Here is a 55,789-nt window from a genome sequence, read left to right on the forward strand (position 1 = left end):
CGGCTGCAACAGCTTGACCAGCGTGTGCGTGGAATTGCGTACGCCGAGCACGCGGCGCAGATCAAGCAGGCGGGCGAGCTTCGGCGCGAGCGCCTCGAGCGGCATGAAGGCGGTGCGGCGTTCGGCCAGATCGCGCTCGGCCTCGGCCGGCGTGGCGGCGGCCGGCATCGCCAGTTCGGCGAAGATTTCGGCGCTCGTCACGCGGCCCGGATCGACGCTCACGCCGTGCACCAGCACCGGCACGCCTTCGCGCGCCAGCAGCAGCGCGAGCAGCGGTACCAGGTTCGGCTGCTTGCGCGCGCCGTTGTAGCTCGGAATCGACACCGGCCGGAAGGCGCCCGACTGCACGGCGAGCGGCGCGAACGACGCGTGTGCGGCGGCCAGCATCGCGGCCAGTTCCTCGGCCGATTCGCCCTTGAGCCGGTACGCGATCAGCACCGCGCCGAGTTCGACGTCCGACACGCGGCCGTCGAGCATCGCCTGGTAGAGGGCGAACGTGTCGTCGGTCGACAGCGCGCGGGCGCCGTGCGGGCCGCGGCCGATCTCCTTGATGAAGCGGGCGCACGGAAACGGTTCGGTCGGAGCGGAATGGGGGCGGACGTCGGTCATCGAGGCTTGGCGGCTGGGGGCGGCGCGTCGCGGCATTGGCGCGCGCCGGCCCGGGTAGGCGGGAAGCCCACTGAATACCGCATTTGCGGCATTCTGGCAAACGCGCGGCGGCGGCTTGCACGGCGGCGGCGCCGCGCCGGCACAATGACGGATCGCATCCGGGAGGAGCAACCGATGAAGCTGTACAGCTATTTCCGCAGTTCCGCGTCGTATCGCGTGCGCATCGCGCTGCACCTGAAGGGGCTGCCGTTCGACTATCGCCCCGTGCACATGCTGCGCGGCGGTGGCGAGCAGTTGCAGGACGCCTACCGCGCGCTCAATCCCGATGCGCTGGTGCCCACGCTGGTCGACGGCGACACGACGCTGCAGCAGTCGCTCGCGATCATCGAATATCTCGACGAGACGGTGCCCGAGCCGCCGCTGCTGCCGCGCACGCCGGCCGACCGCGCGCATGTGCGGGCGATCGCCTTGCAGATCGCCTGCGAGATCCATCCGCTCGACAACCTGCGCGTGCTGCGCTACCTGAAGCGCACGCTCGGGGTGCCCGACGACGCGAAGAACGCGTGGTATCGCCACTGGATCGAGCAGGGCTTCACGGCGCTGGAAGCGCGGCTGGCCGGCGATCCGCGCACCGGCAAGCTGTCGTATGGCGATACGCCGACGCTGGCCGATCTATGCCTGATCCCGCAGATCTACAACGCGCAGCGCTTCGAGGTCGATCTGGCGCCGTATCCGACGCTCGTGCGCATCCACGCGCACGCGATGACGCTCGACGCGTTCCGGGCGGCCGCGCCCGACGTGCAACCGGACGCCGAGTAACGCGTAAACGGCCACGAGGACGCCGTGGCGTCCTCGTGGGGGCACAACCTGCCGGCGTGGAATCAGCCGAGCAGCGCGTCCGCGAATTCCTCGGCGCTGAACGGTTGCAGGTCCTCCACCTTCTCGCCGACGCCGATGAAGTACACCGGCACCGGCCGCTGGCGCGCGATCGCGGCCAGGATGCCGCCCTTCGCGGTGCCGTCGAGCTTGGTGACGATCAGGCCCGTCAGGCCGAGTGCGTCGTCGAAGGCCTTGACCTGTGCGAGCGCGTTCTGGCCCGTGTTTGCGTCGATCACGAGCAGCACCTCGTGCGGTGCGTCGGCCTGCGCCTTGCCGACCACGCGCTTGACCTTGCGCAGCTCTTCCATCAGATGCAACTGCGTGGGCAGGCGGCCGGCCGTATCGGCCATCACCACGTCGATCTTGCGCGCGCGGGCGGCGCCCACCGCATCGAAGATCACCGCGGCCGGATCGCCGCTTTCCTGCTGCACTACCGTGACGTTGTTGCGCTCGCCCCAGATCGCGAGCTGTTCGCGCGCGGCGGCGCGGAACGTGTCGCCGGCGGCCAGCAGCACCGATTGATCGAAGCTCTGCAGATGCTTGGCCAGCTTGCCGATGCTGGTGGTCTTGCCCGCGCCGTTGACGCCCGCGATCATCATCACGAGCGGTTGCGCGCGACCGAGCATCAGCGATTTCTCGAGCGGCTGGAGCAATTCGACGAGCAGCGTGCGCAGCGCCGTCTTGACCTGCTGCGGATCGGTCAGGCGCTGCGCCTTGACGCGCTCGCGCAGCGCGCCGAGCAGGTATTCGGTGGCGTCCACGCCAGCGTCGGACATCAGCAGCGCGGTTTCGAGTTCTTCGTAGAGGTCTTCGTCGATCTTGGTGCTGACGAACACGTTCGTCAGGTTCGAGCTCGTCTTGGACAGGCCCGAGCGCAACCGCGCGATCCACGATTTCTTGGCGGCCGGTTCGGGCGCGGGCGGCGGGACGATTTCGACGGCGGTGCTGTCTGCTCGCGGTGCGGGGGCCGTAGGCGTGCTCGCCACGGGCGGCGCGACTTGCGGCGCCGGGGCCACGGGGGCGGCCGGCTGGGCCGTGACAGGCGCCAGAGCGGCCGGCATGGCGGGCGTGGCCGGTGTCGCACCAGCACGGGGCTCGGCAGGCCGCGGCGTGTCCGGCGCGGCCTCGGCGCCGGTCTGCTCGTCGGCCGGCGCGTCTTGTGACGCGTCGTCGGCCTTCGAGCCGATCAATCGTTTGAAGAAGCTGAACATGGTCTGCTGGCTTGGGGGGAAGGGGAGCGGGGAGGCCCGGCCTCGGCCGGTGGCTCGAAACGCGTGATTTTATCAGGCGCGCCGCGCGGGCAGCGGCGAGGCGCGCGGCCGGCTGTGGTAACGTGCGCCTGTTCCGGGCCAGCGGCCCGCCCCGATTACCCGTTTCAGCCGGTTTCGTATGCCCCGTCCGTCCTCCGCCCGCCCGTCCTCCAGCGCCAATCGCGGCAAGCCGCACGCGGTCCGCATCATTGGTGGAGAGTGGAAACGCACGCCGTTGCCGGTGCTCGATCTCGACGGCCTGCGCCCGACGCCCGACCGCGTGCGCGAAACGCTGTTCAACTGGCTTGGCCAGGACATGGACGGCCGCCGCTGCCTCGACCTGTTCGCCGGCACCGGCGCGCTCGGCTTCGAGGCTGCCTCGCGCGGCGCGGCCAGCGTGGTCATGGTCGAGCGCAATTCGCGCGCGGCCGAGCAACTGCGCGCGACCCGCGAGAAGCTGGCGGCGCGCGCGGTGGAAGTGGCCGAAGCCGACGCGCTGCGCCTCGCGGCCGGCCTCACGCCGGGCGCGTTCGACGTGGTGTTCCTCGATCCGCCGTTCGACGATGCCGCGCTGTTCGAACGCGCGCTCGCGCTCGCCGTCAAGCTCGTCGCTCCCGGTGGTCATCTCTACGTCGAAGCGGGCGAGCCGCTCGATCCGGCCGGGCACGAAGCGCTGGCGGGCTGGCGGGTCGAGCGCGACGGCAAGGCCGGCGCCGTCCACTATCATTTGCTGCAACGCGAAAATGATGAATAATGCGCGTTCCAAACGAGGCGCCGCGCGGGTTCCGCGACGTGTGCCCAGGATGGCGGCGGCGCGAGATCGCTATTGCTGCGGCCCCTATTGAAAGTTCACAGGAGGAGCGACATGGTAGTCGCCGTGTACCCGGGTACGTTCGATCCGCTGACGCGCGGGCACGAGGATCTCGTGCGGCGCGCATCGAGCATTTTTGATACGCTGGTCGTCGGCGTGGCCGACAGCCGGGCGAAAAAGCCGTTTTTCTCGCTCGAAGAGCGCCTGAAGATCGCGAACGAAGTGCTCGGGCATTATCCGAACGTGAAGGTGATGGGATTTACCGGGCTGCTCAAGGATTTCGTGCGTACCAACAATGCGCGCGTGATCGTCAGGGGCCTGCGCGCCGTGTCCGATTTCGAGTACGAGTTCCAGATGGCCGGCATGAACCGCTATCTGTTGCCCGATGTCGAAACCATGTTCATGACGCCGTCCGACCAATACCAGTTCATCTCGGGCACGATCGTGCGCGAGATCGCGCAACTGGGCGGCGACGTCAGCAAGTTCGTATTCCCGTCGGTCGAGAAATGGCTGACGGAAAAAGTGGCCGCAATGGGCCAGGGGCCGGCGGCCTGACGCGAGAGCGTCGTTGCCGGCCCAGCAGCATGTGCCGGCACGATGCCGGCGGAAGCGAGACCAGTATGGCTTTGATGATTACCGACGAGTGCATCAATTGCGACGTGTGCGAGCCCGAGTGCCCGAACGGCGCGATTTCGATGGGTCCGGACATCTACGTGATCGATCCGGGCAAGTGCACCGAATGTGTCGGCCACTTCGACGAACCGCAGTGCCAGCAGGTCTGCCCTGTCGAGTGCATTCCGCGCGATCCGCAGCACGCGGAAACGCAGGATCAGTTGATGGTGAAATACCATGCGCTGACCGCCGCCACGGGCGAGAACGGCGCATCCTGACGTGAAGCCGGCCGATGCCGGCTTCACGCTCTTCTCCGATACTTTCCAGACGATTCGAACGCAGCGAAACGGGCGCACAGGCGCCCGCTGTGCCAGTGCGTGGATAACCCCCGCGCTGTGCCCGCTTGAGCCTCGTATTCAGCCGATCAGTTCGCGCAACGCGGCGACCAGCGTCTCGCATTCCGCGTCGGTACCGACCGTGATGCGCAGATATTGATCGATGCGCGGCAGCCGGAAGTGGCGCACGAAGATCTCGCGCGTCTTCAGCGCGGCGGCGAGCTGGCCCGCGTCGTGGCCCGCGTGGCGCGCGAACACGAAGTTCGCCGCCGACGGCACGATCTCGAAGCCGAGGCTCGTCAGCGCGGCCGTCAGTCGCGTGCGGCTGTCGATCACGCGCGCGCAGGTCGCATCGAAGTACTCGCGATCCTCGTATGCCGCCTGCGCCGCCACCTGGGCGAGCCGGTCGAGCGGATAGGAGTTGAAGCTGTCCTTGACGCGATTGAGCGCCTCGATCAGCGCCGCATCGCCGAACGCGAAGCCCACGCGCATGCCGGCGAGCGAGCGAGCCTTCGATGCCGTATGCACCACGAGCAGGTTCGGATGGCGCGCGATCAGCGAGATCGCCGATTCGGCGCCGAAATCGACATAGGCTTCGTCCACCACCACCACGGCGTCGGGGTTGCCGGCAACGATCCGCTCGACGTCGGCCAGCGGCAACGCGCGGCCGGTCGGGGCGTTCGGGTTCGGGAACAGCACGCCGCCGTTGCCGCCGAGGTAATCCTCGACGCGGATCGAGAAATCGTCGGCCAGCGGCACGGCTTCGTACTCGACGCCGTACAGGCGTGCGTAGGTCGGATAGAAGCTGTAGGTGATGTCCGGGAAACGGATCGGGCGGTCGTGCTGGAGCAGGGCCTGGAACGTATGCGCGAGCACCTCGTCGGAGCCGTTGCCGACGAACACCTGATCGGGCGTCAGCCCGTGATGCGCGGCGACGGCTTCGCGCAGATTGCGCGCGAGCGGATCGGGGTAGCGGCGCAGCGATTCGCCGTCGGCACCCAGTTCGCGCGCGATCGCGGCGACGGCGCGCGGCGACGGCGGATACGGGTTCTCGTTGGTGTTCAGCTTGACGGGGTTCGCCAGCGCCGGCTGTTCGCCCGGCACGTAGGGCACGAGCTGCTGAACGATATTGCTCCAATAACGGCTCACCACGGACTCCTCACTGAAAACGTGCAGCTTAACGCACGCCGCGCGCCTCGGGCGCACCGGCGTGACCGGACTTGCGAGTGGGTTCAGGCGCTGTTGCGATGCAGTTGCATCACGGCGCGCTCGGTTTCGCCCTTGGCGAAGATCGACATCACGGCGAGCGCGCGCTCCATCGATGCATCGATGACGTCCTGTTCTTCGCGGCGCGGCGGCTTCAGCACGAAGTTCGCCACGTCGGGCTTGGCGCCGGCACGGGCGCCCTCGGGAATCAGGTCGCGCGGATGGCCGATGCCGATCCGCAGCCGCCAGTATTGCTGCGAGGACAGGTGCGCGGAAATATCCTTCAGGCCGTTGTGGCCGCCGCTGCCGCCGCCGAGCTTGAATTTCACCGAACCGGGCGGCAGATCGAGTTCGTCGTGCGCGACGAGGATCTCGTCGGGCAGGATCTTGAAGAATTGCGCGACCGCCACGACCGACTGGCCGGAGCGGTTCATGTAGGTCTGCGGCTCGAGCAGGTGGATTTCCTCGCCGTAGAGCCGGGCCTTGGCGTAATGGCCGTGGAAGCGCCGTTCGTCGCGCAGCGTGGCGCCGGCTTCGCGCGCGAGTTGATCGACGAGCCAGAAGCCCGCGTTGTGGCGCGTCGCCGTGTATTCGGCGCCCGGATTGCCGAGGCCGACGATCAGTTTGATCATGATGTGTGAGCCGCAAAAATGAAAAAACCCGCCGGGCAGGCCGCGGCGGGTTGCTTCTACCGTTACGAAACGGTGCGAAAGCGGGCTTAGGCAGCCGGCGTTTCGCCTTCGCCAGCAGCGGCTTCGTCCGACACGACAGCAGCCGGGATCGTCGCGGTTGCGACCACCGGGTTTTCTGCGTCGAGGTGAGCGACCAGCGCCACGCCGTTCGGCAGGGCGATGTCCTTCGCGTGGATCGATTGGCCGGCTTCCAGCTTCGACAGATCGACTTCGACGAATTCCGGCAGGGCCGACGGCAGGCACTCGATGTCCAGTTCAGCGATGACGTGCGAGATGACCGCGCTCGACAGCTTCACTGCCGGGCTGGTTTCTGCGTTCAGGAAGTGGACCGGCACCTTCGTGTGCAGCTTCTTCTTCGCGTCGACGCGTTGGAAATCGACGTGCAGAACGAGCTGGCGGAACGGGTGGTATTGCACGTCGCGCAGCAGGACGCTTTCCGTCTTGCCTGCCACTTCGAGCTCGAGGATCGAAGCGTGGAACGTTTCCTTCTTCAGGGCGTGCCACAGGGCGTTGTGATCGAGTTCGATCATTTGGGGGGCTGCTTCACCGCCGTACACGATACCCGTGGTCTTGCCGGTGTTACGCAGGCGGCGGCTCGCACCCGTACCTTGCAGAGTACGCTCGAAAGCGACAACTTTCATGTGATTCTCCATTGCTGCCCGCGACCAGGCAGTTTGAACAGGCCTTGCGGCCCAAAGACGCGGCCCGGGTTTCGTCCTACCGGGCCGATTGTGCAAAAAGCGAAGCGCGGACGCTTCGCTTTTTGCGAACTACCGAATTCGTGCGGATCGCCGCCGGGGCAGGCCCGACGCGATCCGAGCCTGGATCAGGACTCGGCGAACAGCGACATCACCGAATCGCCGCGGCGGATGCGCGCGAAGGTTTCGGCGAGCAGATCGGCGCTCGACAGGGCGCGGATCTTCTTGCTGCCGAGCGATTCCGCGCTCAACGGGATGGTGTCGGTCACGACGAGTTCGTCGAGTTCCGACGCATCGATACGCGCTGCCGCGCCACCCGACAGCACCGGGTGCGTGGCGTAGGCGAACACGCGCTTCGCGCCGCGTTCCTTCAGCACTTGCGCTGCCTTGCAGAGCGTGCCGGCCGTATCGACCATGTCGTCCATGATCACGCAGGTGCGGCCGTCGACTTCACCGATGATGTTCATCACTTCGGCGATGTTCGCCTTCGGACGACGCTTGTCGATGATCGCGAGATCGCAGTTCAGTTGCTTGGCCAGTGCGCGGGCACGGACCACGCCGCCGACGTCCGGCGATACCACCAGCAGATCCGGGTGATTCTGCTTGTGCAGGTCGCCCAACAGGATCGGCGTGGCGTAAATATTGTCGACCGGAATGTCGAAGAAGCCCTGGATCTGGTCGGCGTGCAGATCCATCGTGATGATCCGCTCGACGCCGGCGATTTCCAGCATGTTCGCGACGATCTTCGCCGAGATCGCGACGCGCGCCGAACGCGGGCGGCGATCTTGACGCGCATAACCGAAGTAGGGGATGGCAGCGGTGATCCGGCCGGCGGATGCGCGCTTGAGCGCATCGACCATGATCATCAGTTCCATCAGGTTATCGTTCGTCGGCGCGCAGGTGGATTGCAGGACGAAGATGTCCTTGCCGCGCACGTTTTCCTGGATTTCGACCTGGATTTCACCGTCGGAAAAACGGCTGACCATGGCCTTGCCAAGAGGGATACCGAGTTTGTCGACGACTTTCTGCGCAAGCGCGGGGTTCGCGTTGCCAGTGAAAACCATCAGGCCGTCATGGCTGCTCATCATGAACCTGCTTCGGGCTGGGGGCGGGAATAACTGAGGAAAACTTGGCAGGGGAGGAAGGACTCGAACCCTCGCATGCCGGAATCAAAATCCGGTGCCTTGACCAACTTGGCGACTCCCCTACACTCAACTATGAGCTTCACCGGAAGTGTAGGACATCCGATGCAGCAAAACTTATGACGCGAAAGCAAAGAGTGGATGTTCACCCAAACTTCCGGTAACTGCGCTGTTCCAGTCAGCGGGTAGCGAGGCTTGTGCTGCTTTCGCCTGCTCCTTGCTGCCGAACGCCGCGAAGACACTGGCTCCAGAGCCGGTCATCCGCGAAGGGGTCAAATCATACAACGCTTTGACCACCTTTGCAACTTCCGCGTACTTCTTTGTCACAACTGCCTGCATGTCGTTTTGGCCGAAGCTATCTGGCCAACCCTTGCTGGTTTGCTGTGCAAGAAAGTCCGTAATTGTGATGGGTTTCGAATCTCTTGTCAACGACTCATCTGAAAATATTTCAGCGGTCGGTACATGAGCGCGAGGCGTCACAACCAGAAACCAGCGAGGCGGCAATTCTACCTGCTCCAGCGCCTCGCCGATACCCTCCGCGAACGCATTTTTCCCAAATACGAAGAACGGCACGTCGGCACCGAGCTTGACCGCCAGCGCCTGCAGTTCGGCGCGCGGCAGATCGAGTTGCCAGAGGCGATTCAGCGCGAGCAGCGTGGTAGCCGCGTCCGAACTGCCGCCGCCGAGGCCGGCGCCCATCGGCAGCACCTTGTCGATTTCGATGTCGACGCCGAGCGACGTGCCCGCATGCGCTTGCAGCAGGCGCGCGGCGCGCACCACGAGGTCGTTCGCCTCGGGCACGCCATCGACCTCGGTGACGCGATGGACTACGCCATCCTCGCGCAGCGTGTAGTGCAGCGTGTCGCCCCAATCGAGCAACTGGAACACGGTTTGCAGCGCGTGATAGCCGTCCGGGCGGCGGCCGGTGATGTGCAGGAACAGGTTCAGCTTCGCCGGGGCGAGGCAGTCGCGCAGGGCGCGGGGAGTATCGGTCATGCTGGCGGGACTTCTTGGCAAAGGAACGGGAATCAGCGGTCGAGCACGAGCTTGATGTCGAGCGGCGGTTCCGCACGCGTCAGGTTCAGCCGCTTGACGCCGGTGGCCGGCGCATCGGCATAGGCCAGATAGTCGATGGTCCAGCCGTCCTGGCGGATCTGCTTCAGGCGGGTGGCATCCTCGCGCTGGACGTCGGCCGGCGAACCGGGCGCCGGCTGCGGCAACATCCAGTAGCGCAGGCCGTCGAGCGGCAGCGCGAAGCCGAGCGTGTCCTGCATCAACTGGCCGACATCGCCCGCGAAGCGCGGCGCGCGGCCCGGCATTTCGAGCGAGGCGCGCTGCGGCGACGAGCGCACCACGGCGAGCGTCTGGCCCAGCGGGCTGCGCAACTCGAGCGTGATGACGTTGCCGGTTTCCTGCCAGTTGAAATTGCCGTAGGCGTTCTGTTCCTTGCCGAGCCGGTCGTCGTAGCGAACCGCGAATCGGCCTGTGTACGCGTGCGCGGCCTGCGTCGTGATCGCGTCGGCGGTGGGGGGCGTGGTCGAGCCGGTGGCCGCGGGGCCGGCCGGTTGCGTCGCGCAGCCGGCGAGCAGGGCGCCCGTGGCGAGCGCGGCAGCGGCATGGCGGAAAGCCGGCGCGAACGGCGCCTTCATGCGAATCGATACGCTCACAGCCCGTTCACCTCGAAACGCTTGAGCGTGTTGAGCAGCGTCTCGTTGTCCGGTTCGAGCTTTTGCGCGGCGCGCCAGGCGTCGCGGGCCTTGTCCTGCTGGCCGCTCTTCCAGAGCACCTCACCGAGGTGGGCGCCGATTTCGGCATTCGGCTGCAGCGTGTACGCCTGCGTGAGGATTTTCTCGGCAGCGGCGTTATCGCCCATCCGGTACTTGACCCAGCCGAGGCTGTCCATGATGAACGCATCCTTCGGCGCCAGCGCCACGGCCTTTTCGACCAGTTGGTTCGCTTCCGGCAGGCGCTGGTTGCGGTCGGCCAGCGAATAGCCGAGCGCGTTGTAGGCCTGCGGGTTGTCCGGCTGCATGCGCATCAGCAGGCGCAACTGCTGTTCCATCGTGGTGTACTGGCCGATTTTTTCATTGGCCATGGCGTAGTCGTAGCGCAGGTCGGGATCGTCCGGGAACGCATCGACGGCTTGCGCGAGGCGGTCGGCAGCTTCGCGGTAACGCTTGGCCGTAAACAGCAGCGAGGCGTCGGTGCGCGCGATCACGGCCGCATCGCGCGGATCGCTGATCTGCAGGCTCGCCAGCACCTTGCGCGCGTCGTCGACCTTGCCCTGCTTGGCGAGGATCTGCGCGCGCGTGACTTGCGCCGGGATGTAGTGCGGGCTGGCCGGATCGATCTTGTCGAGCCACTGCGAGGCCTGCGCGTTGTCGTTCTGCTCGACCGACAACTGCGCCAGATAAACATAGGCCTGGCCGACATCGGCGTCGGGCCGCTTCTGCGCGACGTCGATGTATTGCTTCAGGTATTTCTGCGCATCGCCGTACTGCTTTTCCTGGATCTTGATCAGCGAGAGCGCCATCAGCGGCGCCGGCTCCTTCGGATCGTTGCGGTGCATCGTCTCGAACTGCTTTTGTGCATCGTCGAGGCGGTTGTCGGCGAGATAGAGCTGCGCCAGCGCGAGGCGGCCCTCGCGCGACTTCGGGTTCTGCTGGACGAATTTCTCGAACGAGGCCACACCGATCGCGCGCTCCTGCGGGCCCATTTGCGCGAGCATCAGCGCGGCCGGCAGGTAGTCGGCCTTCAGTTCGAGCGCCTGCTTCAGCGAGGTGACGGCGCCGGCCTTGTCGTCGGTCGCCAGTTGCTGGCGCGCGATCGCGAGGCGGGCCTCGGGGCGGATCAGGTCGTTCTTGAGCAGATCCTGCAGGACCGTCAGGCCATCGGTGCGGTTCGGGCCGCGCGAGATCAGCGCTTGCAGCGCGAGGATCGCATCGCCGCGGTTGTCGCCGTTGGTGCGGGCCAGCTCGCGCGCGAGCAGCGGCTCGGCGTCGGTGGGCTTGCCGGACAGCACGAGCAGCGCGGCATCGACCTGCGCCGCGCGGTTCGAATCGGGTGCATACTCGCGCCACAGATTGGCCGCGGCCAGCGCGTCGGACGGGCTTTGCGCGGCCAGCGCGATTTCCGTCGCACGCTGCGCCATGCGCGGGTCCTTCGTGTCGCGCGAGAGCGCGAGGTAGGTCTGGTACGCGGGAGCGGGCTGGGAGCGTTGCAGTGCGACCTCGGCGGCCAGCACCTGATAGACGATTTGCGCCGTCAGCTGGAGGCCGGGCAGATCCTTCTTTTCGTCCGGGAAGCCCGGCGAGAACGCACTTTGCGATGCGGAATCGTCATCGGTTGCTGCGGCTGGCGATGCGGCGGTAGCGCCCGATGCCGGCGTCTGTGCGTGGGCCGGCAGCGCGCCGAACGCCCATGCGGCGAGCAGCGCGGCGCCGAGTGCGCGGCGGACCGGGAAGGCGAACGCGCGGCGCGCACGGGCGGCGGAGCGCTTCGAAGACAGCGTCGAGGACAAGGTCATGGAAATCCGTTCGAGGTTTCGACGATTGTAACGCGCTCGCTACAATACGCGCACGATCGCCATTAGCCACACACAGACCACAAAACCATGCCAGAGTTGCCGGAAGTCGAGGTTACACGTCGCGGAATCGAACCTTTCGTTGCCGGTCGACGCGTCAAGCGCGTCGACGTGCGCACCGCGATGCTGCGCTGGCCCGTCCCCGAAAATCTTGCCGCCGCGCTCGAATCGCGCGAAGTGCTGCGCGTCGAGCGGCGCGGCAAGTACCTGCTGTTCGAGGTGGATGCCGGCTGGTTCATCGTCCATCTCGGCATGACGGGCACGCTGCGCGTGCTGCCGGGCGGGGAGCCGCCCGCCGCCGCCAAGCACGATCACATCGACTGGATCTTCGACGAATGCGTGCTGCGCTTTCGCGATCCGCGCCGCTTCGGTGCCGTACTCTGGCACCCGCGCGAGCAGGGCGACATCCACGAGCATCACCTGCTGACGACGCTCGGCGTCGAGCCGTTCTCGCCGATTTTTACGCCGGCGCTGCTGTACCGGCGCACCCGCGGGCGTACCGTTTCGGTGAAGCAGGCGCTGCTGGCCGGCGACATCGTGGTCGGGGTCGGCAACATCTATGCGTCGGAGAGCCTGTTTCGTGCCGGCATCCGTCCGACCACGGCCGCCGGTAAAGTGTCGTTGCCGCGCTACGAGCGGCTGGCCGAGGCGGTGCGCACCACGCTCGCCGATGCGATCGAGCGCGGCGGCAGCACCTTGCGCGATTTCGTCGGCAGCAACGGCGAAAGCGGCTACTTCCAGCTCGACTGCTTTGTCTATGATCGTGCGGGCGAACCGTGCCGCGTGTGCGGCACGCCGATCCGCCAGATCGTGCAGGGCCAGCGGTCGACCTACTTCTGTCCGAATTGTCAGCGTTGAAACGAATTTGAAACCCCCACGCACCCGTCCGGCGCCGATTGCGCCGGCCACCCCGCTCGAAGCCGGCTTCGCGGGCCGCCTCATCGCCTGGCAGCGCGACCATGGCCGCCACGACCTGCCCTGGCAGAACACGCGCGATCCGTACCGGATCTGGCTGTCGGAAATCATGCTGCAGCAGACCCAGGTGTCGACCGTCATCCCGTACTACCTGCGCTTTCTCGACCGCTTTCCGGACGTCGCCGCGCTTGCGGCAGCACCGTCGGACGACGTGATGGCGCTATGGGCCGGCCTCGGCTACTACACGCGCGCGCGCAATCTGCATCGCTGCGCGCAGGTGGTGGTCGAGCAGCATGGCGGCCAGTTTCCGTCGTCGCCGGATGCGCTGGCCGAGTTGCCCGGCATCGGCCGTTCGACGGCCGCCGCGATCGCGTCGTTTGCGTTCGGCGCGCGCGCGCCGATCCTCGATGGCAACGTCAAGCGCGTGCTCGCGCGCGTGTTCGGCGTGGAAGGCTTTCCGGGCGAGAAGCGCATCGAGAACGAGATGTGGGGGCTGGCCGAACGCCTGTTCCCGCGCGACGAGGACGACGCCGGCATCAGCGCCTACACGCAGGGCCTGATGGATCTCGGCGCGACGCTGTGCGGGCGCGGCAAGCCCGAATGCCGACGCTGCCCGTATGCGGCCGATTGCGTCGCGAACGTGACGGGCCGTCAGCGCGAGCTGCCGGCCGCGCGTCCCAAGAAGGCGGTGCCCACGCGCCGTACCTGGATGCTGGTGCTGCGTGACGGCGATGCCGTGCTGCTGGAGCGGCGCCCGCCGAGCGGCATCTGGGGCGGCTTGTGGAGCCTGCCCGAAGCCGATGGCGATGCGGCGGCACTGCAACGCGTGCGTGAATTCGGCGGCGAAACCGTCAGCGCGCTGGCGCCGTTCGTGCACACCTTCACGCATTTCCGGCTCGAGATCGAACCGCGCATCGCCGAGGTGGGCGCGCAGTCCGCCGCGGCCGAGGCCGATACCGAGTGGGTGCCGCTCGCGCGGCTCGATGCCTACGGCGTGCCGGCGCCCGTGCGCAAGCTGCTCGACGCCCTGAGCGGGCCGCTGATCTGAGAAGGGGCGTGCGGTGCGCGGTGCCGTTGCCCCGCGCATTTATAGCCAGTCGTGGCGCTTGAGTACCTGATGCACGGCGTCGATGCGCGCGGCCGCGTCGGGAAGCTCCATCAGCTTCTGCCGCGTCCGCAACTCGAGCGGCAGCACTTCGGCGAGTCGATTCGACACCCAGGTCGGGTCGTCGAAATGGAACGGTTCGAGGAACGGCAGCGCGGCGTTTTTCACGTTGCGCAGCGCCGCGATGATCCGTTCGAGCACCTCCGCGCATGCGCCGAACTGGGCGATCGCCTGTTCGCCGTCGAGCGGGCGATCCTCGGGCAGCGGGTCGACGATACCCACCAGCAATCCGTTCGATTCGACGCGGTGCGAGAGCAGCGCGAAGCGCCGCGTGCCGACCGTGCGCAAAAACAGCATGCCGAATTCGCCGGTATCGCATTCGACGATTTCGGCCATGCAGCCGACGGCTTCGGGCACGGCCACCTGGTCGTCCTGCGCGACCTCGGGGCCGCTCTTGAGCAGGCAGACGCCGAACGGGACGTTGTCGCGCAGGCACCCGCGCGCCATGTCGACGTAGCGCGCCTCGAACACCTTCAGCGGCAGCAGGCCGCCCGGGAACAGCACGGTATGCAATGGGAACAACGGCAAATCGACGAGTTGGGTCGAAAGCGAGGACATGGCGGGCACCCCTGACGAGGAGCGGCTCGACGGTCTACTTGACGAGCCGCGATGACGCTTCGGCATCCACCGGTGCGTCACGATGCCGCACTATCACGTTCGCCTGCCGCGACAGACGCGCGGCGAGCGTCTCCGCAATGAACACCGAGCGATGCTGGCCACCTGTGCAACCGATCGCGACCGTCAGATAACTGCGGTTGTCGTCGCGGAAGTGCGGCAGCCATTTGACGATGAAGCTTTCGATGTCGTCGATCATCTGGTGCACGATCGGCAGCGCATCGAGGAACGCAATGACCGGCTGATCGAGCCCGGTCAGCGGCCGCAGTTCGCGGTCGTAGTAAGGGTTCGGCAGCGCGCGCACGTCGAACATGAAATCGCCGTCGAGCGGCACGCCGCGCTTGAAGCCGAACGATTCGAACATCACAACCAGATCGCCGTCGGGCTGCTCGATGAAGCGCTTGACCCAGGTGCGCAGCACGTTCGCGCGCAGGTTGCTGGTGTCGATCTCGTGACCGAAGCCGGCCAGCGGCGAAACCAGTTCGCGCTCGCGTTCGATCGCCTCGGCCAGCGAGGACATCACGCCGACATCGGCGTCGTGCGACGGGGAACCGGATAGCGGATGGCGGCGGCGCGTTTCGGAGAAGCGCTGGATCAGCGCCTGGGTACTGGCGTTGAGGAACAGCACGCGCACGTCGTGGTGTTGCGACAGCTCGCGGATCAGGTTCGGCATGTCGTCGAGCGAGGCGCTCGAACGCGCGTCGATGGCGACCGCGAGCCGCTGCTGGCCGTCGTCGCCGACATGGCGCACGAGTTCGGGCAGCACGCGCGGCGGCAGATTGTCGACGCAGTAGTAGCCCGAATCCTCGAGCGCATTGAGCGCGACGGATTTGCCGGAGCCGGAAATGCCGGTGATGAGGACGATGCGCATGGGGAGGCGGAAAACCAGACGATGCATCATAGCACCGGCGCGCCGGCCCGTTAGGGCGCGGCGCCGGCGCCGGTCAGACGAGTTTGCCGGGGAACTGGCTGTCGGGGTCCTGCATGGCGAGACGCTGGCGATCCATGAAATCGCGCAGCGTATCGATGCCGCGCAGTTGCAGGATCGTGTTGCGCACCGCAGCTTCGACCAGCACGGCGAGGTTGCGTCCGGCCGCAACCTGGATCGTGACCTTGCTGATCGGCAGGCCGAGCACGTCGACGGTCTGGCTTTCGAGCGGCAGGCGCTGGAATTCGCCGTCGGGGCGGCGCACCAACTGGACGATCAGCTTCAGCTTCATTTTCCGGCGCACGGCGGTTTCGCCGAAGATCGTCTTGATGTCGAGCAGGCCGAGGCCGCGCACTTCGAGCAGGTTTTGCAGCAGCGGCGGGCAGCGACCTTCGACGAAATCGGGGCCGAGTCGCACGAAATCGACGGCGTCGTCGGCCACCAGGCCGTGGCCGCGGCTGATCAGTTCGAGGCCGAGCTCGCTCTTGCCGAGGCCCGAATCGCCGGTCAACAGCACGCCCATGCCGAGAATATCGAGGAACACGCCGTGCAGCGTGGCGCGCGGCGCGAGAATGCGCGACATGTAGAGGCGCAGGCTGTCGATCACGGCGGCGGCCGACATCGGCGTGGTGAACAGCGGGGTGGACGAGCGGGTGCAGCGCAGTACCAGTTCCGGCGGCGCGGCGGCACCGCCCGCGACCACCAGGAACGGCGGTTCGAGCGCGATCAGCTCGGCCATGTGGCGGGAGCGGTCTTCGTCGGTTTGTCGTTGGTAGTACTCGATTTCCGCTTCACCGAGCACCTGGATCCGGTTCGGATGGATCAGGTTCAAGTGGCCGACGAGATCGGCGCTCGAGGTGGCGTTGCCGACCGTCTCGGCCGAAAACCCGCGCTCCCAGCCTTCATGCCCCGTCAGCCAGCTCAGTTTGAGCATGGCTGCGTTGTCGTCGAAGATGCTCTGGGCGTTGATGCTGGACGTATCCATTGCGTGCGTCACTCCAAATGGCCGGTGCGGCAATAAGCCGGACGCTCTGCGGCGCCGGACCGGCTGCGGGCGGCAGGGCCGGGCGGTACGCGCCGCCCGTCGCGGGGAAGCCTTCCGCCCGAATCAGCTCAAGGTTGCCATTGAGTGAGGAGACGATGCAACTCGTTACGATCCGGTTCGGTGTGCAGGCGTTCGCGGGCCTCGCGATCGGACAGCAGTTGCGCGATTTCGGACAGGATCTCGAGGTGCTGCTGGGTGGCCTGTTCGGGCACCAGCAGGAAGATCAGGAGCGAGACGGGCTGACCATCCGGCGCTTCGAAGGGGATCGCCTCGGCCAGCCGGACGAAGCCGGCGAGCGGATGCTTGAGACCCTTGATGCGGCCGTGCGGAATGGCGACGCCTTCGCCGAGGCCAGTCGAGCCAAGACGCTCACGCGCGAACAGGTTGTCGGTGACGATGCTGCGGCCGATGCCGTTCTGATTTTCGAAGATCAGACCGGCTTGTTCGAACACGCGTTTCTTGCTGGTGACGGAGAGGTCGATGACGACGTTCTCCAGTGGCAGGATTTTGGCTAGGCGATTCATGTTGACAGGCAGGGGGTGGCCTGGGGTCTCCTCGCGGCGGTAAACGAACGTTCCCTGTCGGGAAGCGGGTTGCCGGCACATCCCGGTAATAACCCGAACATTATAGAGCACGGACGTTCGCCTGGTGTGGCGTGATCGATCCGGTTCGTACGTGATACCGACAAGGCGTGGAACAAAAAAACCGCCCGTCGGAACGGGCGGTTTCGCTGGCGCGCGAGGCGCCGGATTTACTGCGGCGGCAACTCGATCTGATCGAGTACCGGTTGATGCTGATGCTTGATCGGTTCGTGTGCGTGAGTCTGCAGACGTTCCATGTGCTTGACCACCTGGCGGTCGAGCTTGTCGATCAACAGATCGATCGCCGCATACAGGCTGCCGTTGGCACTTTCGACGAAGATATCCTTGCCCTTCAGATGCAGATTGATTTCTGCGCGCTGCTGCCTGTCCTTTTCCTTATGGTTGTCGACCGAGAGGATCACAGTGCCATCGATCACCTGATCGCTATGCCGTAACACCCTGTCGAGCTTGGTGATTACGTACTCGCGAATGGCAGGCGTCAAGTCGAGATGGTGTCCGCTGATCTTCAAGTTCATAGTGTTTCTCCATGCAGATGACCCCGGTGCATGTAGAGGCTATGTCTGCCGGCAGGGCGATCTCCGTGGGATCGGATGATGACGGAGCTGGCCTTGGGCGGACTATGCCTTCGACAGCGCGGCGGCCGGAAAACGCCCGCCGCAAGCAGCGGGCTACAGAGACTTGCGCAGATTGACTGCCGGGATCTTGAGGGCTTCGCGATATTTCGCAACTGTACGACGCGCGACCACGAACCCTTGTTCCGCCAGCAGTTCGGCTATTCGGCTGTCCGATAGAGGAGATTTCTGGTCTTCGGCTCCTATCAGTTGCTTGATGAGGGCGCGGATTGCCGTGGAAGAGGCAGCGCCCCCCGTGTCTGTCGAAACGTGCGACCCGAAGAAGTACTTAAATTCAAGAGTACCGAACGGGGTCAGCATGTACTTGCCGGTTGTCACACGGGAGACAGTCGACTCGTGTAGGCCCAGCGTATCAGCTATTTCCCGCAAAACCAAGGGGCGCATGGCAATTTCGCCGTGCGTAAAAAAGTTCTTCTGGCGCTCCACGATGGCCTGCGCGACACGCAGAATCGTCTCGAAACGCTGCTGGATATTCTTGATCAGCCAGCGTGCTTCCTGGAGCTGCTGCTTCAGCGATCCGGTGCTCGGATCGCCGCGGCTGTTGCGCAGGATGTTGGCGTACAGATGATTGATGCGCAGCTTCGGCACGACCTCCGGATTGAGCTCCGCGATCCAGTTCTGGCCGCTCTTGCGGACCATGATGTCGGGCACCACGTAGTCGGCTTCGGACTTGCCGTAGGCGGCGCCCGGGAACGGTTCGAGCGAGCGGATCAGCGCATGCGCGTCGCGCAGCTCGTCGTCGTTGGCCTTCAGGTGCTTGCGCAGCCGCGTGAAGTCGCGCGCGGCCAGCAGTTCGAGATGCTGCGAGACGATGTCGAGCGACAGCGAGCGCGTGGGGGACGGATCGAGCCGCAGCAGTTGCAGGCGCAGGCATTCGGAAGCCGAGCGCGCGCCGACGCCGGCCGGATCGAAGCTGTGCAGCAGCGCGAGCGCGGCGCCCAGCTCGTCCACATCCACTTCGAGTTCTTCGGGCAGGTCGGTCATGACCTCGTCGAGCGCCGCGCCGAGATAGCCGTCGTCGTCCAGCGATTCGATCAGGAACATGACGAGCGCGCGGTCGCGCGGGCCGGCCTGCGTGACGCGCAACTGCGATGAAAGATGCTCGCGCAGCGAGGTCGTGGCTTCCTGCACCTGCAGCGGCGGGAGATCGTCGTCATCGGAGGCGCTCGACGAGCGGCCGTAATCTTCCAGGTTCCACTGGCTCGAATCGCCGCCGTCGGATCCATAGGAGTCGTAATCGTCGCCGTTACGCTCGTCGCGGTCCGATCGTTCGCTCGATGAATCCGAACTGCTGCTGCTCGACGTGCCGTTGCCGTGCATCGGCTCGGGTGCGGAGGACGGCGGGGCCTGCGGGATCAGCGTGCCGTCGGCACCCACGCGCAGCGGGCTCGCGAGCCACTCGTCGTTCTCGAGCAGCGGGTTCTGGGCGATGGCCATCGCGACTTCCTGCTGCAATTCGAGCGTCGACAGCTGCAGCAGCCGGATCGACTGCTGAAGCTGGGGCGTAAGCGCGAGGTGCTGCGACAGGCGAAGTTGGAGGCTGGCTTTCATGGCAAAAAGGAATCGTTACCTGAAGTTTGCCACGTAGGCGGCGCGTTGCGGGAGGCGGGATGACACGAAGATCGCGAGTGGCGCGCCCGCGCACCGTCGTGCGGGCGCATGGCCGCGCCGCGCGGCCGATCGCGCAGCGCCCGGATCGGCCGGGGTGTTCGGGGTGGGTGGCCGGGCGCCGGGCGGCGCCGCGGCGCCCGCTTACATGCGGAAATGCTCGCCGAGGTAGACGCGGCGGACGTTCTCGTTCTCGATGATGTCCTGCGGCGCGCCGGATGCGAGCACGGAGCCGTCGCTGATGATGTAGGCGTGGTCGCAAATGCCGAGCGTTTCGCGGACGTTGTGATCGGTGATCAGCACGCCGATGTTGCGCTGCTTCAGGAATTTGACGATCTTCTGGATTTCCAGCACCGCGATCGGATCGACGCCGGCGAACGGCTCGTCGAGCAGGATGAAGCTCGGGTTGCTGGCCAGCGCGCGGGCGATTTCCACGCGGCGGCGCTCGCCGCCCGACAGCGACAGCGCCGGGTTCTCGCGCAAGTGGGCGATCTGCAGCTCGTCGAGCAGCGCTTCGGTGCGCGAGGCGATCTCGTCCTTCGACAGCAGCTTGCCGTTGTCGCCATGCTGCAGTTCGAGCACGGCGCGGATGTTCTCCTCGACGGTCAGCTTGCGGAACACCGAGGCTTCCTGCGGCAGGTACGACAGGCCCAGCGAGGCGCGCTTGTGGATCGGCAGCAGGCTGATCGGGCTGCCGTTCAGCGAGATGTCGCCGGCGTCGAGCGGCACCAGGCCGACGATCATGTAGAACGAGGTGGTCTTGCCGGCGCCGTTCGGGCCGAGCAGGCCGACCACTTCGCCGCTTTTCACGTCGAGCGAGACATCCTTGACGACGGTGCGCGAGCCATAGCGCTTCTTCAGGTTGCGGACCACGAGCGAGCTCGTGGTGCCGGCGGGCTGGCGGTTCGGCAGGGCGGTCACGGGTTCGACTCTCCCTGCATGGTGTTCGACGGCACGAGCGTGGCGCTGGCGCCGTTCAGCGGCGCCGGGCCGCCGTTCTTCGGCGACAGCATCGCGCGCACGCGGCCGGTGGGGTTGCCCGGCGCGGCGACGTCGCTGCCGCCCTTGGCGGTGTAGAAGTCGCGCTGGCCGTCATACGTGATGACGCTGCCGTGGACCGTATCGCCCACGGTGGTCAGGCCTTGCAGGCGGCGCACGGTGGCATTGCGCGTGAGCGTGGTCAGGTCCTGCTTGCCGTCGTAATCGATGCGCTCGGCGTCGCCGTCGATGTACTCGTCGAGGCCTTCGCGCTTCTGGCGGAACGATGCATGCTTCTTGTTGCCGGCGGCCATGGTGGCCGTGGCGTACTGATAGCCCTGCGGATCCTGGCGAACCTCGACGCGATCGCCCTTGATCAGGATCGTGCCCTTGGTGATCACGACGTTGCCGGTGGCGACGGTGACCTGCTTGAGGTCGTCATAGGTGAGGTTGTCGGCCTCGACCTGGATCGGTTTGTTCTGGTCCGCTTTTTCCGCGTGCGCGAGCGGCGCGACGCCCGGGAGCGTCAGCGCGACGAGCGCCGCGGCGAGCCCTGCGCGGACAGCGCGGCGCGCGCTGCCGGAAGAAAAACAAGGGAACGATTCGTTCATGCAGTCACGCAAGCTGGGTTACTTGGATTGGCCGGAATGGCCGCCGGCGGAGTCGGACGCGGCGATCGTGCCGCGGACGTTGCCGTAAAGGTCGATGACCCGGGTGACATTGTTGTACTTCATGCCGTTGGTCGCGTTGGCGATCGACAAACCGCGCTGAAGTTTAACCGGCTTTTCGGTCTCGATCACATCGTCGTTGACCAGCACCCGGAAATGTTGGGAATCAGCTTCCATCGGCGGGTCGCCTGCGCCGGCCGCGCGCAGGATCTTCGCGTTGTCGTACAGATCGACGATCGAGACATCGCCGTTGACCGTGCCGCGCTGCGCCGTGGCCGTGACCACCGGCTTGCCGGGCTGGAACGCACGCATGGCCGGCGCGGTGAGCAGGCTGGTCTCGTCGTCTTCGTAGTGCACCAGCTTGACGGCCGTCAGCCGGTATTGCGTCGCGCCCGATTGATCGAGCTCGGTGACCGAGAAGTTGTCGGCGAAGTAGTCGGGCGTGTGCGTTCTCGGACGCTCGACGCTCTCGCCCGGCGGCGGCAGCGTGGCCTGCAGCAGCCAGTAGGTGACGGCCGCCAGCACGGCGAGCGCCGCGATCGGCAGGAACGAGCTCAGGTGCAGCCGCTGCGACATGAATCAGGCTCCCAGCGCGGCGGCGAGCAGCGCGTCGTAGCGGCCCTGGGCGCGCAGGATGGTGTCGACCACTTCGCGTGCGGCGCCATAGCCGCCGCCGGTGGTGGACACGAAGTGCGCGCGCGCGAGCACGTCGGGATGCGCGTTGGCCGGCGCGGCCACGAAGCCGCAGCGCGTCATCACGCCGAGGTCGGGCCAGTCATCGCCCATGTAACCGCATTCATCCGACGAAACGCCGGTGGCCTGCAGCAATTCGGCGAACGCCGTCAGCTTGTGCTCGACGCCCTGGTACAGATGGCTGATGCGCAGTTCCTTGGCGCGCACGGCCACGATCTCCGAACGGCGGCCGGTGATGATGGCCGTGTCGATGCCGGCCTCGCGCAGCAGTTTCAGGCCGTGGCCATCCTGCGAATTGAACGACTTCATGGTGTCGCCGGCGGCCGTGAAGTGCAGGCCGCCGTCGGTCAGCACGCCGTCGACGTCGAAAATCATCAGCTTGACGCGGCTCGCGCGTTCGGCGGCCGTGGCGGAAGCAGCGGACATCAGATCACCTTATTCGAGAACAAATCGTGCATGTTGAGCGCGCCGATCAGCACGCCGTCGGGATCGGTCACCAGCATCTGATTGATTCGGTGGCGCTCCATCAGTTCCACGGCTTCGACCGCCAGATGGTCGGGGGCGATGGTGCGCGGGTGGCGGGTCATCACGTCGCCGATCGGCAGGCGGCGGAAATCGCCGTCGCGTTCGAGCACGCGGCGCAGGTCGCCGTCGGTGAAGATGCCGGCGACATGGTCGTGCTGGTCGACCACCACGGTCATGCCCATCCGCTTGGCGGTGATCTGGAACAGCGCGTCGGAGAGTGTCGCGTCGAGCCGCACGATCGGCACTTCGTCGCCGGTGCGCATCACGTCGCGCACGTGGGTCAGCAGGCGCCGGCCCAGCGAGCCGCCCGGGTGCGAGCGCGCGAAATCGTTGGGACCGAAGCCGCGCGCGTCGAGCACGACCACGGCGAGCGCGTCGCCGAGTGCGAGCGCGGCGGTGGTGCTGGCGGTGGGCGCGAGGTTCAGCGAGCACGCTTCCTTCTCGACCCCGGCATACAGATGGATGTCCGACAACTGGCCGAGGCTCGATTGCGGCCGGCCCGTCATGGCGATCAGCTTGGCGCCGAGCCGCTTGATCAGCGGCAGGATCGCGACGAGCTCCTGCGATTCGCCCGAATTCGAAATCGCGATGAAGACATCATCGGCGGTTACCATTCCGAGGTCGCCATGGCTCGCTTCGGCCGGATGGACAAAGAACGCCGGGGTGCCGGTGCTGGCCAGCGTGGCGGCGATCTTGCGGGCGATATGCCCGGATTTGCCGATGCCAGACACGACCACGCGGCCGCGACAATTCAGCAGCAGGCCGACGGCGCCGACGAATTCTCCGTCGAGCTGGTCACGCAATGCGCGTACCGCATCCGCCTCGATGTCGAGAACGTCGCGGGCGAGCGCAAGCGCCCGGTCATCATTGATTTTCGCTATCATGCGCGGAGTATAACAAAGGCGTTTGTTCGCCGCGCCGGGTGCTGGAACCGCGCTCCCGACGGAGTCCTGTCCTCGCCCATCGAGTCGCCCCCGTGGCGGCCCCACCCGCGTTCGCCTGTCGCGACGCCCTGACGAACGAGGATCCTTCGCACGTGATTTCCCCGCTCGAAATGACGCTCCTGCTGCTGCTGGCTTCAGTGGTGGGGGTCGTCGTGTTCCGCTCGCTGAACCTGCCGCCGATGCTCGGTTATCTGACCGTGGGCATCGTTGTCGGCCCGCACGCGCTCGGTTTTGCCGGCGATCTGGAGCGGGCCGAGCATCTGGCCGAATTCGGCGTGGTGTTCCTGATGTTCTCGATCGGCCTGGAATTCTCGCTGGCCAAGCTGCGCGCGATGCAGCGGCTGGTGTTCGGGCTGGGGCTGGCGCAGGTAGTGGTCACGCTCGCGGTGGCGGTGCTGCTCGGTTTCGCGTTCGAGCATTGGGTTCATATCACGTGGCAGGGCAGCATCGCGCTCGGCGGCGCGCTGGCGATGTCGTCGACGGCGATCGTTTCGAAGATGCTGGCCGAACGGCTCGAAATCGAGACCGAGCACGGCCGCAACATCTTCGGCGTGCTGCTGTTCCAGGATCTGGCCGTGGTGCCGCTGCTGATCGTGATTTCGGCGTTCGGCGGCGAATCGTCGAAGGATCTGGCGGTCACGCTGGGCCTGGCGGCGGTCAAGATCGTGGTGGCGCTCACGCTGCTGCTGTTCGTCGGCCAGAAATTCATGACGCGCTGGTTCAACGTGGTCGCCCGGCGCCGCTCGCAGGAACTGTTCGTGCTGAACCTGTTGCTCGTCACGCTCGGCGCGGCATTCATCACGGACAAATTCGGGCTGTCGCTCGCGCTCGGCGCGTTCATCGCCGGCATGCTGATTTCCGAAACGCCGTACCGCCATCAGGTGGAAGAGGACATCAAGCCGTTCCGCGACGTGCTGCTCGGCCTGTTCTTCGTGACCACCGGGATGCTGCTCGATCCGCGCGTGATCTGGGAGCATCCGTTCCTGGTGCTGGGGTTCTTCGCCGGCCAGGTGCTGCTGAAGGCGGCCACCATCACCGGGCTCGCGCGGCTGTTCGGCGCCACGCCGGGCGTGGCGATCCGTACCGGGCTCGGGCTCGCGCAGGCCGGCGAGTTCGGTTTCGTGATGCTGAATCTGATCCTCGACCGCCATCTGGTCGATTCGACGCTGCTGCAGGCGATCCTCGCCTCGATGCTGCTGTCGATGATGGCCGCGCCGTTCCTGATCCAGAACGCGGACCGGATCGTGATGCGCGTGTCGTCGACGGAATGGATGCAGCAATCGCTGCAAATGACCCGCATCGCCACGCAAAGCCTCAAGCAGCAAGGCCATGTGATCATCTGCGGCTACGGCCGGGCGGGCCAGAACCTGGCGCGGATGCTCGAACAGGAAGGCCTCGCCTACGTCGCGCTCGATCTGGACCCCGACCGCGTGGCCGCCGCCGCCGCGGCCGGCGAATCGGTGGTGTTCGGCGACGCGGCGCGGCGCGAATCGCTGCTCGCGGCCGGTATCCACCGCGCGGCGGCGGTGGCGATCACCTATGCGAACACGCCGTCCGCGCTGCGCGTGCTGCATCACGTCCATGAACTCGAACCGACGCTGCCGGCGATCGTGCGCACGGTGGACGACGCCGACCTCGAAAAGCTGCTCGCTTCGGGCGCGACCGAGGTGATCCCGGAGATCGTCGAGGGCAGCCTGATGCTGGCGTCGCACACGCTGGTGCTGATGGGGGTGCCGATGCGGCGGGTGGTGCGCCGGGTGGAAGAAATGCGCGATGCGCGCTACAGCCTGCTGCGCGGCTATTTCCGCGGCGCCGACGACGCGGACGACGACGACCACGAGCAGGTGCGGCTACAATCGGTGCCGGTCGATGCGCGCTCGGATGCGGTCGGCCGTTCCCTCGAGGAGATCGGGCTGTATGCGCTCGGGCTGGAGGTGACGGCGATCCGGCGGCACGGCATTCGCGGTGTGGAGCCGGACCCGGATACCAAGCTGCGCGCGGCCGACATTCTCGTGCTGCGCGGCTTGCCGGAAGCGCTGTCGATGGCCGAGGAACGGCTGTCGCGCACGCGCCGGGAAGGTGGTCAGGCCGCCTGAGCCTGTCGGATCGGCGCGCTGCCGGTGCGCGCTTTTCACCGGTCCGGCCCTCGATTCGTCAACCCAATTTGCCTGAACGGCGCGCGCCTTCGCCAGCCGTTGTTTCGGAGAAGTTCATGAGCCACCAGCCGTCGGGCGTGTCGCCCGATCCCGCCGAGTTCGTCCGCCGCCATGTGCGCACGGTGTCGGACTGGCCGCAGCCGGGCGTGCAGTTCCGCGACATCACCCCGATCCTGCAGAGCGCGAAGGCGCTGCGCGTGCTGATCGACCTGCTGGTGGAGCGCTACGTGGGCGCCAAGCTCGATTACGTGGCCGGGCTGGACGCGCGCGGTTTCATCATCGCGCCGATCGTCGCCTACGAGCTGAACATCGGCTTCGTGCCGATCCGCAAGGTCGGCAAGCTGCCGTACAAGACCCAATCCGAATCGTACGAGCTCGAATACGGCAGCGCGACGGTCGAGATCCACGAAGATGCCTGCCAGCCGGGCGACCGCGTGATCATCGTCGACGACCTGATCGCGACGGGCGGCACCATGATGGCCGGCAAGAAGCTGCTCGAACGGCTCGGCGCGACGGTGGTGGAGGGCGCGGCGATCATCGATCTGCCCGACCTCGGCGGCTCGGCGCTGCTGCGCGGCGCCGGCCTGCCGCTCTATACGGTGACGGAGTTTCCGGGCCACTGAACGTGGCCCGAGCGCCGGTTGCCCGGTGTTTCCCTTTCCCCGATTTCCGATTTTTCCCGATATCTTCCAGCGAGCTAGCCCGGTCATGCCGAACTTCCTGCTGTTCCTCGCCACCTCGGTCGCGATCACGGTCGCGCCCGGCCCCGACAACCTTCAGGTGCTCGCGCGCGGCATCTCGCAGGGCCGCGCCGCCGGCCTCGTGTCGGCGCTCGGCTTTGCGGCCGGCGTGATGTTCCACACCACGCTCGCCGCGTTCGGCGTGGCGGCACTGCTGCGTTCGTCGCCGGTGGCCTTCCACATCCTGAAGTTCGCGGGCGCGGCCTACCTGATCTGGATCGGCATCAAGGCGCTGCGCAGCCAGGGCCTGGCCACGGCCGACGCGCGCGCGCCGCAGCCGCTGCTGACGATCTTCCGGCAGAGCGTGATCGGCAACATGCTGAACCCGAAAGTGACGCTGTTCTTCGTGGTGTTCCTGCCGCAGTTCGTCGATGTGGGCGGCGTGCAGCCGGTGTCGCTGCAGATGTTCGAGCTGGGCCTGCTGTTCATGGCGCAGGCGGCGGTGGTGTTCTCGGTGTTCGGCTTGTGCGCGGGGCTGCTCGGCGCCTGGCTCAAGCGCCGGCCGCGTGCGGGTGTCTGGCTCGACCGGCTGGCGGGTGCGACGTTCATCGGGCTCGGCCTGCGCATCGCGTTCAAGGACTGAGCCGCCGCCATGACGTTTTCCTGCATTGCCGCCGCGCGCCGCTTCGATGCGGCCGCGCACGTGCCGTTCGTGATCGCCGGCGAACGCTTCGGCTGGATTCGCCGCCGCGACCTCGACGCGCTGCGCCGCTGGCCCGACGTGTTCGAGATCGACGCCGCGCGCGTCGCGCTCGCGGCCGCGCTCGATACGCCCGACACGCGCAGCATGGCGCTCGCCAGCGTGATCGGCGCGCTGGCCGCCGAAGGGCGGATTCCGGGCTGGCGCAACGAGATCTATGCGATCCGCAATCACTTCGACGCGCCGCCGGCTGCCTATATCGAGCGGGCCGCGTCGCGCTTCTTCGGCACGCTGACCTACGCGGTCCACCTGAACGGCATCGTAGAATACGCGGCCGCGCAGCCGCTGCGGATGTGGATCGGGCGGCGCAGCGACACCAAGGCGACCGATCCGGGCATGCTCGACAACGTCGTGGCGGGCGGCATCGGCTGGGGCCTCGGCGTCGAGGACACGCTGGCCAAGGAGTGCTGGGAAGAGGCCGGCATCGACGCCGCGCTGGCCGCCCGCGCGATCGCGGGCCGCACCGTGCATGTGCTCTGCGAGATTCCCGAGGGCACCCAGGCCGAGCAGATCTTCGTCTACGACCTGCCGCTGCCGCACGATTTCGTGCCGCGCAACCAGGATGGCGAAGTGGCCGAGCACCGGCTGGCCGATGCGGCCGAGGTGATCGGCTGGCTCGCGGCCGGCGAGGCGACGATGGACGCGAGCCTCGCGATCCTCGACAGCCTGCTGCGCCATCGCGCGCTGGCCGCCGATGCCGTGCCCGGCATCGATGCGCTGTTCGCGCCGCCGCGCGAGGCCTGAAGCCGGCCGGCACTGCGCAGCACAGGCTTCAGGATTCGCACACCGAAACAACCGGCGCCCGCACCTTGCTGCGGGCGCTGCATGGATTCAACCGCTTCAAACGATGGAGGTGCGGTCATGTCGACCGACCATAGCTTTATCCTGAAACTGTCGTGCCCCGACAAGCACGGCATCGTGCACGCCGTATCCGGCTTCCTGTTCGAACGCGATACCAATATCGTCGATTCCGCGCAGTTCGGCGACAGCCGCACCAGCGAATTCTTCATGCGCGTGCATTTCGACCAGGCCACCGGCAGCGATGTCGACGCCACGCTCGACACGCTGCGCACCGATTTCGCGCCGCTCGCCGAGCGCTTCGAGATGCGCTGGGAAATGCACGATGCGCGGGCCAAGCCGCGCGTCGTGATCCTGGTGTCGAAGATCGGCCATTGCCTGAACGACCTGCTGTTCCGCTATCGCACCGGCCAGTTGCCGATCGATATCGTGGCGATCGTGTCGAATCACAAGGATTTCTACCAACTGGCGGCCAGCTACGACGTGCCGTTCCACCACTTCCCGCTGATGGCCGGCGCCTCGGCCGAGGCCAAGGCCGCGCAGGAAGCGCGCGTGCTGGACGTGATCGGCGAGCATTCGGCCGACCTGGTGGTGCTGGCGCGCTACATGCAGATCCTGTCGCCGAACATGTGCGAGCAGCTCGCCGGCCGCGCGATCAACATCCATCACTCGTTCCTGCCGAGCTTCAAGGGCGCGAAGCCGTATTACCAGGCCTTCGACCGCGGCGTGAAGCTGATCGGCGCGACCGCGCACTACGTGACCACCGACCTCGACGAAGGCCCGATCATCGAGCAGGAAGTCGAACGCGTGGACCACAGCATGACGCCCGAGCAACTGACGGCGATCGGCCGCGACGTGGAATGCGTGACGCTCGCGCGTGCCGTGAAGTGGCACGTCGAGCACCGGATTCTGCTGAATGGCACCAAGACGGTGGTGTTCCGTTAATTCGGAGAATTGAGCGAACGAGGGCGCGAGGGCGGTACGCGCCGCCCCCGCTTCGTCAGATCAGGCGCAGCGTCGACAGCTCGCGCTTGATATAGGCATAGAAGATCGGCGCGGCAATCACGCCCGGCACGCCGAACGCCGCTTCCATCACGAGCATCGCCAGCAGCAATTCCCATGCGCGCGATTCGATCTGGCCGCCGATGATGCGCGCGTTCAGGAAGTATTCGAGCTTGTGGATCACGATCAGGAACGCAAGCGACGCGATCGCCGTGCCCACGCCCACCGACAGCGACACCGCCACGATCATCGTGTTCGAGATCAGATTGCCGATCACCGGCAGCAGCCCGACCATGAACGTGATCAGCACCAGGGTCTTGGACAGCGGCATCTTCACGTGCACGATCGGCAGCACGGCCAGCAGATAAATGGCGGTGAATGCGGCGTTGATCGCCGAGATCTTGATTTGCGCGAACACGATGCGGCGGAACGAATCGGCGAACAGCCCGGCGCGCGTGAGCAGCGCCGTGGAAAGCGGGCGGCGCGCCTTGTTGCGATCCACGCCGATCGCGATCATCGCGCCGATGATCATCCCGAACAGCACATGGCCGAAGATCCGCGCGGCGCTCTTGCCGCCTTGCTGGAGCTGGTCCATGTGCTTCGACATCAGGCCGGTGGCCTTCACCTTCATTTGCGCGGCATCCACCGGCAGCACGTTCGCGAGCCAGCCCGGCACGCGCCCGCGTGCCTGGTCGACCATCTGCATCATCTGGCCCATCAGGCCCTGCAGGTTCGGCACCGTGTGCTCGACGTGCTCGATGATCGCGGCCGTGAGGCCGGCCAGCCCGCCGACGATCACCACCGACAGCAGCACCACGGCGAGCCAGCGCGCGCGCCCGCTCGACATGTGACGCTCGATGGCCGGCGCGATGGCGTGGACGAGTTGGTAGACCAGCAGCCCGGCCAGCAGGCCCGACAGCAGCTTCAGATGGAGCACCAGGAACAGGCCCAGCACGGCGAGGAGGTAGCTGCCGATCTCGATCGCCGACAGCTTCGGCAGGCTGAAGTCGCTCGTCAGCCTGACACTGCGCAGATGAGGCTCGCGTGACGGGGCGTCGCGCGTCGGCTCGGTTTGCTTCTCCATGACGGTTCCTGTTTCGGTCGGTACGGTTCGCGCGCTCGTGGACAAGACGCACGCCGCCCGCATCGCGCGAGTATAGCAACGATTGACGGCTGAAAATGCCGCTGCGGATACCGAGAACGGGGGAGCAATGAACGTGCCGCCGGGCCGGAACGGCCACGGCGGCGGCGGGACTGCGAATTTATTGCTTTGGACGCTTGAGCAGCGGCGCGAGGTATTTGCCGGTGAAGCTGGCCTTGGTTTTCGCGACCTGCTCGGGCGTGCCCTGGGCGATGATCTGCCCGCCGCCGGCGCCGCCCTCCGGCCCGAGGTCGATGACCCAGTCGGAGGTTTTGATGACGTCGAGATTGTGCTCGATGATGACGACCGTGTTGCCCTGGTCGCGCAGCCGGTGGATCACCTCGAGCAGCAGCGCGATGTCGTGGAAGTGCAGGCCGGTGGTCGGCTCGTCGAGGATGTAGAGCGTGCGGCCGGTGTCGCGCTTGGACAGCTCCAGCGAAAGCTTGACGCGCTGCGCCTCGCCGCCCGACAGCGTGGTGGCCGACTGGCCGAGCCGGATGTAGCCCAGGCCCACGTCGAGCAGCGTCTTGAGCTTGCGCGCCACCACCGGCACCGCGTTGAAGAACGTGTAGGCGTGCTCGACCGTCATGTCGAGCACTTCGCTGATGTTCTTGCCCTTGTACAGCACTTCGAGCGTTTCGCGGTTGTAGCGCTTGCCGTGGCAGACATCGCACGGCACGTAGACATCGGGCAGGAAGTGCATCTCGACCTTCAGCACGCCGTCGCCCTGGCAGGCCTCGCAGCGCCCGCCCTTGACGTTGAACGAGAAGCGGCCCGGATCGTAGCCGCGCTCCTTCGAGGCCGGCACGCCCGAGAACAGCTCGCGGATCGGCGTGAACAGGCCCGTATAGGTGGCCGGGTTCGAGCGCGGCGTGCGGCCGATCGGCGATTGATCGACGTTGATGACCTTGTCGAAATGCTCGAGGCCTTCGATCGATTCGTACGGCGCCGGTTCGGCCGACGAGCCGTACAGGTGGCGCGCGACGGCCTGATATAGCGTGTCGTTGATCAGCGTGGACTTGCCCGAACCGGACACGCCGGTGATGCAGGTCAGCAGGCCCACCGGCAGGTCGAGCGAGACGTGCTTGAGGTTGTTGCCGTGCGCGTCGCCGATCCGCAGCATGCGGTCCTCGTCGGGCGCCATGCGCTCGTCGGAGTATTCGATGAACTTCTTGCCGGCCAGATACTGGCCCGTCAGCGAGGCCGGGTTGGCCTGCACCTGCTTCGGCGTGCCTTCGGCGATCACCACGCCGCCGTGCTCGCCGGCGCCCGGCCCCATGTCGACCACGTAATCGGCCGTGCGGATCATGTCCTCGTCGTGCTCCACCACGATCACCGAGTTGCCGAGATCGCGCAGATGCTTGAGCGTGGCGATCAGGCGATCGTTGTCGCGCTGGTGCAGGCCGATCGACGGCTCGTCGAGCACGTACATGACGCCCGTGAGGCCGGAACCGATTTGCGAGGCCAGCCGGATGCGCTGCGCCTCGCCGCCCGACAGCGTTTCGGCGCTGCGCTCGAGCGACAGGTAATCGAGGCCCACGTTATTGAGGAAGGTGAGCCGCGCGACGATTTCCTTGATGACCTTGTCGGCGATCTCGGCCTTCGAGCCGTCGAGCTTGAGGCTGTCGAAATAGCCGAGCGTGTCGCGCAGCGGCCAGCCGCTCACTTCGAAGATGCCGCGCGCCTGCTCGCCCGAGCCGATGCGCACGAAGCGTGCCTCGCGGCGCAGGCGCGTGCCGTCGCAGGCCGGGCACGGCTGGTTGTTCTGGTATTTGGCCAGTTCCTCGCGCACCGCGGCCGAATCGGTCTCGCGGTAGCGGCGCTCCAGGTTCGGGATGATCCCCTCGAACACATGCTCGCGGATCGTCGTGCGACCGCGCTCGTTGATGTACGAGAACGGGATTTCCTGCTTGCCCGAGCCGTACAGCAGGATCTTGCGCACCTTTTCGGGCAGATCCTCGAAGGCGGCGTCGATATCGAACTCGTAGAACGCCGCCAGGCTTTGCAGCATCTGGAAGTAGAACTGGTTGCGCCGGTCCCAGCCCTTGACCGCGCCGGCGGCCAGCGACAGCGACGGATGCGCCACCACCCGCTTCGGGTCGAAGAACGTGATCTGGCCGAGGCCGTCGCATTCCGGGCAGGCGCCCATCGGGTTGTTGAACGAGAACAGGCGCGGTTCGAGCTCCTGCAGCGAATACGAGCAGATCGGGCAGGCGAACTTCGAGCTGAACAGGTGTTCGTGATCGGTATCCATCTCGAGCGCGATCGCGCGGCCGTCGGCCAGGCGCAGCGCCGTTTCGAACGATTCGGCCAGACGCTGCTTCATGTCCGGGCGCACCTTCAGGCGGTCGACCACCACGTCGATGGTGTGCTTGTCGTTCTTCTTGAGCTTCGGCAGCGATTCGACCTCGTAGATCTTCGCCACGCCCTCGTTGGCCGTGCCGCCGCCCGAGCGCACCCGGAACCGCACGAAACCGTGGGCCTGCATCTCCTCGAACAGCTCGGCGTGCTCGCCCTTGCGGTTGGCGACCACCGGCGCGAGGATCATCAGCTTGGTGTCTTCCGGCAACGCCAGCGCCGCATCGACCATCTGCGAGACGCTTTGGGCCTGCAACGGGATCTCGTGGTCGGGGCAGTAGGGCGTACCGACGCGTGCGTACAAAAGTCGCAGGTAGTCGTGGATTTCCGTGACGGTGCCGACGGTCGAACGCGGGTTGTGCGACGTCGCCTTCTGCTCGATCGAAATCGCCGGGGACAAACCTTCGATCAGGTCGACGTCGGGCTTCTCCATCAACTGAAGAAACTGCCGCGCGTAGGCGGACAGGCTTTCGACGTAGCGCCGCTGCCCTTCCGCATAAAGGGTGTCGAACGCCAACGACGATTTGCCCGATCCCGACAGCCCCGTGATGACCACCAGCTTGTGGCGGGGCAGGTCGAGATTGACGTTCTTCAGGTTGTGGGTGCGTGCCCCACGGATACGGATCTGTTCCATGAACCTGGCGAAAGAGGAGGAAACCAAACCTGCTACTATAACGGCTTTTCGAGACCGTCGTTTCGGGCTCCCGGCTCTCGTTTCGCCTGCCGCGCAGGTGTTTCGGAGCACGCGCTGCGCAGCTTGCGGCGCAGGCGAGGCAACCTGGCGGCGCGACTCGGAGCCGGCCTTATCCCCGCCGCCCGCCTATCGGGCGGATGCCCGCTCAAATCGACCCGCTTCCCCCGATGTCCAATCCGTCCGCTTCCTCCGCTCGCATGAGCGCGCCCGAAATGCGCGCGACCGCCTCGCTTGCCGCGATCTTCGCGCTGCGCATGCTGGGCCTGTTCATGATCATGCCGGTGTTTTCCGTCTACGCGAAAACCATCCCCGGCGGCGACAACGTGCTGCTCGTCGGCCTCGCGCTCGGCGCCTACGGCGTCACGCAATCGATGTTCTACATCCTTTACGGCTGGGCATCCGACCGTTTCGGCCGCAAGCCGGTGATCGCGTTCGGCCTGCTGGTGTTCGCGCTCGGCGCATTCATCGCCGCGTTCGCCCACGACATCACGTGGATCATCGTCGGCCGGGTCGTGCAGGGAATGGGGGCGGTATCGTCGGCGGTGCTGGCGTTCATCGCCGATCTGACCTCGGAGCGCAACCGTACCAAGGCGATGGCGATGGTCGGCGGCTCGATCGGCGTGTCGTTCGCGGTGGCGATCGTGGGCGCGCCGATCGTGTTCCATTGGGTCGGCATGAACGGGCTGTTCACGATCGTCGGCGTGCTCTCGCTGCTGGCGATCGGCGTGGTGTTCTGGGTGGTGCCCGACGCGCCTCAGCCGCCGGTGCACGTGAAGGCGCCGTTCGCCGAGGTGCTGCGCAACACCGAACTGCTGCGCCTGAATTTCGGCGTGCTGGTGCTGCATGCCACGCAAACCGCGCTGTTCCTCGTCGTGCCGCGCCTGCTGGTCGACGCCGGGCTGCCGGTGGCTTCGCACTGGCAGGTGTACCTGCCGGTGATGGGGCTGGCCTTCGTGGCGATGGTGCCGGCCATCATCGTGGCCGAGAAGCGCGGCAAGATGAAGCCGGTGCTGCTCGGCGGCATCGCGTCTATCCTGATCGGCCAGTTGTTGCTCGGCTCCACCCCGCATACGATAGTGATCGTCGCGGCGGTGCTGTTCGTGTACTTCCTCGGCTTCAACATTCTCGAGGCCTCGCAGCCTTCGCTCGTTTCCAAGCTCGCACCGGGTTCGCGCAAGGGCGCGGCCACCGGCGTCTACAACACCACGCAATCGATCGGCCTGGCGCTGGGCGGCGTGGTGGGCGGCTGGCTGCTGAAGACGGGCGGGGCGAACGAGGTGTTTTATACGTGCTCTGCCCTGGTTGCGGTGTGGCTTATAATCGCCGCCAGCATGAAACAGCCGCCGCGCAAGGCCTGACGGGCGTCGCGCGTCGGCTGTTTCGCCGGCCGCCGCGTGGGTTTCGCGCCGGCCGGTTTCGAATCTTTTGGAGAAATACATGGCATCCGTCAACAAGGTCATTCTCGTCGGCAACCTCGGCGCCGACCCCGAAGTGCGTTACCTGCCGAGCGGCGATGCCGTGGCGAACATTCGTCTTGCCACCACCGATCGCTACAAGGACAAGGCAAGCAACGAATTCAAGGAAGTGACCGAGTGGCATCGCGTGGCGTTCTTCGGCCGTCTGGCCGAGATCGTCAACGAGTACCTGAAGAAGGGCTCGGCGGTGTACATCGAAGGACGCCTGCGTACCCGCAAGTGGCAAGGCCAGGACGGCCAGGATCGCTACTCCACCGAAATCGTCGCGGACCAGATGCAGATGCTCGGCGGCCGTGGCGGCGCGGGTGGTGGCGGCGGTGGTGACGATGGCTACGGCGGCGGCGGCGGCGGCGGTTATGGCGGTGGCAGTGGTGGCGGCAGCCGCGGCGGCGACATGGAGCGCGGCGGTGGCGGTGGCCGTGCATCCGGCGGTGGCGGCGGTGCGCGCAGCAGCGGCGGTGGTGGCGGTGGCGGTGGCGGTTCGAGCCGTCAGAGCCAGCCGCCGTCGGGCGGCGGTTTCGACGAGATGGACGACGATATCCCGTTCTGATCGGCAACTCGCCATCTGTTGTAGAAAGGCCTCGATTGCGCATCGAGGCCTTTTTTATTGCCTGCCGTGACGCCGCCGCACTTTCCTCAAGCCGACGACGGTGCCTTCAAGATCCGCCACAGCGTCGTGCGTCCGATCCCGAGCGCCCGGCTCGCCGCGGCGCGATTGCCGCCATGCGCCGCGAGCGCCTGCTCGATGTCCTCGCGCGTGACCGGCGCTTGCCGAGCCTGAACCCCGTCGCGCGTCGCGTCCTCGTCATGCTCCGGCGATAACGGCCCATCCTCCGCCCCGAACTCCGGAAAAATCTCGGCCAACAGCGCCGACACCGACGCATCCCCCTCATCCTCCGCAGCAAACAGCGCCGCCCGCGCCAGCAGGTTCTCCAGCTCCCGCACGTTCCCCGGCCACGCGTAACGCGCGAAATACGGCGCGAACCACGCGAGCACGCGCTCGACCGAGCCCGGCGCCAACGCGTAACGCGCCGCCGTCGCCCGCAACAGGTGCCGCGCGAGCGCCGCGATATCCTCCCGCCGCTCGCGCAGCGCCGGCAGCGCGATATTCAGCAGGTTGAGCCGGAAATACAGATCGGCCCTGAAGCTCCCCTCCGCCACCATCGCGCGCAAATCGCGGTGGGTCGCGGCGATCACGCGGATATCCACCGGCGTCGCGCGGCTCGCGCCGAGCTTCATCACTTCGCGCTCCTGCAACACGCGCAGCAGCCGGCTTTGCAGCGCGGCCGGCATCTCGCCGATCTCGTCGAGGAACAGCGTGCCGGTGTGAGCCGTCTCGATCAGGCCCGGCTTGCCGCCGCGTCGCGCGCCCGTGAACGCGCCTTCCTCGTGGCCGAACAGCTCGCTCTCGATCAGCCCGTCGGGCAGCGCGGCGCAGTTGAACGCAACGAACGGATTGCCGCGCCGCGAGCTCGCGTTGTGGATGCCCTGCGCGACCAGCTCCTTGCCGGTGCCGCTTTCCCCGGTCAACAGAACCGTGGCGTCGTGCCGGGCGCTGATCGTCGCGAGCCGGCGCACGCGCGTCATGGCGGCCGATTCGCCCACCAGGTCGCCCAGCTCGTAGCGGGCCACCAGATGGCGCGGGCGCTGGGTCGTGCGCAGCGAGCGGTCGATGCGCTGCGCGACGAGCGCGTCCTGCACCGTCACGACCGTGCCCGAGCGCACACCTTGCTCGACGATCGGCACGCCGCCGACGATCAGCGAACGCCCGCCGATCTGCTGGATTCGCTCGTCGACGGGCGCGTCGCTGCTGGCCACTTCGCGCAGCAGCGGGCCGACCGCGCGTTCGAGCTGGGCGGCCACGTCGCTGCCGCGATCGAGGTTCAGCAGGTGGAGCATCGCCGGGTTCACGGCTTCGAGCTGCCCGGCATCGTCGAACGCGGCCACGCCGTCGCGCAGGTGCGAAACGATGGTGTTCAGGCGTACCCGCTTCGATTCCTTCTGACGGCTCACGCGCGCCAGTTCGACCGAGCGCTCGAACGCCTCGCCCACCGCGCCGAGCGAATACAGGAACACGCTTTCGAGGCCGGCCGCCTGCGCCAGATCGCAGGCCATGCCCGGCCCGATGATCACGCGGCAGCCGGACGCGGCCAGCGTTTCGACGGCGGTGCGCACCTCGTCGACGGTGCGGTAGGCGCGCTGTGTCAGGCGCAGCTTGAGCCATGCGCCGAGGTCGGCCAGCTCGTGCGACACGCTCTCGTGCAGGACCAGCCCGATCGCCTCGCCGGGCCAGGTGGCGTTGGCGTGCGTGATGGCCGCGAGCACGTCGAAGCCGTTCACGCGCACGACCACCACCGGCACGTTCAGGTTGTCGCGCAGATACGCGCCGTTCGAGCCGGCGGCCAGCACGACATCCACCGTGCCGGCCTCGATGGCCGGCTGCAAGGCCGCGACGGCGTTGCCATAGCCCTCGCGGATATAGATCAGGCGCGCCTGATCGTCGTAGCGCGGCGCGACGGTCGCGAACAGATGCTGCAGGCGGCTGATGCTGACGAGCGCGATGGCCGGTCGGCCCTGGCGCGCGGGCGAATTGGGCGAGGACATGGGCGTGGCGGCGAAATGAAGGTGGAACGTTCGTGAAACGTTTCGATGCGCTCGAAAACGTTTCGCGGATTTTGCCATGAAACGCATCGAGCGAAATCCGGCCGCCATTCGCTGCCGTCAGGCCCCGCCAGGTCGCTTCCCGCCGTGCTCCACGCCGAAACGTGCCATTGGCACGTTTTTCGCAATCACAGGGCCGGACCAATCCACCTTCATCATCAGGAAACTTGCCATGTCTTCCTCCGCAAACGTGCGACGCGCCGCGTTCCGCACCAAGGTCAACGAACGCCGCGGCCTGCTCGTGCCGGGCGCCTTCAACGCGATGAGCGCGCGCGTCATCGAGGATGCCGGTTTCGAGGCGCTGTACCTGACGGGCGCGGGCGTCACCAACATGTCGTTCGGCCTGCCGGATCTCGGCTTCATCGGCCTGAGCGACATCGCCGAGCACACGGCGCGGGTGCGCGATGCGGTCGACCTGCCGCTGATCGTCGATGCCGACACGGGCTTCGGCAACGCGCTGAACGTGCGTCACACGGTTCGCACGCTGGAGCGCAGCGGCGCGGACGCGATCCAGTTCGAGGATCAGGTGATGCCGAAGAAGTGCGGCCATTTCAACAACAAGGAAGTGATCGGCCGCAGCGAGATGGTCGGCAAGATCCGCGCGGCGGTGGATGCGCGCGACGACGCCAACCTGCTGATCATGGCGCGCACCGACGCGGCGGCCGTGCACGGCATCGAGGACGCCATCGAGCGCGGCCACGCGCTGATCGAGGCCGGCGCGGACATCCTGTTCATCGAGGCGACCGAGCGGCTGGAGGACATCGAGCGCCTGCCGAAGCTGATCGACGCCCCGCAGCTCATCAACATCGTGATCGGCGGCAAGACGCCGGTGCAGTCGCGCGACACGCTGGCCGGCCTCGGCTACGCACTCGTGCTGTACGCGAACGCGGCGCTGCAAGGCGCGCTGGTCGGCATGCAGCGCGCGCTCGGCCAGTTGAGCGCCAACGGCCGGCTCGACGAGGACCCGTCGATCGTCGCGCCGTTCGCCGAGCGCCAGCGCCTCGTCAACAAGCCGTTCTACGACCAGCTCGATCGCGAGTACGCCCCGAAGGGCTGAACTCGACAATCCGGAGCACATATAAGAGGAGACAACATGACGAACCTGCGGGATCTTGAGATCGGCGCTGCGCCCGGTACGGCGGCGCACGCGACAGCGGCCGCATCGGCGCCGGCCCCGACGATCCGCTCGATCGTCGGCGGCCTGGCCGGCAACCTGATCGAGTGGTACGACTTTCTCGCGTACAGCATCTTTTCGATCTATTTCGCGAAGGCGTTCTTCCCGAGCGACAAGCCGACAGTACAACTGATGAATACCGCGGCGATCGCGGCGGTGGGCTACGTGGCGCGGCCGCTGGGAAGCTGGCTGGTCGGGCTGTATGCCGACCGGCATGGGCGCAAGAAGGCGCTGACCTGGTCGGTGACGGCGATGTGCGTGGGTTCGCTGATGATCGCCGTGACGCCCGATTACGCGACGATCGGCGTGCTCGCGCCGATCGTGCTGATCGCGGCGCGGCTGTTGCAAGGCCTCAGCATGGGCGGCGAATACGGCACCAGCGCCACGTACCTGAGCGAAATCGCGCCGCCGAACCGGCGCGGCTTCTATCTGGGCTTCCTGCAGGTCAGCGTGGTGGCGGGGCAACTGGTGGCGCTCGCGCTGATGCTCGTCATGCAGAACCTGCTGATGAGCGGCGCGCAGATCGAACGCTGGGGCTGGCGCGTGCCGTTCCTGATCGGCGGCGCGCTCGCCTTGTTCGCGCTGTACATGCGTCGCAACGTGACCGAATCGGAGGCGTTCCGTCGCGCCGCGCGCGAGGGCGGCCCGTCGGTGGCGCGGCAGTTGTTCGATCATTGGCCGCAGATCCTGCTGGCGATCGGCATCACGATCGGTGGCACGGTGGGCTTCTACACGTTCACCGTGTACATGCAGAAATACCTGGTGAATACGGTGGGCCTGACGAAGGAAACCTCCACGCTGGTGTCGACCGCCGCGCTGCTGCTCTACATGCCGTTGCAGCCGCTGTTCGGGCTTGCATCCGACGTGTTCGGGCGGCGCGCCGTGCTGATCTGCTTCGGCCTGTCGACGACGCTGTTCTCGGTGCCGCTGTTTACGGCGCTGAGTCACACGCACAGCGCGCTGATCGCGTTCCTGCTGTCGTTCGCGGGGCTCGTGATGTTGAGCGGCTTCACGTCCGTGCACATGCTGGCGAAAACCGAGCTGTTCCCGGTGCGGATTCGTGCGCTCGCAGTGGGCCTGCCGTACGCGCTGACCACGGCGATCCTCGGCGGCACGACGGAATTCGTCGCGCTGCGGTTCAAGGCGAGCGGCCACGAACAGTACTTCTACTGGTACGTGACGGCCTGCGCGGCGATCTCGTTGATCGTCTATTTGCGCATGCCGGAAACACGCGTCAGGCAGGCCGCTGCCTGAGGCCAAACCGAATGGGCATCCGAGCGCCGGGCCGGTTTGCCGCATCGTTTGGGCGCGCCGGAAGACCGGCGCGATTGCATCGGTCTCCGAAACAAGCTCGTGGTGCCATACGAACGTGCGGCGTCACGCCGATGTTGTTTCGTTCTCCATCACAATATTTTCGATTCTGATCCGTCGTCACGGGCAGGGCACGCTGCCCTCCCGATTCGAGGCCCGGCGGCTCCGGTCGGGAAACGATAAAATGCCGCTCTGCCGTCCGCCCCTGGACGCAGCGACACTACTGCGTGGCGATCCTGCGCGAGCCGTGTCGAATCGCGCACGCTACCCGGAAACGTCGTCATGGAATATATCGATAGCCTGCGTATCTTCTGTTCGGTCGTCGAGGCGCGCGGCTTTACCCGTGCCGCCGACATGCTCGGCCTGTCCACCCCGGTCGTGTCGCGTGCGATCGCCGCGCTCGAGAAGCGGCTCGGCGTTCGCCTGTTCAATCGCACCACGCGGCAGATCTCGCTGACCGAAGCGGCCGAGCAGTTCTACGAAGGTTGTGTGCGCGTGATCGCCGATCTCGATGCGCTGGAAGAGGGCGCGTCCACGCAGGCACGCGAGCCCACCGGCGTGCTGCGCGTGATCTCGCACGCGACGGCCACCATGCACCGGCTGCAGCCGCTGATCGCCAGCTACAAGCTCAAGTATCCGAAGGTGAACATCGACGTGACGCTGGCCGAACGGCCGGTCGATCTGGTCGCGGAAGGCTACGACATCGGCCTGCTGCTGCCGTTCATGCTGACCTCGGACACCGTCGTCACGCGCCTGATGGAGCTGATCCCGTTCGAACTGGTGGCCTCGCCCGAATACCTGGCGCGCCATTCGGCGCCCACCCACCCGTCGCAGATCGCCGACCACCTGGTGGTGGCGTTCTCCACCTCGATACGCAAGCCCGAGCTGCGCTTCGGCGTGGACGGCGAGACGCTGACGGTGCCGTTCCGCTACGAGATCGAGTCGAACAACGCGCCGTTCAATCTCGGCATGGTGCTGCAAGGTTTCGGGATCGGCATGCTGCCCAGTTCGGTGGTGGCGGCCGACCGTGAAGCGGGCCGGCTGGTGCCGGTGCTGCCGGAATATTCGCTGGTCGACATGGGCGCAGAGATCCGGCTTGCTTACAGTTCCCGTACATTGATGCCGGCCAAAGTCCGCAGCTTCATCGAGCATACGGTCGCGTTCTTCGAAACCGCGTCGCCGCCCGTCCCGCGCTGAGCCTTTCCAGGCGGGCGTTTCGCCCAAATTCATCCGGATCAAATGGCGTGCCTCGGGGCCGCGAACGTCGTGAATGTGTTAAATGCTTGCCGGGTCGATTCTTGTCGCGACAGTGATAATTGATTGCTTTCCATGGCATTGCTGACCCGGCCCCTCATCTCTAGTCTGTGCGCATGCACAGAGAATCTTCCGAAACAGACCATTGTTTTGCGATGCGTCAGGCCGCGCGACATGTCTCGCGGTTTTACGAGCTGTATCTGTCGCAAGCCGGCGTCACGCTTTCGCAGTTCTGCATCCTCCGCTCGCTCGGCGATTCGGTGAGCACCACGATGGCGGAGCTGGCGCGCGCCACGGCAACCGACCGCACGACGCTGGTTCGCACGCTGAAACCGTTGCTGGGCGCGGCGTTGATCGTTCAGGCGCCGAGCGAGGGCGCGCGCCGGCAGCGGTTTGCGCTGACGCTCGAAGGGCAGCGCAAGCTGGGCGACGCGATGCGTTATTGGCGTGCCGCGCAGGCCGCGTTCGAGAGCCGGTTCGGCTTGCGGCGCGCGCAGGCGCTCGATGTCGAACTGTTTGCCGCAGCACGCGAATGCGTGCCCGGGGGAGCGCCTGCATGAAACCGTTGCAATTGCCGCCGCAGGCGCTGACCGTGCCGGCCGACGAATTCGGCGCGAGCCTCGGCTACCTGCTCACGCAAACCCACGCGCGCCTCGCGCTGCGAATCAACCAGCGCGCGCAGGCCGAACTCGGCGTGACGGGCGTGCAGGGCAAGATGCTGTACCTGCTGGCCGCCGGCCGTTGCGAGACGGCCGCCGATCTCGCCCGCGACTGCTGCGTGGACGCCAGCGCGATCACGCGCGTGCTCGACCGCGTCGAAGTGCGCGGGCTGCTGACCCGGGAGCGCGATCGCGACGATCGACGCATCGTGCGGCTGGTGCCGACCGAAACGGGCCGCGCGCTCGCCGAGGCGATGCCGGCGCTCTATGCCGGCGTGATCGACGAAGCGCTCGTGGGCCTCGTGCCCGAGGAAGTCGGCTCGTTGAAGCGGATGCTGCACCGCATCCTCGAAAACGGCGTTTGAGCTTGCGCGCGGTGCGTATTGGGTCCTCGTCATGCGTTCTATTAGTTGTCTAGTCCATCAATCCAGGGGAGCTGTTTTTATGAAACTCGTTACAGGCACGACGTTGCGCCGCGGAGCCGCACGATGAGCGCGCGGGCCAAGCCGATGCCGCTGCGCGCGATCCGCGCGGCGGCGCTGTCGGCCGTTGCCGCGTTCGCCCTGGCCGGTTGCGCCAACTACATCGGCATCCACAGCGACAAGCAGATCGAGCCGGCCTCGCAACTCGAAGCGACCCAGAGCCTGCCCGCCGAGGGCGGCCAATGGCCGACGCTCGATTGGGCGCAGCAGTTCGGCGATCCGCAACTGCCGCAACTGATCGCCGAGGCGCTCGACGGCAACCCGACCATCGCGCAGGCGCAGGCGCGGCTGGCCAAGGCGTCGTCGTATATCGAGACGTCGCGCGCGGCGCTGATGCCGAAGGTCGAGGGCAGCTATTCCTGGACGCGCGAGCTGTATTCGGGCAACGGCCTGTACCCGCCGCCCTATGGCGGCAGCTGGTACAGCGAGAACAACGTGCTGGCGAGCGCAACGTGGGAGCTGGACCTGTGGGGCAAGAACCGTCAGCGGCTGCGCTCGGCGGTGTCGCAGCAGCGGGCGGCGCAGGCCGAATTCCAGCAGGCGCGCGTGACGCTCGCCGTGTCGGTCGCGCGCAGCTACAACCAGCTTGCGCAGCTCTATGCACTGCGCGACATCGCCCAGCGCGAGATCGACAACCGCCAGACGGTCGGCAAGATCACCGAAGGGCGCGTGGGCGCGGGCCTCGACACCAACGTCGAGCGGCAGACCGCGCGCGGCAACGTGGCGACCAGCCAATCCTCGCTGTCCGATCTCGACGGCCAGATCACCGTCACCCGCTATCAACTGGCGGCGCTGCTCGGCAAGGGCCCGGACCGCGGCCTGAAGATCGCCGTGCCGGTGCTGAAGCCGGGCGGGGCGGTCGATCTGCCCGGCAACATTCCGGCCGACCTGGTGGCGCGCCGGCCCGATCTGGTGGCCGCGCGCTGGCAGGTGGAAGCGGCGATGCACGACGTGAAGGAGGCGAAGGCCGAATTCTTCCCCGACGTGAACCTCGCGGCGGGCTTCGGTTTCGATGCGTTCGGCTGGGGCCAGTTCCTGAAATTCGCGAGCCGCCAGGCGCAGTTCGGGCCGGCCGTGCACCTGCCGATCTTCGATGCCGGCGCGTTGCGCGCGCAGTTGAAAGGGCGCTACGCCGATTTCGATCTGAACGTCGCGAACTACAACCAGACGCTGATCGGCGCGCTCAACGACGTGGCCACGCAGGTGGCGACGATCCGCTCGATCGACCGGCAGATGGGCGATGCGCAGCGTGCGCTGGACGCCTCGGCGCGCGCCTACGATCTCGCCGTGGTGCGCTACAAGGCCGGCCTCGCGCCGCAGTTGCTGGTGCTCAGTGCCGACGTCAACCGCCTGAGCGCCGAGCAGACCGTCACGAACCTCGTGATGCGCCGCCGCGACATGCAGATCGGCCTGATCAGCGCGCTGGGCGGCGGCTTCGACGCAAGCGGTTCGCCGCTCGCCGCGCCGGATGCGGCGTCGGCACCGGCCCCCGTGTCGGCTCCGGCCCCCGCCGCTGCGCCGGTCACGGCAGCATCGGCCCCGGCCGCCGGCTGAGTTTCCCGCAGTTCCAGTTCCAATTCGAATCGACAAGCAGAGCCCGTCGCGCCGCAGCGCGGCGTGACGGGCGCAGACGGAGAACCTCGCGATGAGCGAACCCCAGCAACAAGCCGCGGCGCCCGCCGCGCAGAACGGCAAGCGCAAGCGGATGATGGCGCTGCTCGCCGTCGTGGTCGTGATCGCCGCCGTCGCCTACGGCCTTTACTACTTCCTGGTCGCGCGCTTCCATGAAGATACCGACGACGCCTACGTGAACGGCAACATCGTGCAGATCACGCCGCAGGTCACGGGCACCGTGATCGCGGTCAACGCCGACGACACGCAATCGATCCGCGAAGGCGAGCCGCTCGTCAAGCTCGATCCGGCCGACGCGGCGATCTCGCTGCAATCGGCCGAGGCGAACCTCGCGCAGACCGTGCGCCGCGTGCGCGGCATGTATGCCGACGACGACCAGTTCCGCGCCCAGGTCACGCAGCGCGAATCGGACCTGTCGAAGGCGCAGGACGACCTGCGCCGCCGTGTCGCCGTCGCGCAGACGGGCGCCGTCTCGCAGGAAGAAATCTCGCACGCCCGCGACGCCGTGAAGGCCGCGCAGGCCTCGCTCGACGCCACCAAGCAGCAGCTCGCGGCGAACGTGGCGCTGACCGCCAACACCACCGTCAGCAACCATCCGGACGTGTTGGCCGCCGCCGCACGGGTGCGCGACGCCTATCTGGCGAACGCCCGCAACACGCTGCCGGCGCCGGTCACGGGCTACGTGGCGAAGCGCTCGGTGCAGGTCGGCCAGCGCGTCTCGCCCGGCACGCCGCTGATGTCGGTGGTGCCGCTCGGCCAGATCTGGGTGGACGCGAACTTCAAGGAAGTGCAACTGACGCACATGCGCATCGGCCAGCCGGTCGAGGTGACGGCCGACGTGTACGGCTCGTCGGTCAAGTATCACGGCAAGGTAGTGGGCTTCTCGGCCGGCACCGGCTCGGCGTTCTCGCTGCTGCCCGCGCAGAACGCCACCGGCAACTGGATCAAGGTCGTGCAGCGCCTGCCGGTGCGTGTCGCGCTCGATCCCAAGGAGCTCGAACAGCATCCGCTGCGCATCGGCCTGTCGATGCAGGTCGACGTGAATATCCAGGACGAGAGCGGCGGCCAGTTGGGCGGCGTGCAGAACACCGTCTACCAGACCGACGTGTTCGCGAAGTACGGCGACGAGGCCGATGCCGAAATCGCCCGTATCATCGCGGAGAACGCGGCCGGCGGCCCGGGCCGCCCGGCGGCTGCGCCGGCGGCGGCCGCCACGGCGCACCGCAAGCCGCTCGCCTGAGGCGGGATGGCTGACGGCAACCACCGGACGACTCGATGAATGCTCCTTCCTCTCCCGGTCCGCTGACAGGCGGCAAGCTCGCGCTCGGCACCGTGGCCGTGTCGCTCGCGATGTTCATGAACGTGCTCGACTCGTCGATCGCGAACGTCGCGATTCCGACCATTTCCGGTGATCTCGGCGTGTCCGTCGATGAAGGCACGTGGGTGATCACGATCTTCGCGGCGGCCAACGCCGTGTCGATTCCCCTGACCGGCTGGCTCGTGCAGCGCTTCGGCCAGGTACGCCTGTTCGTCACCGCGATCCTGTTGTTCGTGCTGTCCTCGTGGCTGTGCGGGCTGGCTCCGAACCTGCCGTTCCTGCTCGGCGCGCGAATCTTGCAGGGCGCCGTGGCGGGGCCGCTCGCGCCGCTCTCGCAGGCGCTGCTGCTCGGCGCGTGGCCCAAGCAGAAATCGTCCACGGCGCTCGCGCTGTGGGGCATGACCACGCTGGTCGGGCCGATCGCCGGGCCGTCGCTCGGCGGCTGGATCACCTACGACTACAACTGGTCGTGGATCTTCTACATCAACATCCCGGTCGGCATCTTCGCGGCGGCGGTCACCTGGTCGATCTTCCGCGATCGCGAATCGGTCACGCGCAAGCTGCCGATCGACACGGTCGGGCTGATCGCGCTGATCGTCTGGGTCGGCTCGCTGCAGGTGATGCTCGACAAGGGCAAGGATCTCGACTGGTTCGGCTCGCCGTTCATCGTCGGGCTCGGGGTGGTCGCGGCAATCGGCTTCGCATTCTTCGTGATCTGGGAACTGACCGCGAAGAACCCGGTGGTGGATCTGCGGCTGTTCAAGCAGCGCAATTTCGCGGGGGGCACAGTGGCGCTGTCGGTGGCCTATGCGATGTTCTTCGGCACGCTGGTGGTGCTGCCGCAGTGGATGCAGGAATCGCTCGGCTATCGCGCCGTGGATTCGGGGCTGACCACCGCGCCGCTCGGCGTGTTCGCGATCGTGCTGACGCCGTTCATCGGGCGCATCCTGCCCAAGAGCGACGCGCGCGTGATCGCGACGATGGCCTTCGTGCTGTTCGCGGGCGTGTTCTTCATGCGCACGCGCTTCTACACCGACGTGTCGAATTGGGACCTCGTGCTGCCCACGCTGCTGCAGGGCATTCCGATGGCGTTGTTCTTCGTGCCGCTCACGTCGATCATCCTGTCGGGGCTGCCGCCCGAGAAGATCCCGGCGGCGGCCGGCCTGTCGAATTTCGCGCGGATGTTCTGCGGCGCGGTGGGCACCTCGCTGATCGGCAACCTCTGGAACAACCGCACGGTGCTGCATCACGAGCGGCTGACCGAGCAGGCCAACGCGACCAATCCGATCTACAACCAGTCGATCGATTCGATGCAGTCGTCGCTGCATGTGGGCAGCGACACGGCGCATGCGCTGTTCAATCTGTCGGTGGACGGGCAGGCCCTGGTGATGGGGCTCAACGACGTGTTCTTCATCTCGTCGGTGATCTTCATCCTGATCATTCCGCTGATCTGGATCACCAAGCCGGTACGCCAGGCCAAGGGCGCACCGGCGGCGGATGGCGGCGGCGCGCACTGAGCGCCGCGGCATGAAAAACGGCCCGCAGCGTTTCGGCTGCGGGCCGTTGTCGTTTCAGAAGCGTTCCAGCACCGAATGCCAGCGCATGCCGAGTTCGAGCGCCGGCTGGCGCCACGCCGGGCCGCCCGGAAAGCGCCGGTGCCGCAGCCGCGCGAACAGCTCGAACATCGCGCGTTCGCCGGTGATCGCACGCGCCACGGCGCGGCCCGCGATGCCCGTCAGCGCCACGCCGTGGCCGCTGAAGCCCTGCAGATAGAAGTAGTTCGGATCGAGCGCGCCGATGTCGGGCGCGCGGTTGCGCGTGACGTCGACGAAGCCGCCCCAGCGGTAATCGATGCGCGCGTCGGCCAGTTGCGGGAACACCTCGATCATGCGCGCGCGGATCGACGCCGAGAGCTGCTCGGGTGCTGCGCCGGCCGAGGTGGCGCGGCCGCCGAACACCATCCGGTGATCGGCCGACAGCCGGTAGTAGTCGAGGAACACGTTGTTGTCGCAGGCGGCCTCGCGGCCCGGCATCAGGGCATCCGCACGTGCCGCGCCGAGCGGCTCGGTGGCGATGAGGTAGGACGGCACCGGGCCGATGCGGGCCTCGATCGGCTCGGGCAGGAAGCCGCCCGGGCCGGCGTTGACGCATGACACCACGAAGCGGCAGCGCACCTCGCCCGAGCGGGTGCGCACCACCGGCCGGTCGCCGCGCACGACGCCGGTGACGGCCGAATGCGCGAACAGTTGCGCGCCCTCGCGACGCGCCGCGTCGGCGAGGCCCAGGCAATACTTGAGCGGATGCAGGTGGCCCGACAACGGGTCGTGCACGCCGGCCAGATAGAGGCGCGAGGCGACGCGTGCGCGGATCGCGTCGGTGTCGAGCCAGGTGAGGGCGGGGTGGCCCCAGCGCTGCGTCGCGGCGTCCATCCAGGCGCGCAGTTCGGGTACGCGACGCGGCTTGGTGGCGAGCGTCAGGTAGCCGCGCGTGAAATCGCACGCGATGCCGTAGCGGGCGATCCGCTCGGCGATCAACTCCACGCCGTCGAACGAGAGCCGCCATGCGGCGCGTGCGCCGTCGTCGCCGAGCTGGCGTGCGATTTCGTGGTCGTTCGCGAAGCCGCCGATCACCTGCCCGCCGTTGCGGCCGGAGGCGCCCCAGCCCGGGCGGTAGGCGTCGAGCACCACGACGCTCAGGCCCGCCGCGCGGCAATCGAGCGCGACCGACAGGCCCGTGAAACCCGCGCCGATCACGCACACGTCGGCGTCGAGCGCGCTGTCGAGCACAGGATCGTCGGCGGCCGGGCGCGTGGCGGTGGCTTCGTAGTACGAATCACGCGCGAGCGCGTCCGCATGCTGGAGGAAGGTCGGTGTCATGGGTGGGGATCGTCTCACGCGACGCGGCGCGCGGCAATCTGGCCGATTGTCAGGGGAGGCGGCCTCAGAAGCGGTAGCCGATGCCGGCCTGGATCACGTCGGTGTCGCGATCGTAGCGGGTCACGACGCGGTTCCAGGTCACGCGCGTGGTCCAGCGGTCGTTGAGCCGGTAGCTGGCCGAGATCGACACGATGCCCGACAGCCGGCCGTCGCCGGTGCTGACACCGCGAATGTCGCGCTGATCGACGGCCACGTACATGCCCGCGCCGGCCGCCAGCGTGAGCTTGTCGTTCAGGAACGCGCGCGTGGCCCACAGTTCGGTCGCCACGCCGTTGCGACGCGTGGCGCGCTTCGAGCCTTCGTAGAGGTAGGTGGCCGTCCAGTCGAGATAGGTCATCAGGCCGCGCCGGTATTCGGCGCTCGCGCCGAGCGAGGTGGGCGAACTGCGGCTGTTGAGGATGGTTTCGCCCACCATCGCCGAGATTTCGTTGTGCGTCACGCGGTCGGGCCGGCCGGCGGCCTCGTCGCGCGGGCCGGGCGTGTCGGGTGCGTCGAGCTGATAGCCGACGCCGAACAGCAGTGCCGTGGTGTCGGGGCCGCCGAACGTATGGATGCGGTTCAGTTGCAGTTGCGTGACCCAGCGGTGCGACGTGTAGTAGGCCGCGCGCACGCTCATCATCACGCCCCAGCCGTGCGTGTTCGAATAGCCGCGTCCTTGCGAGGCGGCTTCGGTATCGAAATAGCGATACGGGCCGATGCCGGCCGACAGCACGATGCGCCGCCGGTCGAGCGGCAATTGCCCCCAGAACTGCACGGCCTGGCCGTCGCGATGGTGGTTCGGCAGGTGGCCTTCGTTGTTCCAGGTGAAGCTGGCCGCCGCGTATGGGCCGAGGCCTTCGCGATAGTCGAGCGCCCAGGCCGTCGTGCGTGTGCCGGCGCCGTACAGCGCGCCGCCGAGCAGCGCGAACTCCTGCGCCTTGGCCGGCACGGCGACGAGCGCGCCCAGGCCGAGCAGCGAGGACAGGAGCGCGGTGCGGGGCAGGCGCGAAGCGGTTGCAACGGAAAAAACGGGCGAGGGCGAACGGACCGGCACGAGCGTAATTCCTGGGAGGAACGGCGGGACGGTCATTGTCGTCCGGTCGATTCGCCGTGCAAGCCGCTGCCGCGCCGAGCAGGATCGCCGCGCGTTACGACGGTAAGAAACGCACCGGGGCCCGAGGCGGCGCGAGCGGGCGGCGGACGTGGCGCTGTCTGCGTTTGCGTCTCGGGATGCGGACCGAGCGAAGATTTCAAACGTAAACGGGCGTAACGCGTAGACGAAAGGTGGAGGCACCGCAGGCGGCATCGGCGAGCGGGAACGCCGTTGCTTGACCCGCAAGGCGATCCCGCCTGCAACGATCGGCGCGTGGCGTACGATGCGCGAACGGCCTTCGGCATCTCGACGCATCGGGCGTTCGCCGCGCGGCCCGGCGATCGTCTACCATCGCAGCAGCGAGGCCTGCACGGCACGCGACATCCACGACCTGGAGATCCCATGCAAATCCTGCGTTTCCTGACGACCGGCATGCTGCTCGGCGCGCTGGCCAGCGTGGCGGCTCATGCGGAGACGGCGAAGCTCGTCGCCAACCTGCAGCCGTCGAGCGAAGTGCCGCCCACCGCCACGCGCGGCTCGGGCACGCTCGATGCCAGCTTCGACACCAGCACCCACACGCTGGTCTGGACCGTGACCTACGGCGGCCTGAGCGGCCCGGCGACCGCCGCGCATTTCCACGGCCCCGCGCCGGTCGGCCAGAACGCCGGCGTGCAGGTGCCGATCGCGAAAGAGGCGCTCGCGAGCCCGATCAAGGGCTCGGCCATGCTCGACGACCGCCAGGTGACCGAGCTGATGGCCGGCAAGTGGTACTTCAACATCCACACCCAGGCGCATCCGACGGGCGAGATCCGCGGGCAGATCGAGCCGGCGAGCTGAACGCCGGCACGCGAGCTTGCCCAAGCAAGCTCCCACCACACAGTAAGGAGAACCGATGAGCTGGCAGTCCGAACTGGCGTGCTGGATATTGCGTCGGCAGGTGCGGCCGAAGACGCTGTCGCCCGTGATCGACGTGGCGCATGCGCGCGATCTGGCCGAGCGTCGGCGGCCGTTCCCCACGCGCGTGCCGGCCGGTTGGCGGCTGCGCGAATGCTATGCGCAAGGCGGTGCGCCGCGCGACCCGTTGCGCGGCGAATGGCTCGAGCCGGTGGGCGCAGCGGCATCGGCCACGTCGCCGACGCTGTTGTATTTCCACGGCGGCGGCTATTACTTCTGCACGCCGACCACGCACCGCCCGCTCGTGTTCGCGCTGGCCTCGCGGGCCAACGCGCGCACGTTCTCGTCCGACTACCGGCTCGCGCCCGAGCATCCGTTCCCGGCCGCGCATGACGATGCGCTGGCGGCTTACACGGCGCTGCTCGACTCGGGCATCGATCCGGCCTCGATCGTGGTGGCCGGCGACTCGGCCGGCGGCGGCCTCGCGCTGGCGCTGCTGGTGGCGTTGCGCGATCGCGGCGCGCCGTTGCCGGCCGGCGCGGTGCTGTTCTCGCCGTGGACCGACCTGGCGGCTACCGGCGCGACGCTGGTGACCAACGACGGCGCCGATCCGATGTTCGCGGGCGCCGCGCTGGGCCGTGCCGCGCGCCTGTACGTGGGCAACGCCAGCGCCACCGATCCTTATGTATCGCCGCTCTACGCCGACGCGGCCGGGCTGCCGCCGCTGCTGATCCAGGCCGGCAGCACCGAAGTGCTGCTCGACGATTCGCGCCGCTTCGCCGAGCGTGCGCAGGCGGCCGGTGTCGAGGTCGAGCTGCAGGTGTGGCCGCGCATGCCGCACGTCTGGCAGATGGCCGTGCCGTACGTACCCGAGTCGGGCCGCGCGCTCGACGACGCGGCCGCGTTCGTGCGCCGCGTGACGTCGCGCCGCCCGCAGCAGGTTCAGATCGCGATGGCCTGATAGGCGGCCTCCACCGCCGGCAGCCCGTACTTGCGTTCGAGCCGGCGCACCGCAAAGTGGCCGTGCGCCGCCTGCTGGAAGTGATCCATGAACAGCGTGTTGACGGTCGCGCCGAGCACCGCACCGAGCGCCGGGATCGACTTGGCGGCGATCTGCTCGGTGACCTGCGCCGAGAAGCGCGAGGCGATCACCTGCACGAGCCGCAGCAGCGCGGCCGAGCCATGCGTCGCGAAGCCCTTCGAGGCGATCTCCGACGAAGCCTTCGACACCGCCTGCGCCAGCGCGCCGCGCAGCACGAAATAGCCGAAATCGGCGTCGCGCTCGGCGTCCGGGTCCACCTCGCCGCCTTGCCTGCCGGCCGCCGTACCGGCGTTCGCGAAGCCGCCGCCCATGCCGAGCACGGCCAGACACTGCAACTGCGTGTCGATCGAGGCCAGATCCTCGCCCTCGCTGCGCGCAATGTCGCAGATCGAGCGGAACATCAGCGTGGTGGTGACAGGCAGCTCCACCGGCAGCGCGAACAGCCCGAACGCGCCGCCCGCCGCCCCGGTGGTGGCCACGGCCAGCTTGTGCAGGAAATTGCTGGGCTTGTCGGACGTTTCGCCGATGCTTGCCACGCCGCCCGACCTGCCGAGCGTGCGCAGCGCCAGTTGCAGGCACTTGCGCAGCGCCAGCTCGGTCGCGTCGTTGATCTTGTCGGTGGCGAAGCCGGGCAGCCGCGCGATCATCTTCTCGATCGGCGCGCCCACCACGCTGGTCAGCTTCATCGTCAGCGACGGGCTTTCGAGCGCCAGTTTCGCGCGCCGCAGCGTGTCGAGATCCTCGGGCGACAGTGTCGAATCGACAGGGTGAAAAATCGGTTCCATATCCCTCCAGCGGGGTGCCTGATGCATTCGCGGGGCCATCTGCGTCTGCGTAGCCTACCGCATGCGTGGTAGTATCTCGCAATTGTTGACTCATCAAACGTTGCGTGAGCAAAAGATGGCCGTCCATACCCGAGCCCACCATTCGAGTGGGCAAGTCCTGCCCTTCCGCGAATCCCTGCTAGCCATGCTGGGCGTGTCGTTCGTCACGATGCTGGTCGCCTTCGACCAGACCGTGGTGGGCACCGCCTTGCCGACCATCGTCGCCGAGTTGCGCGGCTTCGATCTGTACGCCTGGGTCGCCACCTCTTACCTGCTGACCTCGGTGATCACCGTGCCGATCTTCGGCCGGCTCGGCGATTACTACGGCCGCAAGCCGTTCGTGATCGCCTCGATCGTGGTGTTCACGGCGGCCTCGATGCTGTGCGGGATGGCCGGCAGCATGACCTTCCTCGTGTTCGCACGCGTGTTGCAGGGCATCGGCGGCGGCATGCTGGTGGGCACCGCGTTCGCCTGCGTGCCCGACCTGTTCCCCGATTCGATGGTGCGGCTGCGCTGGCAGGTACTGATGAGCACGGCGTTCGGCATCGCCAATGCGATCGGCCCGTCGCTCGGCGGCTTCCTCACGCAGTTCTGGGGCTGGCGCTCGGTGTTCTACGTGAACCTGCCGTTCGGGCTGCTGTCGCTGTATTTCGTGATCCGCTACCTGCCGCACCTGCGTCACGCCAAGCACGAGGGCAAGATGCGGCTCGACTGGCCCGGCGCGCTGTTGATCGCGGTGGTGCTCGGTTCGCTGCAACTGTTCGTCGAATGGCTGCCCAAGCGCGGCTTTTTCGGCTGGCCGGCCGTGCTGCTGCTGATCGCGGTGGCCGGCGGCTTTGCTTTGTGGCGCTGGGAAAAGCGCTGTCCGCACGCGCTGCTGCCGCTCGACATGTTCGCGAACCGCTCGCTCGCGATGCTGTTCTCGCTGGCGATCCTGGCCGGCTTCTCGATGTTCTCGCTGCTGTTCTTCGCGCCGCTGCTGTTTCAGGGCGGTTTCGGCATGTCGCCGAAGGCGGCCGGCGTGGTGATCACGCCGCTGGTGGTGTTCATCACGATCGGCAGCATTCTCAACGGCCGCATCGTCACGCGCATTCCGAACCCGAACGCGATGCTGCCGGCCGGCTTCGCGCTGCTCGCGGTGGCCTGCGCCGGCGTGGCGCTGTCGTCGCACACCACGCCGCAGGGGCTGCTGCTGGCGGTCATGGTGGCGGGCGGGATCGGCCTGGGCTTCGTGCTGCCGAACCTGACCGTGTTCGCGCAGCAGACAGCCGGGCGCGAGCATCTGGGCATCGCCACCGCGCTGCTGCAATCGCTGCGCATGGTTGGCGGTATGATCGGCACCGCGCTGACCGGCACGCTGGTCAATCAGATGTATGCCGGCGGCGTGCGCGATGCGCTCGGCAGCGATCGCGCGATGCAGTGGTTCGGGCAACTGTCCGACCCGCAGATCCTGATCGATCGCGCCGCGCAAACGCGCGTGGTGGCCGAACTCGTGCAGCAGGGCCACCCTGGCCCGCTGCTGCTCGAAACCGCCCGCACCTCGCTGGTCGGGGCCATTCATCTCGGCATCGCGGTCGCCGCCGTGGTGGCCGTGCTGTCCGTCTGGCAGAGTTGCCGCGTGCCGCCGATCCGGCTGCGCAGCAAGATCGAACCGACCGTCGTCGCCGAATGAGCGGCGGGGTCGACGAATCAACCGAATCCACCGTTACTGTCGTTCGATACATGGAAGCTCAAGACCGCGTCGCGATTCTTCAACAATTCGGCCGCACCTATCGCGCGTTCCTGTCCGCCTTCGAGGCGCATGTCGGCCAGCCGATGCCGCGCTGGCGGATTCTGATCGCGCTGCATAACGAAAACGGCATGGCCTCGCAGAAGCGGCTCGTCGAGCTGGTGCGTACCGATCCGGGCGCGCTGACGCGTCAATTGAAATCGATGGAGGCGCTCGGCTGGATCGCGCGTGCGCCGGACCCGCGCGACAACCGCGTGACCAACGTCACGTTGACGGCGGACGGGCGCGCCGTGTTCGACGAATGCATGCCGCGCCGTGTGGCGTTTCTCGACGAAACGATGTCGGCGCTGCCCGACGAGGCGCTCAATGCGCTGTCGGGCGCGCTGGCGATGCTGGAGGCGCGGATTGCGGAAGTGGGCGCCGCGCCGGGGGTAGGGCAGGCCGATGCGCCGGAGTCCGGCACCGGGCCGGCCGCACCCGGCGCGAATCCGGCGGCTTGAGTTGGGCGAGGTGCGACGGTGCAGAGCACGCCGCATTCCACCCCACCGTGTCAAAGCTCGATGCGCGTGCCCAGCAGCTTGAGGAATTGCGCGAGCCAGGCCGGATGGGCGGGCCAGGCCGGCGCGGTGACGAACGGCGCGTCGGTCACGGCCGCATCCACCGGAATGTCGGCGTATTCGCCGCCCGCCATCCGCACTTCGGGCGCGCAGGCCGGATAGGCCGAAATCTTCTTGCCGCGGATCACGTCGGCGGCCGCCAGCAGTTGCGCCGCATGGCAGATCGCCGCCACGGGCTTGCCCGCTTCGACGAATGCGCGCACCAGCGCAATCACCTTGGGATCGAGACGCAGATATTCGGGCGCACGGCCGCCCGCGATCGCGATGGCGTCGTAGCGCGCCGCATCGACCTCGTCGAAGCTCGCGTTCAGCGTGAAGTGGTGACCGGGCTTTTCCGTGTAGGTCTGGTCGCCCTCGAAATCGTGGATCGCCGTCTTGATCTTGTCGCCGGCGCGCTTGCCGGGGCACACCGCATGCACGGTGTGGCCGACGGCCTGCAGCGCCTGGAACGGCACCATGGTTTCGTAGTCTTCGGCGAAATCGCCGGTGAGGAAGAGGATCTGCTTGGCTGCCATCATCTGCTCCGCGAGTTGAAGACGAGCGGGCAGTGTACGCCTCGCGCCGGGGCGGCGTCGTGACGGGCCGCCACCCCGGCGCGCGCCCGATGCGGACGCGGGCGCCGGGGCGGCCGGGCGGGGCTCAGAAGTACGTTTCGATCACGTCGGTTACGCGGTAATCGCCGTCGACCACCAGGATCTGCCGCCATTTGTCGAACGTCAGGCACGGATGCGAGATGTCGAACGCGATCATGTCGCCCACCTTCACGTCCGCGCCCGGCGCGATCTTCAGGTAGGCGTGCTGGTCCATCATGCCCGTCACTTCCCAGCCGTCGGCCGGCGTCACGGTGCGCGGCGCGGTTTCGGTGCCGGGGCGGTAGTGGCGCGCCGGCTCCGGGTAGCCCGCGTCGAATGCGGCGTCGCGCTTGCCGAGCGCGACGATCGCGCGATCCGGCTCGGGAATCGACTGCACGTAGGCCCACAGTTGCAGCGCCGGCTTGAGCGCCTCGCCCATCCGCTTGGCCACCGGGTTGCGCGCGAGGATGTCGTTCTGCGCCTTGCGGTAGATGCCGACGTCGTGCGTCAGGTAGCAGCCCGGGCGCAGCACCACGTCGATCACGCCGTCGGCCTGGGCCTGCGCGAATTCGTCGGCCACCACGTCGTACCAGGCCGAACCCGCGCCCGACAGCACCGCCGGCGAGCGCGCGAAACGGCCTTCCGCCGCGAAGCCGCGTGCGAGCGCCACCGCGTCCTGCAGGAACGCGCGCACCTCGCCTTCTTCCTTGAGCACCCCTTCGTACACCTCGATGCCGGCCAGCTTGATGGTGTCGGCATGGCGCGCGATCGCCTCGAGCACGGCCGTGCGCTGCGCGGCGTCGCGCACGCCGGTGCGCCCGCCCGGCACGCCGAGTTCGAGCAGCACCTGCAGCGGCCGGTTGGCGGCGGCGAAGAAGCGGCCCAACTGTTCGACGTTCTCGGCCGAATCGACGATGCAGAAGAATTCGAAATCGGGGTCGGACAGCAGCTCGGCGATGATCGCCATGTTGTGCTTGCCGACCAGTTGATTGGCCATCAGCACGCGGTCGATGCCGCCGTGATACGCGGCGCGCGTCTGATGCGCGGTGGCCAGCGTGATGCCCCAGGCGCCCGTCTCGATCTGGCGGCGGAACAGTTGCGGCGCCATGGTGGTCTTGCCGTGCGGGGCCAGCTTCACGCCGTATTCGGCCACGAACGCCTGCATCCACTTCAGGTTGTGTTCGACGAGATCGGCGTACAGCACCGCCGCCGGCAGGCTGACGTCTTCCTCGAGCAGGTTCCATTCGAGCCGCGCGGCGTCCGACAACTGCACGCTCGCGCTCGGCACGCGGCCCAGGCCCTTGCCGGTCGGTTGGATCGTGGCTTCCTGATAGTTTGTAACTTTCATCTTCGAGTGCTCCATCGTCTCGTCATGTTTGTATCGAAGTTGACGGCAGGATAGTACAGAAAGTA

The 55,789-nt window shown here is 67.1% G+C and carries 52 protein-coding genes, 1 tRNA gene and 1 pseudogene (1 of these 54 cut by a window edge); 25 read left to right on the forward strand and 29 right to left on the reverse strand.

Translation table 11 applies throughout. From position 1 onward, the window contains the following. Positions 1-609, reverse strand: the 5' portion of a protein-coding gene (gene ybiB, locus AB4851_RS18340; RefSeq protein WP_414450960.1) for a DNA-binding protein YbiB. Its footprint begins 372 nt before the window's first position; 609 of the gene's 981 nt are visible here — the first part of the coding sequence; it begins with the start codon at positions 607-609; its stop codon lies beyond the left edge, outside the window. A gap of 174 nt (positions 610-783) precedes the next feature. Between ybiB and maiA the strand changes: the two genes are divergently transcribed. Beyond that, positions 784-1,428 carry a maleylacetoacetate isomerase gene (gene maiA, locus AB4851_RS18345; RefSeq protein ID WP_414450961.1) on the forward strand — a complete coding sequence of 215 codons (645 nt, stop codon included), beginning with the start codon at positions 784-786 and terminating at the stop codon, positions 1,426-1,428. A 62-nt stretch (positions 1,429-1,490) separates the two neighbouring features. Here the strand turns inward: maiA and ftsY are convergent, their stop codons facing one another. Next, the gene (gene ftsY, locus AB4851_RS18350) at positions 1,491-2,699 is read right to left on the reverse strand and encodes a signal recognition particle-docking protein FtsY (RefSeq protein ID WP_414450962.1); all 1,209 of its coding nucleotides are present in this window, start codon (positions 2,697-2,699) and stop codon (positions 1,491-1,493) included. A 178-nt stretch (positions 2,700-2,877) separates the two neighbouring features. On the opposite strand from ftsY, the gene rsmD reads away from it, so the two are divergent. The 3 genes from rsmD to AB4851_RS18365 all read left to right on the forward strand — a co-directional run bounded on the left by rsmD (position 2,878) and on the right by AB4851_RS18365 (position 4,439). Continuing rightward, complete coding sequence (gene rsmD, locus AB4851_RS18355) at positions 2,878-3,492, forward strand: 16S rRNA (guanine(966)-N(2))-methyltransferase RsmD (protein WP_414450963.1); 615 nt, start codon at positions 2,878-2,880, stop codon at positions 3,490-3,492. 111 nt (positions 3,493-3,603) lie between these two features. Next, on the forward strand, positions 3,604-4,104 hold the full coding sequence (gene coaD / locus AB4851_RS18360) for a pantetheine-phosphate adenylyltransferase (RefSeq protein ID WP_414443124.1): 501 nt from the start codon (positions 3,604-3,606) through the stop codon (positions 4,102-4,104). Positions 4,105-4,169: 65 nt separating this feature from the next. Continuing rightward, positions 4,170-4,439, forward strand: a complete 270-nt coding sequence (locus AB4851_RS18365) for a YfhL family 4Fe-4S dicluster ferredoxin (RefSeq protein WP_414443123.1) — start codon at positions 4,170-4,172, stop codon at positions 4,437-4,439. A gap of 138 nt (positions 4,440-4,577) precedes the next feature. Here the strand turns inward: AB4851_RS18365 and hisC are convergent, their stop codons facing one another. From hisC to AB4851_RS18405, 8 genes are all read right to left on the reverse strand, one after another. Beyond that, positions 4,578-5,645 carry a histidinol-phosphate transaminase gene (gene hisC / locus AB4851_RS18370; RefSeq protein ID WP_414450964.1) on the reverse strand — a complete coding sequence of 356 codons (1,068 nt, stop codon included), beginning with the start codon at positions 5,643-5,645 and terminating at the stop codon, positions 4,578-4,580. A gap of 83 nt (positions 5,646-5,728) precedes the next feature. Further along, positions 5,729-6,334 carry an aminoacyl-tRNA hydrolase gene (pth, locus tag AB4851_RS18375; RefSeq protein ID WP_414443121.1) on the reverse strand — a complete coding sequence of 202 codons (606 nt, stop codon included), beginning with the start codon at positions 6,332-6,334 and terminating at the stop codon, positions 5,729-5,731. Positions 6,335-6,420: 86 nt separating this feature from the next. Then, the gene (locus tag AB4851_RS18380) at positions 6,421-7,035 is read right to left on the reverse strand and encodes a 50S ribosomal protein L25/general stress protein Ctc (RefSeq protein ID WP_414443120.1); all 615 of its coding nucleotides are present in this window, start codon (positions 7,033-7,035) and stop codon (positions 6,421-6,423) included. 185 nt (positions 7,036-7,220) lie between these two features. Beyond that, the gene (locus tag AB4851_RS18385) at positions 7,221-8,177 is read right to left on the reverse strand and encodes a ribose-phosphate pyrophosphokinase (protein ID WP_414451885.1); all 957 of its coding nucleotides are present in this window, start codon (positions 8,175-8,177) and stop codon (positions 7,221-7,223) included. Between the two features lie 45 nt (positions 8,178-8,222). After that, a tRNA-Gln gene (locus tag AB4851_RS18390) sits at positions 8,223-8,299 on the reverse strand. Positions 8,300-8,351: 52 nt separating this feature from the next. Beyond that, a complete protein-coding gene (gene ispE / locus AB4851_RS18395) occupies positions 8,352-9,230 on the reverse strand; it encodes a 4-(cytidine 5'-diphospho)-2-C-methyl-D-erythritol kinase (protein ID WP_414450965.1) in 879 nt (292 codons plus the stop codon). A 32-nt stretch (positions 9,231-9,262) separates the two neighbouring features. After that, on the reverse strand, positions 9,263-9,889 hold the full coding sequence (gene lolB / locus AB4851_RS18400; RefSeq protein ID WP_414451886.1) for a lipoprotein insertase outer membrane protein LolB: 627 nt from the start codon (positions 9,887-9,889) through the stop codon (positions 9,263-9,265). A gap of 8 nt (positions 9,890-9,897) precedes the next feature. Then, a complete protein-coding gene (locus tag AB4851_RS18405; RefSeq protein WP_414443118.1) occupies positions 9,898-11,760 on the reverse strand; it encodes a tetratricopeptide repeat protein in 1,863 nt (620 codons plus the stop codon). Between the two features lie 87 nt (positions 11,761-11,847). Between AB4851_RS18405 and mutM the strand changes: the two genes are divergently transcribed. Continuing rightward, on the forward strand, positions 11,848-12,675 hold the full coding sequence (gene mutM, locus AB4851_RS18410) for a bifunctional DNA-formamidopyrimidine glycosylase/DNA-(apurinic or apyrimidinic site) lyase (RefSeq protein WP_414450966.1): 828 nt from the start codon (positions 11,848-11,850) through the stop codon (positions 12,673-12,675). Between the two features lie 7 nt (positions 12,676-12,682). Beyond that, positions 12,683-13,780 carry an A/G-specific adenine glycosylase gene (gene mutY / locus AB4851_RS18415; protein ID WP_414450967.1) on the forward strand — a complete coding sequence of 366 codons (1,098 nt, stop codon included), beginning with the start codon at positions 12,683-12,685 and terminating at the stop codon, positions 13,778-13,780. 39 nt (positions 13,781-13,819) lie between these two features. Here mutY and AB4851_RS18420 read toward each other — a convergent pair whose 3' ends face one another. From AB4851_RS18420 to kdsD, 11 genes and pseudogenes are all read right to left on the reverse strand, one after another. Beyond that, a complete protein-coding gene (locus AB4851_RS18420; protein WP_414445659.1) occupies positions 13,820-14,455 on the reverse strand; it encodes an LON peptidase substrate-binding domain-containing protein in 636 nt (211 codons plus the stop codon). A gap of 34 nt (positions 14,456-14,489) precedes the next feature. Beyond that, complete coding sequence (rapZ, locus tag AB4851_RS18425; protein ID WP_414450968.1) at positions 14,490-15,383, reverse strand: RNase adapter RapZ; 894 nt, start codon at positions 15,381-15,383, stop codon at positions 14,490-14,492. A gap of 73 nt (positions 15,384-15,456) precedes the next feature. Next, positions 15,457-16,425, reverse strand: coding sequence for an HPr(Ser) kinase/phosphatase (gene hprK, locus AB4851_RS18430; RefSeq protein WP_013699410.1), 969 nt, complete (start codon positions 16,423-16,425; stop codon positions 15,457-15,459). Between the two features lie 128 nt (positions 16,426-16,553). Continuing rightward, positions 16,554-17,110, reverse strand: a pseudogene (locus AB4851_RS18435) (PTS sugar transporter subunit IIA). A 126-nt stretch (positions 17,111-17,236) separates the two neighbouring features. Next, a complete protein-coding gene (hpf, locus tag AB4851_RS18440) occupies positions 17,237-17,602 on the reverse strand; it encodes a ribosome hibernation-promoting factor, HPF/YfiA family (protein ID WP_414443114.1) in 366 nt (121 codons plus the stop codon). Between the two features lie 153 nt (positions 17,603-17,755). Next, positions 17,756-19,270, reverse strand: coding sequence for an RNA polymerase factor sigma-54 (locus tag AB4851_RS18445; RefSeq protein ID WP_414450969.1), 1,515 nt, complete (start codon positions 19,268-19,270; stop codon positions 17,756-17,758). Between the two features lie 201 nt (positions 19,271-19,471). Further along, positions 19,472-20,248, reverse strand: coding sequence for an LPS export ABC transporter ATP-binding protein (gene lptB, locus AB4851_RS18450; protein WP_414443112.1), 777 nt, complete (start codon positions 20,246-20,248; stop codon positions 19,472-19,474). Continuing rightward, positions 20,245-20,916: a lipopolysaccharide transport periplasmic protein LptA gene (lptA, locus tag AB4851_RS18455; protein ID WP_414443111.1), complete on the reverse strand. Its 672-nt coding sequence runs from the start codon at positions 20,914-20,916 to the stop codon at positions 20,245-20,247. Before lptA ends, lptB begins: the two co-directional genes overlap by 4 nt. An 18-nt stretch (positions 20,917-20,934) precedes the next feature. Beyond that, positions 20,935-21,549 carry an LPS export ABC transporter periplasmic protein LptC gene (gene lptC, locus AB4851_RS18460; RefSeq protein ID WP_414450970.1) on the reverse strand — a complete coding sequence of 205 codons (615 nt, stop codon included), beginning with the start codon at positions 21,547-21,549 and terminating at the stop codon, positions 20,935-20,937. Positions 21,550-21,552: 3 nt separating this feature from the next. Then, positions 21,553-22,092: a KdsC family phosphatase gene (locus tag AB4851_RS18465; protein WP_414450971.1), complete on the reverse strand. Its 540-nt coding sequence runs from the start codon at positions 22,090-22,092 to the stop codon at positions 21,553-21,555. Beyond that, entirely contained in the window at positions 22,092-23,075 is a 984-nt protein-coding gene (gene kdsD / locus AB4851_RS18470; protein ID WP_414443108.1) for an arabinose 5-phosphate isomerase KdsD, read from the reverse strand. The genes AB4851_RS18465 and kdsD overlap by 1 nt, the downstream gene beginning before the upstream one ends. 152 nt (positions 23,076-23,227) lie before the next feature. Here kdsD and AB4851_RS18475 point away from each other — a divergent pair, with 152 nt between their 5' ends. The 5 genes from AB4851_RS18475 (at position 23,228) to purU (ending at position 28,474) form a co-directional block, all read left to right on the forward strand. Next, entirely contained in the window at positions 23,228-25,231 is a 2,004-nt protein-coding gene (locus AB4851_RS18475; RefSeq protein WP_414450972.1) for a monovalent cation:proton antiporter-2 (CPA2) family protein, read from the forward strand. Between the two features lie 116 nt (positions 25,232-25,347). Then, on the forward strand, positions 25,348-25,914 hold the full coding sequence (locus AB4851_RS18480) for an adenine phosphoribosyltransferase (protein ID WP_414443106.1): 567 nt from the start codon (positions 25,348-25,350) through the stop codon (positions 25,912-25,914). 85 nt (positions 25,915-25,999) lie between these two features. Further along, positions 26,000-26,614 carry a LysE family translocator gene (locus tag AB4851_RS18485; protein WP_414450973.1) on the forward strand — a complete coding sequence of 205 codons (615 nt, stop codon included), beginning with the start codon at positions 26,000-26,002 and terminating at the stop codon, positions 26,612-26,614. 9 nt (positions 26,615-26,623) lie between these two features. Continuing rightward, complete coding sequence (locus tag AB4851_RS18490) at positions 26,624-27,475, forward strand: DUF4743 domain-containing protein (RefSeq protein ID WP_414450974.1); 852 nt, start codon at positions 26,624-26,626, stop codon at positions 27,473-27,475. Between the two features lie 117 nt (positions 27,476-27,592). After that, entirely contained in the window at positions 27,593-28,474 is an 882-nt protein-coding gene (gene purU / locus AB4851_RS18495; RefSeq protein ID WP_414443103.1) for a formyltetrahydrofolate deformylase, read from the forward strand. A gap of 55 nt (positions 28,475-28,529) precedes the next feature. On the opposite strand, the gene AB4851_RS18500 is transcribed toward purU, so the two are convergent. Then, on the reverse strand, positions 28,530-29,615 hold the full coding sequence (locus AB4851_RS18500; protein WP_414450975.1) for an AI-2E family transporter: 1,086 nt from the start codon (positions 29,613-29,615) through the stop codon (positions 28,530-28,532). A 178-nt stretch (positions 29,616-29,793) separates the two neighbouring features. Beyond that, positions 29,794-32,664 (reverse strand): excinuclease ABC subunit UvrA, encoded by a 2,871-nt coding sequence (uvrA, locus tag AB4851_RS18505; RefSeq protein ID WP_414450976.1) that lies wholly within the window; start codon positions 32,662-32,664, stop codon positions 29,794-29,796. Positions 32,665-32,891: 227 nt separating this feature from the next. On the opposite strand from uvrA, the gene AB4851_RS18510 reads away from it, so the two are divergent. Together AB4851_RS18510 and AB4851_RS18515 are read left to right on the forward strand one after the other, a co-directional pair. Then, on the forward strand, positions 32,892-34,082 hold the full coding sequence (locus tag AB4851_RS18510) for an MFS transporter (RefSeq protein ID WP_414443100.1): 1,191 nt from the start codon (positions 32,892-32,894) through the stop codon (positions 34,080-34,082). Positions 34,083-34,161: 79 nt separating this feature from the next. Continuing rightward, entirely contained in the window at positions 34,162-34,749 is a 588-nt protein-coding gene (locus AB4851_RS18515; protein WP_414450977.1) for a single-stranded DNA-binding protein, read from the forward strand. A gap of 86 nt (positions 34,750-34,835) precedes the next feature. Here the strand turns inward: AB4851_RS18515 and prpR are convergent, their stop codons facing one another. Beyond that, on the reverse strand, positions 34,836-36,803 hold the full coding sequence (prpR, locus tag AB4851_RS18520; RefSeq protein WP_414450978.1) for a propionate catabolism operon regulatory protein PrpR: 1,968 nt from the start codon (positions 36,801-36,803) through the stop codon (positions 34,836-34,838). 229 nt (positions 36,804-37,032) lie between these two features. On the opposite strand from prpR, the gene AB4851_RS18525 reads away from it, so the two are divergent. From AB4851_RS18525 to AB4851_RS18560, 8 genes are all read left to right on the forward strand, one after another. Further along, positions 37,033-37,917: an isocitrate lyase/PEP mutase family protein gene (locus tag AB4851_RS18525; protein ID WP_414443097.1), complete on the forward strand. Its 885-nt coding sequence runs from the start codon at positions 37,033-37,035 to the stop codon at positions 37,915-37,917. A 36-nt stretch (positions 37,918-37,953) separates the two neighbouring features. Further along, positions 37,954-39,288: an MFS transporter gene (locus tag AB4851_RS18530; protein WP_414450979.1), complete on the forward strand. Its 1,335-nt coding sequence runs from the start codon at positions 37,954-37,956 to the stop codon at positions 39,286-39,288. 339 nt (positions 39,289-39,627) lie between these two features. Further along, entirely contained in the window at positions 39,628-40,542 is a 915-nt protein-coding gene (locus AB4851_RS18535) for a LysR family transcriptional regulator (protein ID WP_414450980.1), read from the forward strand. Between the two features lie 212 nt (positions 40,543-40,754). Beyond that, positions 40,755-41,159 carry a MarR family winged helix-turn-helix transcriptional regulator gene (locus AB4851_RS18540; protein ID WP_414450981.1) on the forward strand — a complete coding sequence of 135 codons (405 nt, stop codon included), beginning with the start codon at positions 40,755-40,757 and terminating at the stop codon, positions 41,157-41,159. After that, positions 41,156-41,623, forward strand: coding sequence for a MarR family winged helix-turn-helix transcriptional regulator (locus AB4851_RS18545; protein WP_414443093.1), 468 nt, complete (start codon positions 41,156-41,158; stop codon positions 41,621-41,623). Before AB4851_RS18540 ends, AB4851_RS18545 begins: the two co-directional genes overlap by 4 nt. Before the next feature lie 123 nt (positions 41,624-41,746). Then, complete coding sequence (locus AB4851_RS18550; protein WP_414450982.1) at positions 41,747-43,294, forward strand: efflux transporter outer membrane subunit; 1,548 nt, start codon at positions 41,747-41,749, stop codon at positions 43,292-43,294. 91 nt (positions 43,295-43,385) lie between these two features. Then, the gene (locus AB4851_RS18555) at positions 43,386-44,612 is read left to right on the forward strand and encodes an EmrA/EmrK family multidrug efflux transporter periplasmic adaptor subunit (RefSeq protein ID WP_414450983.1); all 1,227 of its coding nucleotides are present in this window, start codon (positions 43,386-43,388) and stop codon (positions 44,610-44,612) included. A gap of 35 nt (positions 44,613-44,647) precedes the next feature. Continuing rightward, the gene (locus tag AB4851_RS18560; protein WP_414443090.1) at positions 44,648-46,207 is read left to right on the forward strand and encodes a DHA2 family efflux MFS transporter permease subunit; all 1,560 of its coding nucleotides are present in this window, start codon (positions 44,648-44,650) and stop codon (positions 46,205-46,207) included. Between the two features lie 54 nt (positions 46,208-46,261). On the opposite strand, the gene AB4851_RS18565 is transcribed toward AB4851_RS18560, so the two are convergent. Both AB4851_RS18565 and AB4851_RS18570 read right to left on the reverse strand, forming a co-directional pair. Continuing rightward, on the reverse strand, positions 46,262-47,566 hold the full coding sequence (locus AB4851_RS18565) for an NAD(P)/FAD-dependent oxidoreductase (protein WP_414450984.1): 1,305 nt from the start codon (positions 47,564-47,566) through the stop codon (positions 46,262-46,264). Between the two features lie 64 nt (positions 47,567-47,630). Continuing rightward, complete coding sequence (locus tag AB4851_RS18570; protein ID WP_414450985.1) at positions 47,631-48,695, reverse strand: hypothetical protein; 1,065 nt, start codon at positions 48,693-48,695, stop codon at positions 47,631-47,633. Between the two features lie 405 nt (positions 48,696-49,100). Here AB4851_RS18570 and AB4851_RS18575 point away from each other — a divergent pair, with 405 nt between their 5' ends. Both AB4851_RS18575 and AB4851_RS18580 read left to right on the forward strand, forming a co-directional pair. Next, a complete protein-coding gene (locus tag AB4851_RS18575; RefSeq protein WP_414443088.1) occupies positions 49,101-49,535 on the forward strand; it encodes a CHRD domain-containing protein in 435 nt (144 codons plus the stop codon). Between the two features lie 55 nt (positions 49,536-49,590). Further along, positions 49,591-50,553, forward strand: a complete 963-nt coding sequence (locus tag AB4851_RS18580; protein WP_414450986.1) for an alpha/beta hydrolase — start codon at positions 49,591-49,593, stop codon at positions 50,551-50,553. Here the strand turns inward: AB4851_RS18580 and AB4851_RS18585 are convergent. Beyond that, positions 50,535-51,419, reverse strand: a complete 885-nt coding sequence (locus tag AB4851_RS18585) for an EcsC family protein (protein WP_414450987.1) — start codon at positions 51,417-51,419, stop codon at positions 50,535-50,537. The genes AB4851_RS18580 and AB4851_RS18585 overlap by 19 nt on opposite strands. 115 nt (positions 51,420-51,534) lie before the next feature. Between AB4851_RS18585 and AB4851_RS18590 the strand changes: the two genes are divergently transcribed. Together AB4851_RS18590 and AB4851_RS18595 are read left to right on the forward strand one after the other, a co-directional pair. Continuing rightward, positions 51,535-53,130, forward strand: coding sequence for an MFS transporter (locus tag AB4851_RS18590; protein WP_414443085.1), 1,596 nt, complete (start codon positions 51,535-51,537; stop codon positions 53,128-53,130). Between the two features lie 50 nt (positions 53,131-53,180). Then, complete coding sequence (locus tag AB4851_RS18595; RefSeq protein ID WP_414450988.1) at positions 53,181-53,687, forward strand: MarR family winged helix-turn-helix transcriptional regulator; 507 nt, start codon at positions 53,181-53,183, stop codon at positions 53,685-53,687. 50 nt (positions 53,688-53,737) lie between these two features. Here AB4851_RS18595 and AB4851_RS18600 read toward each other — a convergent pair whose 3' ends face one another. Both AB4851_RS18600 and AB4851_RS18605 read right to left on the reverse strand, forming a co-directional pair. Beyond that, positions 53,738-54,319 (reverse strand): DJ-1/PfpI family protein, encoded by a 582-nt coding sequence (locus tag AB4851_RS18600; RefSeq protein ID WP_414443083.1) that lies wholly within the window; start codon positions 54,317-54,319, stop codon positions 53,738-53,740. A 124-nt stretch (positions 54,320-54,443) separates the two neighbouring features. After that, a complete protein-coding gene (locus AB4851_RS18605; protein WP_414450989.1) occupies positions 54,444-55,724 on the reverse strand; it encodes an amino acid deaminase in 1,281 nt (426 codons plus the stop codon). Positions 55,725-55,789 lie beyond the last annotated feature (65 nt).

Origin of the sequence: Burkholderia sp. 22PA0099, assembly GCF_047497165.1 — a bacterium.
In the GTDB taxonomy this organism is placed as follows: Bacteria; Pseudomonadota; Gammaproteobacteria; order Burkholderiales; family Burkholderiaceae; genus Burkholderia.

Excerpts from the sequence above, each read along its gene's own strand:
- lptA (WP_414443111.1), bottom strand. The coding sequence starts at position 20,916 with ATGAACGAATCGTTCCCTTGTTTTTCTTCCGGCAGCGCGCGCCGCGCT.
- AB4851_RS18485 (WP_414450973.1), top strand. The coding sequence starts at position 26,000 with ATGCCGAACTTCCTGCTGTTCCTCGCCACCTCGGTCGCGATCACGGTC.
- AB4851_RS18420 (WP_414445659.1), bottom strand. The coding sequence starts at position 14,455 with ATGTCCTCGCTTTCGACCCAACTCGTCGATTTGCCGTTGTTCCCATTG.
- AB4851_RS18480 (WP_414443106.1), top strand. The coding sequence starts at position 25,348 with ATGAGCCACCAGCCGTCGGGCGTGTCGCCCGATCCCGCCGAGTTCGTC.
- AB4851_RS18595 (WP_414450988.1), top strand. The coding sequence starts at position 53,181 with ATGGAAGCTCAAGACCGCGTCGCGATTCTTCAACAATTCGGCCGCACC.
- pth (WP_414443121.1), bottom strand. The coding sequence starts at position 6,334 with ATGATCAAACTGATCGTCGGCCTCGGCAATCCGGGCGCCGAATACACG.
- AB4851_RS18535 (WP_414450980.1), top strand. The coding sequence starts at position 39,628 with ATGGAATATATCGATAGCCTGCGTATCTTCTGTTCGGTCGTCGAGGCG.
- prpR (WP_414450978.1), bottom strand. The coding sequence starts at position 36,803 with ATGTCCTCGCCCAATTCGCCCGCGCGCCAGGGCCGACCGGCCATCGCG.
- ispE (WP_414450965.1), bottom strand. The coding sequence starts at position 9,230 with ATGACCGATACTCCCCGCGCCCTGCGCGACTGCCTCGCCCCGGCGAAG.
- AB4851_RS18525 (WP_414443097.1), top strand. The coding sequence starts at position 37,033 with ATGTCTTCCTCCGCAAACGTGCGACGCGCCGCGTTCCGCACCAAGGTC.
- AB4851_RS18545 (WP_414443093.1), top strand. The coding sequence starts at position 41,156 with ATGAAACCGTTGCAATTGCCGCCGCAGGCGCTGACCGTGCCGGCCGAC.
- AB4851_RS18540 (WP_414450981.1), top strand. The coding sequence starts at position 40,755 with ATGCGTCAGGCCGCGCGACATGTCTCGCGGTTTTACGAGCTGTATCTG.
- AB4851_RS18565 (WP_414450984.1), bottom strand. The coding sequence starts at position 47,566 with ATGACACCGACCTTCCTCCAGCATGCGGACGCGCTCGCGCGTGATTCG.
- AB4851_RS18605 (WP_414450989.1), bottom strand. The coding sequence starts at position 55,724 with ATGAAAGTTACAAACTATCAGGAAGCCACGATCCAACCGACCGGCAAG.
- AB4851_RS18590 (WP_414443085.1), top strand. The coding sequence starts at position 51,535 with ATGGCCGTCCATACCCGAGCCCACCATTCGAGTGGGCAAGTCCTGCCC.
- AB4851_RS18530 (WP_414450979.1), top strand. The coding sequence starts at position 37,954 with ATGACGAACCTGCGGGATCTTGAGATCGGCGCTGCGCCCGGTACGGCG.
- purU (WP_414443103.1), top strand. The coding sequence starts at position 27,593 with ATGTCGACCGACCATAGCTTTATCCTGAAACTGTCGTGCCCCGACAAG.
- maiA (WP_414450961.1), top strand. The coding sequence starts at position 784 with ATGAAGCTGTACAGCTATTTCCGCAGTTCCGCGTCGTATCGCGTGCGC.
- rapZ (WP_414450968.1), bottom strand. The coding sequence starts at position 15,383 with ATGCGCATCGTCCTCATCACCGGCATTTCCGGCTCCGGCAAATCCGTC.
- AB4851_RS18575 (WP_414443088.1), top strand. The coding sequence starts at position 49,101 with ATGCAAATCCTGCGTTTCCTGACGACCGGCATGCTGCTCGGCGCGCTG.
- AB4851_RS18500 (WP_414450975.1), bottom strand. The coding sequence starts at position 29,615 with ATGGAGAAGCAAACCGAGCCGACGCGCGACGCCCCGTCACGCGAGCCT.
- AB4851_RS18445 (WP_414450969.1), bottom strand. The coding sequence starts at position 19,270 with ATGAAAGCCAGCCTCCAACTTCGCCTGTCGCAGCACCTCGCGCTTACG.
- AB4851_RS18570 (WP_414450985.1), bottom strand. The coding sequence starts at position 48,695 with ATGACCGTCCCGCCGTTCCTCCCAGGAATTACGCTCGTGCCGGTCCGT.
- uvrA (WP_414450976.1), bottom strand. The coding sequence starts at position 32,664 with ATGGAACAGATCCGTATCCGTGGGGCACGCACCCACAACCTGAAGAAC.
- AB4851_RS18580 (WP_414450986.1), top strand. The coding sequence starts at position 49,591 with ATGAGCTGGCAGTCCGAACTGGCGTGCTGGATATTGCGTCGGCAGGTG.
- ftsY (WP_414450962.1), bottom strand. The coding sequence starts at position 2,699 with ATGTTCAGCTTCTTCAAACGATTGATCGGCTCGAAGGCCGACGACGCG.
- hprK (WP_013699410.1), bottom strand. The coding sequence starts at position 16,425 with ATGGATACGTCCAGCATCAACGCCCAGAGCATCTTCGACGACAACGCA.
- AB4851_RS18385 (WP_414451885.1), bottom strand. The coding sequence starts at position 8,177 with ATGAGCAGCCATGACGGCCTGATGGTTTTCACTGGCAACGCGAACCCC.
- AB4851_RS18380 (WP_414443120.1), bottom strand. The coding sequence starts at position 7,035 with ATGAAAGTTGTCGCTTTCGAGCGTACTCTGCAAGGTACGGGTGCGAGC.
- AB4851_RS18550 (WP_414450982.1), top strand. The coding sequence starts at position 41,747 with ATGAGCGCGCGGGCCAAGCCGATGCCGCTGCGCGCGATCCGCGCGGCG.
- AB4851_RS18490 (WP_414450974.1), top strand. The coding sequence starts at position 26,624 with ATGACGTTTTCCTGCATTGCCGCCGCGCGCCGCTTCGATGCGGCCGCG.
- AB4851_RS18585 (WP_414450987.1), bottom strand. The coding sequence starts at position 51,419 with ATGGAACCGATTTTTCACCCTGTCGATTCGACACTGTCGCCCGAGGAT.
- hpf (WP_414443114.1), bottom strand. The coding sequence starts at position 17,602 with ATGAACTTGAAGATCAGCGGACACCATCTCGACTTGACGCCTGCCATT.
- AB4851_RS18405 (WP_414443118.1), bottom strand. The coding sequence starts at position 11,760 with ATGACCTTGTCCTCGACGCTGTCTTCGAAGCGCTCCGCCGCCCGTGCG.
- rsmD (WP_414450963.1), top strand. The coding sequence starts at position 2,878 with ATGCCCCGTCCGTCCTCCGCCCGCCCGTCCTCCAGCGCCAATCGCGGC.
- AB4851_RS18555 (WP_414450983.1), top strand. The coding sequence starts at position 43,386 with ATGAGCGAACCCCAGCAACAAGCCGCGGCGCCCGCCGCGCAGAACGGC.
- AB4851_RS18560 (WP_414443090.1), top strand. The coding sequence starts at position 44,648 with ATGAATGCTCCTTCCTCTCCCGGTCCGCTGACAGGCGGCAAGCTCGCG.
- coaD (WP_414443124.1), top strand. The coding sequence starts at position 3,604 with ATGGTAGTCGCCGTGTACCCGGGTACGTTCGATCCGCTGACGCGCGGG.
- AB4851_RS18515 (WP_414450977.1), top strand. The coding sequence starts at position 34,162 with ATGGCATCCGTCAACAAGGTCATTCTCGTCGGCAACCTCGGCGCCGAC.
- mutM (WP_414450966.1), top strand. The coding sequence starts at position 11,848 with ATGCCAGAGTTGCCGGAAGTCGAGGTTACACGTCGCGGAATCGAACCT.
- AB4851_RS18510 (WP_414443100.1), top strand. The coding sequence starts at position 32,892 with ATGTCCAATCCGTCCGCTTCCTCCGCTCGCATGAGCGCGCCCGAAATG.
- AB4851_RS18600 (WP_414443083.1), bottom strand. The coding sequence starts at position 54,319 with ATGGCAGCCAAGCAGATCCTCTTCCTCACCGGCGATTTCGCCGAAGAC.
- AB4851_RS18465 (WP_414450971.1), bottom strand. The coding sequence starts at position 22,092 with ATGTCCGCTGCTTCCGCCACGGCCGCCGAACGCGCGAGCCGCGTCAAG.
- AB4851_RS18365 (WP_414443123.1), top strand. The coding sequence starts at position 4,170 with ATGGCTTTGATGATTACCGACGAGTGCATCAATTGCGACGTGTGCGAG.
- kdsD (WP_414443108.1), bottom strand. The coding sequence starts at position 23,075 with ATGATAGCGAAAATCAATGATGACCGGGCGCTTGCGCTCGCCCGCGAC.
- lptC (WP_414450970.1), bottom strand. The coding sequence starts at position 21,549 with ATGTCGCAGCGGCTGCACCTGAGCTCGTTCCTGCCGATCGCGGCGCTC.